The sequence below is a fragment of the Kribbella orskensis genome, assembly GCF_004342085.1.
In the GTDB taxonomy this organism is placed as follows: Bacteria; Actinomycetota; Actinomycetes; order Propionibacteriales; family Kribbellaceae; genus Kribbella; species Kribbella orskensis.
Window position 1 is genome coordinate 1 of sequence record NZ_SLWM01000032.1, and the last position, 54,813, is coordinate 54,813.

59 protein-coding genes and 1 tRNA gene (1 of these 60 only partly in view) are annotated in these 54,813 nt (G+C 69.0%); 25 read left to right on the forward strand and 35 right to left on the reverse strand.

Annotated features, from left to right (window positions below; translation table 11 throughout):
* Positions 1–810: 810 nt before the first annotated feature.
* The gene (locus EV644_RS40220) at positions 811–1,179 is read right to left on the reverse strand and encodes a nuclear transport factor 2 family protein (RefSeq protein WP_132196316.1); all 369 of its coding nucleotides are present in this window, start codon (positions 1,177–1,179) and stop codon (positions 811–813) included.
* Between the two features lie 118 nt (positions 1,180–1,297).
* Here EV644_RS40220 and EV644_RS40225 point away from each other — a divergent pair, with 118 nt between their 5' ends.
* Both EV644_RS40225 and EV644_RS40230 read left to right on the forward strand, forming a co-directional pair.
* Entirely contained in the window at positions 1,298–2,089 is a 792-nt protein-coding gene (locus EV644_RS40225; RefSeq protein WP_132196318.1) for a helix-turn-helix domain-containing protein, read from the forward strand.
* The gene (locus EV644_RS40230; protein WP_132196320.1) at positions 2,089–2,595 is read left to right on the forward strand and encodes a DinB family protein; all 507 of its coding nucleotides are present in this window, start codon (positions 2,089–2,091) and stop codon (positions 2,593–2,595) included. Before EV644_RS40225 ends, EV644_RS40230 begins: the two co-directional genes overlap by 1 nt.
* Positions 2,596–2,639: 44 nt before the next feature.
* Here the strand turns inward: EV644_RS40230 and EV644_RS40235 are convergent, their stop codons facing one another.
* The 7 genes from EV644_RS40235 to EV644_RS40265 all read right to left on the reverse strand — a co-directional run bounded on the left by EV644_RS40235 (position 2,640) and on the right by EV644_RS40265 (position 9,535).
* Positions 2,640–3,596, reverse strand: a complete 957-nt coding sequence (locus EV644_RS40235) for a hypothetical protein (RefSeq protein ID WP_132196322.1) — start codon at positions 3,594–3,596, stop codon at positions 2,640–2,642.
* Positions 3,593–4,111: a SigE family RNA polymerase sigma factor gene (locus tag EV644_RS40240; protein WP_132196324.1), complete on the reverse strand. Its 519-nt coding sequence runs from the start codon at positions 4,109–4,111 to the stop codon at positions 3,593–3,595. The genes EV644_RS40235 and EV644_RS40240 overlap by 4 nt, the downstream gene beginning before the upstream one ends.
* A 270-nt stretch (positions 4,112–4,381) precedes the next feature.
* Positions 4,382–5,296, reverse strand: a complete 915-nt coding sequence (locus EV644_RS40245) for a hypothetical protein (protein WP_132196326.1) — start codon at positions 5,294–5,296, stop codon at positions 4,382–4,384.
* 97 nt (positions 5,297–5,393) lie between these two features.
* Positions 5,394–6,245: a hypothetical protein gene (locus tag EV644_RS40250; protein ID WP_132196327.1), complete on the reverse strand. Its 852-nt coding sequence runs from the start codon at positions 6,243–6,245 to the stop codon at positions 5,394–5,396.
* A complete protein-coding gene (locus EV644_RS40255) occupies positions 6,242–6,775 on the reverse strand; it encodes a SigE family RNA polymerase sigma factor (protein ID WP_132196329.1) in 534 nt (177 codons plus the stop codon). The genes EV644_RS40250 and EV644_RS40255 overlap by 4 nt, the downstream gene beginning before the upstream one ends.
* Before the next feature lie 84 nt (positions 6,776–6,859).
* Positions 6,860–8,182: a GGDEF domain-containing protein gene (locus tag EV644_RS40260; protein ID WP_132196331.1), complete on the reverse strand. Its 1,323-nt coding sequence runs from the start codon at positions 8,180–8,182 to the stop codon at positions 6,860–6,862.
* Positions 8,183–8,497: 315 nt separating this feature from the next.
* Positions 8,498–9,535: a hypothetical protein gene (locus EV644_RS40265; RefSeq protein ID WP_132196333.1), complete on the reverse strand. Its 1,038-nt coding sequence runs from the start codon at positions 9,533–9,535 to the stop codon at positions 8,498–8,500.
* A 79-nt stretch (positions 9,536–9,614) separates the two neighbouring features.
* On the opposite strand from EV644_RS40265, the gene EV644_RS40270 reads away from it, so the two are divergent.
* On the forward strand, positions 9,615–10,217 hold the full coding sequence (locus EV644_RS40270) for a TetR/AcrR family transcriptional regulator (protein ID WP_158293082.1): 603 nt from the start codon (positions 9,615–9,617) through the stop codon (positions 10,215–10,217).
* A gap of 72 nt (positions 10,218–10,289) precedes the next feature.
* Here the strand turns inward: EV644_RS40270 and EV644_RS40275 are convergent, their stop codons facing one another.
* Both EV644_RS40275 and EV644_RS40280 read right to left on the reverse strand, forming a co-directional pair.
* Positions 10,290–11,834, reverse strand: coding sequence for a helicase HerA-like domain-containing protein (locus EV644_RS40275; RefSeq protein ID WP_132196337.1), 1,545 nt, complete (start codon positions 11,832–11,834; stop codon positions 10,290–10,292).
* 141 nt (positions 11,835–11,975) lie between these two features.
* Complete coding sequence (locus tag EV644_RS40280; RefSeq protein ID WP_132196339.1) at positions 11,976–12,680, reverse strand: peptidoglycan-binding protein; 705 nt, start codon at positions 12,678–12,680, stop codon at positions 11,976–11,978.
* Between the two features lie 130 nt (positions 12,681–12,810).
* On the opposite strand from EV644_RS40280, the gene EV644_RS40285 reads away from it, so the two are divergent.
* Complete coding sequence (locus tag EV644_RS40285; protein WP_020388608.1) at positions 12,811–13,104, forward strand: type II toxin-antitoxin system VapB family antitoxin; 294 nt, start codon at positions 12,811–12,813, stop codon at positions 13,102–13,104.
* A 22-nt stretch (positions 13,105–13,126) separates the two neighbouring features.
* The gene (locus tag EV644_RS40290; protein ID WP_132196341.1) at positions 13,127–13,690 is read left to right on the forward strand and encodes a LytR C-terminal domain-containing protein; all 564 of its coding nucleotides are present in this window, start codon (positions 13,127–13,129) and stop codon (positions 13,688–13,690) included.
* A gap of 62 nt (positions 13,691–13,752) precedes the next feature.
* Here the strand turns inward: EV644_RS40290 and EV644_RS40295 are convergent, their stop codons facing one another.
* From EV644_RS40295 to EV644_RS40315, 5 genes are all read right to left on the reverse strand, one after another.
* Positions 13,753–15,261 (reverse strand): potassium/proton antiporter, encoded by a 1,509-nt coding sequence (locus EV644_RS40295; RefSeq protein ID WP_132196343.1) that lies wholly within the window; start codon positions 15,259–15,261, stop codon positions 13,753–13,755.
* Positions 15,262–15,445: 184 nt separating this feature from the next.
* Positions 15,446–15,536 (reverse strand) — tRNA-Ser (locus EV644_RS40300).
* A 13-nt stretch (positions 15,537–15,549) separates the two neighbouring features.
* Positions 15,550–15,984 carry a tRNA adenosine(34) deaminase TadA gene (gene tadA, locus EV644_RS40305; protein WP_132196425.1) on the reverse strand — a complete coding sequence of 145 codons (435 nt, stop codon included), beginning with the start codon at positions 15,982–15,984 and terminating at the stop codon, positions 15,550–15,552.
* A gap of 28 nt (positions 15,985–16,012) precedes the next feature.
* Positions 16,013–16,516, reverse strand: coding sequence for a tRNA adenosine deaminase-associated protein (locus EV644_RS40310; RefSeq protein ID WP_369410616.1), 504 nt, complete (start codon positions 16,514–16,516; stop codon positions 16,013–16,015).
* A gap of 169 nt (positions 16,517–16,685) precedes the next feature.
* Positions 16,686–16,856, reverse strand: a complete 171-nt coding sequence (locus EV644_RS40315; protein ID WP_199240303.1) for a hypothetical protein — start codon at positions 16,854–16,856, stop codon at positions 16,686–16,688.
* A gap of 190 nt (positions 16,857–17,046) precedes the next feature.
* On the opposite strand from EV644_RS40315, the gene upp reads away from it, so the two are divergent.
* Positions 17,047–17,688 (forward strand): uracil phosphoribosyltransferase, encoded by a 642-nt coding sequence (upp, locus tag EV644_RS40320; protein WP_132196347.1) that lies wholly within the window; start codon positions 17,047–17,049, stop codon positions 17,686–17,688.
* A gap of 42 nt (positions 17,689–17,730) precedes the next feature.
* Here upp and EV644_RS45765 read toward each other — a convergent pair whose 3' ends face one another.
* The 4 genes from EV644_RS45765 to EV644_RS40335 form a co-directional block, all read right to left on the reverse strand.
* Positions 17,731–17,937: a hypothetical protein gene (locus tag EV644_RS45765; protein WP_199240304.1), complete on the reverse strand. Its 207-nt coding sequence runs from the start codon at positions 17,935–17,937 to the stop codon at positions 17,731–17,733.
* Positions 17,862–18,323 (reverse strand): phage baseplate protein, encoded by a 462-nt coding sequence (locus EV644_RS40325; RefSeq protein WP_199240305.1) that lies wholly within the window; start codon positions 18,321–18,323, stop codon positions 17,862–17,864. Before EV644_RS40325 ends, EV644_RS45765 begins: the two co-directional genes overlap by 76 nt.
* Before the next feature lie 169 nt (positions 18,324–18,492).
* Entirely contained in the window at positions 18,493–19,407 is a 915-nt protein-coding gene (locus tag EV644_RS40330; protein WP_199240306.1) for a 1,4-dihydroxy-2-naphthoyl-CoA synthase, read from the reverse strand.
* Between the two features lie 33 nt (positions 19,408–19,440).
* Positions 19,441–20,454 carry a LacI family DNA-binding transcriptional regulator gene (locus EV644_RS40335; RefSeq protein ID WP_132196349.1) on the reverse strand — a complete coding sequence of 338 codons (1,014 nt, stop codon included), beginning with the start codon at positions 20,452–20,454 and terminating at the stop codon, positions 19,441–19,443.
* A gap of 148 nt (positions 20,455–20,602) precedes the next feature.
* Here EV644_RS40335 and EV644_RS40340 point away from each other — a divergent pair, with 148 nt between their 5' ends.
* Both EV644_RS40340 and EV644_RS40345 read left to right on the forward strand, forming a co-directional pair.
* Positions 20,603–22,573, forward strand: coding sequence for a Xaa-Pro dipeptidyl-peptidase (locus EV644_RS40340; protein WP_132196351.1), 1,971 nt, complete (start codon positions 20,603–20,605; stop codon positions 22,571–22,573).
* Between the two features lie 53 nt (positions 22,574–22,626).
* Positions 22,627–24,975: a glycoside hydrolase family 95 protein gene (locus EV644_RS40345; protein ID WP_132196353.1), complete on the forward strand. Its 2,349-nt coding sequence runs from the start codon at positions 22,627–22,629 to the stop codon at positions 24,973–24,975.
* 14 nt (positions 24,976–24,989) lie between these two features.
* On the opposite strand, the gene EV644_RS40350 is transcribed toward EV644_RS40345, so the two are convergent.
* On the reverse strand, positions 24,990–25,922 hold the full coding sequence (locus EV644_RS40350) for a helix-turn-helix domain-containing protein (RefSeq protein ID WP_132196355.1): 933 nt from the start codon (positions 25,920–25,922) through the stop codon (positions 24,990–24,992).
* A gap of 185 nt (positions 25,923–26,107) precedes the next feature.
* Between EV644_RS40350 and EV644_RS40355 the strand changes: the two genes are divergently transcribed.
* Positions 26,108–26,443, forward strand: coding sequence for a PadR family transcriptional regulator (locus EV644_RS40355; RefSeq protein WP_241999372.1), 336 nt, complete (start codon positions 26,108–26,110; stop codon positions 26,441–26,443).
* The gene (locus tag EV644_RS40360) at positions 26,440–27,672 is read left to right on the forward strand and encodes a DUF1700 domain-containing protein (RefSeq protein WP_132196359.1); all 1,233 of its coding nucleotides are present in this window, start codon (positions 26,440–26,442) and stop codon (positions 27,670–27,672) included. The genes EV644_RS40355 and EV644_RS40360 overlap by 4 nt, the downstream gene beginning before the upstream one ends.
* A 16-nt stretch (positions 27,673–27,688) precedes the next feature.
* Here EV644_RS40360 and EV644_RS40365 read toward each other — a convergent pair whose 3' ends face one another.
* Together EV644_RS40365 and EV644_RS40370 are read right to left on the reverse strand one after the other, a co-directional pair.
* Positions 27,689–28,408, reverse strand: coding sequence for a GNAT family N-acetyltransferase (locus EV644_RS40365; RefSeq protein WP_241999373.1), 720 nt, complete (start codon positions 28,406–28,408; stop codon positions 27,689–27,691).
* Positions 28,409–28,417: 9 nt separating this feature from the next.
* Entirely contained in the window at positions 28,418–29,437 is a 1,020-nt protein-coding gene (locus EV644_RS40370; protein WP_132196361.1) for a bifunctional NAD(P)H-dependent oxidoreductase/GNAT family N-acetyltransferase, read from the reverse strand.
* 53 nt (positions 29,438–29,490) lie between these two features.
* On the opposite strand from EV644_RS40370, the gene EV644_RS40375 reads away from it, so the two are divergent.
* On the forward strand, positions 29,491–29,940 hold the full coding sequence (locus tag EV644_RS40375; protein ID WP_132196363.1) for a MarR family winged helix-turn-helix transcriptional regulator: 450 nt from the start codon (positions 29,491–29,493) through the stop codon (positions 29,938–29,940).
* Positions 29,941–29,943: 3 nt separating this feature from the next.
* Here EV644_RS40375 and EV644_RS40380 read toward each other — a convergent pair whose 3' ends face one another.
* The 4 genes from EV644_RS40380 to EV644_RS40395 all read right to left on the reverse strand — a co-directional run bounded on the left by EV644_RS40380 (position 29,944) and on the right by EV644_RS40395 (position 34,499).
* Entirely contained in the window at positions 29,944–30,927 is a 984-nt protein-coding gene (locus tag EV644_RS40380) for an adenylate/guanylate cyclase domain-containing protein (protein ID WP_132196365.1), read from the reverse strand.
* Entirely contained in the window at positions 30,908–31,315 is a 408-nt protein-coding gene (locus tag EV644_RS40385; RefSeq protein WP_132196367.1) for a cyclic nucleotide-binding domain-containing protein, read from the reverse strand. The genes EV644_RS40380 and EV644_RS40385 overlap by 20 nt, the downstream gene beginning before the upstream one ends.
* Positions 31,316–31,466: 151 nt before the next feature.
* Positions 31,467–32,675: a riboflavin synthase gene (locus tag EV644_RS40390; RefSeq protein ID WP_132196369.1), complete on the reverse strand. Its 1,209-nt coding sequence runs from the start codon at positions 32,673–32,675 to the stop codon at positions 31,467–31,469.
* 351 nt (positions 32,676–33,026) lie between these two features.
* Positions 33,027–34,499 (reverse strand): threonine/serine exporter family protein, encoded by a 1,473-nt coding sequence (locus tag EV644_RS40395; RefSeq protein WP_241999374.1) that lies wholly within the window; start codon positions 34,497–34,499, stop codon positions 33,027–33,029.
* A gap of 262 nt (positions 34,500–34,761) precedes the next feature.
* Between EV644_RS40395 and EV644_RS40400 the strand changes: the two genes are divergently transcribed.
* The 6 genes from EV644_RS40400 (at position 34,762) to EV644_RS40425 (ending at position 41,277) form a co-directional block, all read left to right on the forward strand.
* Entirely contained in the window at positions 34,762–35,502 is a 741-nt protein-coding gene (locus tag EV644_RS40400) for a cupin domain-containing protein (protein WP_132196371.1), read from the forward strand.
* A 139-nt stretch (positions 35,503–35,641) separates the two neighbouring features.
* Positions 35,642–36,805: a Gfo/Idh/MocA family protein gene (locus EV644_RS40405; RefSeq protein ID WP_132196373.1), complete on the forward strand. Its 1,164-nt coding sequence runs from the start codon at positions 35,642–35,644 to the stop codon at positions 36,803–36,805.
* Entirely contained in the window at positions 36,802–37,992 is a 1,191-nt protein-coding gene (locus EV644_RS40410) for a dihydrodipicolinate synthase family protein (protein ID WP_132196375.1), read from the forward strand. Before EV644_RS40405 ends, EV644_RS40410 begins: the two co-directional genes overlap by 4 nt.
* Complete coding sequence (locus tag EV644_RS40415; RefSeq protein ID WP_132196377.1) at positions 37,989–38,804, forward strand: sugar phosphate isomerase/epimerase family protein; 816 nt, start codon at positions 37,989–37,991, stop codon at positions 38,802–38,804. The genes EV644_RS40410 and EV644_RS40415 overlap by 4 nt, the downstream gene beginning before the upstream one ends.
* A gap of 75 nt (positions 38,805–38,879) precedes the next feature.
* Complete coding sequence (locus tag EV644_RS40420) at positions 38,880–39,638, forward strand: sugar phosphate isomerase/epimerase family protein (RefSeq protein ID WP_132196379.1); 759 nt, start codon at positions 38,880–38,882, stop codon at positions 39,636–39,638.
* A 196-nt stretch (positions 39,639–39,834) separates the two neighbouring features.
* Positions 39,835–41,277, forward strand: a complete 1,443-nt coding sequence (locus EV644_RS40425; protein ID WP_241999375.1) for a diguanylate cyclase domain-containing protein — start codon at positions 39,835–39,837, stop codon at positions 41,275–41,277.
* Positions 41,278–41,321: 44 nt separating this feature from the next.
* Here the strand turns inward: EV644_RS40425 and EV644_RS40430 are convergent, their stop codons facing one another.
* Complete coding sequence (locus tag EV644_RS40430) at positions 41,322–41,792, reverse strand: PH domain-containing protein (protein ID WP_132196381.1); 471 nt, start codon at positions 41,790–41,792, stop codon at positions 41,322–41,324.
* Between the two features lie 110 nt (positions 41,793–41,902).
* On the opposite strand from EV644_RS40430, the gene EV644_RS40435 reads away from it, so the two are divergent.
* Positions 41,903–42,631, forward strand: coding sequence for a phosphotransferase family protein (locus EV644_RS40435; RefSeq protein ID WP_158293083.1), 729 nt, complete (start codon positions 41,903–41,905; stop codon positions 42,629–42,631).
* On the opposite strand, the gene EV644_RS40440 is transcribed toward EV644_RS40435, so the two are convergent.
* A complete protein-coding gene (locus EV644_RS40440) occupies positions 42,596–43,078 on the reverse strand; it encodes a GNAT family N-acetyltransferase (protein WP_132196385.1) in 483 nt (160 codons plus the stop codon). The two genes, EV644_RS40435 and EV644_RS40440, sit on opposite strands and share 36 nt — an antisense overlap.
* Before the next feature lie 158 nt (positions 43,079–43,236).
* Here EV644_RS40440 and EV644_RS40445 point away from each other — a divergent pair, with 158 nt between their 5' ends.
* Together EV644_RS40445 and EV644_RS40450 are read left to right on the forward strand one after the other, a co-directional pair.
* A complete protein-coding gene (locus EV644_RS40445; protein ID WP_132196387.1) occupies positions 43,237–44,112 on the forward strand; it encodes an aldo/keto reductase in 876 nt (291 codons plus the stop codon).
* A gap of 97 nt (positions 44,113–44,209) precedes the next feature.
* Positions 44,210–44,554: a tetratricopeptide repeat protein gene (locus EV644_RS40450; protein WP_132196389.1), complete on the forward strand. Its 345-nt coding sequence runs from the start codon at positions 44,210–44,212 to the stop codon at positions 44,552–44,554.
* 10 nt (positions 44,555–44,564) lie between these two features.
* Here the strand turns inward: EV644_RS40450 and EV644_RS40455 are convergent, their stop codons facing one another.
* Positions 44,565–46,265 carry a glycosyl hydrolase family 28-related protein gene (locus EV644_RS40455; RefSeq protein ID WP_132196391.1) on the reverse strand — a complete coding sequence of 567 codons (1,701 nt, stop codon included), beginning with the start codon at positions 46,263–46,265 and terminating at the stop codon, positions 44,565–44,567.
* A 191-nt stretch (positions 46,266–46,456) separates the two neighbouring features.
* On the opposite strand from EV644_RS40455, the gene EV644_RS40460 reads away from it, so the two are divergent.
* Both EV644_RS40460 and EV644_RS40465 read left to right on the forward strand, forming a co-directional pair.
* Entirely contained in the window at positions 46,457–47,587 is a 1,131-nt protein-coding gene (locus tag EV644_RS40460; RefSeq protein ID WP_132196393.1) for an LLM class flavin-dependent oxidoreductase, read from the forward strand.
* Positions 47,584–48,186, forward strand: coding sequence for an FMN reductase (locus tag EV644_RS40465; protein ID WP_132196395.1), 603 nt, complete (start codon positions 47,584–47,586; stop codon positions 48,184–48,186). Before EV644_RS40460 ends, EV644_RS40465 begins: the two co-directional genes overlap by 4 nt.
* A gap of 105 nt (positions 48,187–48,291) precedes the next feature.
* On the opposite strand, the gene EV644_RS40470 is transcribed toward EV644_RS40465, so the two are convergent.
* Positions 48,292–49,059: an SDR family NAD(P)-dependent oxidoreductase gene (locus EV644_RS40470; RefSeq protein WP_132196397.1), complete on the reverse strand. Its 768-nt coding sequence runs from the start codon at positions 49,057–49,059 to the stop codon at positions 48,292–48,294.
* Positions 49,060–49,145: 86 nt separating this feature from the next.
* Here EV644_RS40470 and EV644_RS40475 point away from each other — a divergent pair, with 86 nt between their 5' ends.
* The gene (locus EV644_RS40475) at positions 49,146–49,685 is read left to right on the forward strand and encodes a GNAT family N-acetyltransferase (protein ID WP_132196399.1); all 540 of its coding nucleotides are present in this window, start codon (positions 49,146–49,148) and stop codon (positions 49,683–49,685) included.
* Between the two features lie 6 nt (positions 49,686–49,691).
* Here the strand turns inward: EV644_RS40475 and EV644_RS40480 are convergent, their stop codons facing one another.
* Genes EV644_RS40480 through fgd form a run of 3 tightly spaced genes read right to left on the reverse strand, consistent with a single transcriptional unit; the run spans position 49,692 to position 51,728 of the window.
* Entirely contained in the window at positions 49,692–50,093 is a 402-nt protein-coding gene (locus EV644_RS40480; RefSeq protein ID WP_132196401.1) for a VOC family protein, read from the reverse strand.
* 9 nt (positions 50,094–50,102) lie between these two features.
* The gene (locus EV644_RS40485) at positions 50,103–50,696 is read right to left on the reverse strand and encodes a GNAT family N-acetyltransferase (protein WP_132196403.1); all 594 of its coding nucleotides are present in this window, start codon (positions 50,694–50,696) and stop codon (positions 50,103–50,105) included.
* A 27-nt stretch (positions 50,697–50,723) separates the two neighbouring features.
* Entirely contained in the window at positions 50,724–51,728 is a 1,005-nt protein-coding gene (gene fgd / locus EV644_RS40490) for a glucose-6-phosphate dehydrogenase (coenzyme-F420) (RefSeq protein WP_132196405.1), read from the reverse strand.
* Positions 51,729–52,252: 524 nt separating this feature from the next.
* Here fgd and EV644_RS40495 point away from each other — a divergent pair.
* Positions 52,253–53,143 carry a carbon-nitrogen hydrolase family protein gene (locus EV644_RS40495; RefSeq protein WP_241999376.1) on the forward strand — a complete coding sequence of 297 codons (891 nt, stop codon included), beginning with the start codon at positions 52,253–52,255 and terminating at the stop codon, positions 53,141–53,143.
* A 37-nt stretch (positions 53,144–53,180) separates the two neighbouring features.
* Here the strand turns inward: EV644_RS40495 and EV644_RS40500 are convergent, their stop codons facing one another.
* Entirely contained in the window at positions 53,181–54,071 is an 891-nt protein-coding gene (locus EV644_RS40500) for a DUF72 domain-containing protein (RefSeq protein ID WP_132196409.1), read from the reverse strand.
* Positions 54,072–54,102: 31 nt separating this feature from the next.
* Positions 54,103–54,588 carry a hypothetical protein gene (locus tag EV644_RS40505; protein ID WP_199240307.1) on the reverse strand — a complete coding sequence of 162 codons (486 nt, stop codon included), beginning with the start codon at positions 54,586–54,588 and terminating at the stop codon, positions 54,103–54,105.
* 92 nt (positions 54,589–54,680) lie between these two features.
* Here EV644_RS40505 and EV644_RS40510 point away from each other — a divergent pair, with 92 nt between their 5' ends.
* Positions 54,681–54,813, forward strand: partial view of a hypothetical protein gene (locus EV644_RS40510; RefSeq protein ID WP_241999377.1) — the 5' portion only. It continues 242 nt past the right edge of the window; 133 of the gene's 375 nt are visible here — the first part of the coding sequence; it begins with the start codon at positions 54,681–54,683; its stop codon lies off the right edge, out of view.

Genomic DNA, 54,813 nt, shown 5'->3' on the forward strand with positions numbered 1-54,813 from the left:
CGGACCGCCTTGGCCCTGGTCTGCTCGTCGTACTTGCTCGGCATAGATGCCACCTTCCCAACGAAGAAGGTGCGCATCAAACCCGGGGTGGTTCAGGTTGTGGGGCCGGTGGCGGTGGGGTTGTGGGGCCGGTGGCGGTGGGGTTGTGGGGCCGGTCATGTCGTGTCCGAGGTCCCGACTTGGTGTCCGAGGTCCCGACTTGGTGTCCGAGGCCCCACCTGGTGCACCGGTTGAGCGTCCGGATCGCCGGGATCTGCTCAGGTGGTGCACAAAGTGCCGGTTTCGGGAGTCCCGCCGGCCCGGGCAGTGGAAAGACGCCGACCTACCGGGCAAGGCAACTCTCCGACCTACCGGGCAAGGCAACTCCCTGAACGTTTGGACTGAGGAGTTCCCCGGGCCTTGTCGCCGCACCTCTCAGCGGCTCCGGGATAGCTGCGTCCTTCCCTGGTCGGGGCGGTGTGGGTCAAGAGTCGGAACTTGTTCCGATCCCGAAGGGACGCGAAGCGCTCTTGACGCACACCGCCCCGACTAGCACGATCACGCAGCCGGGGACGCAACCACCCGCGCTGATGCCGGCGAAAGCACCTCCACCCGTCCCGGTGGAAGCAACCTCCGCCCGTGCCGGTGGAAGCAACCTCCGCCCGTGCCGGTGGAAGCAACCTCCGCCCGTGCCGGTGGAAGCAACCTCCGCCTATGCGGGCGGAACCGCCCGAGCCGGTGCCGGTGGCAACCACCTCGGCCTGGACCGGTGGCAACCACCTCCGCCTGCATCCACATCAGTACGAATTCCGACTCATCGTTTGGGCGTACTCAGTGGGCCGGGGCGAAGTCCAGGAAGCCGACCACTTCGCGGATCCTGCCGTCGGCGTCGAGGGTGACGACATCGGTGCCACCGGCAACGGGCTGTTGGCCGGCCGCGGCCAGGTGCCAGCTCCAGCGGAGGCGGTCGTGGTGCTGCTCGATCTCGCCGGTCAGCGAGAAGCTGTGGCCGGGGAACATCTGGTGCGCGGTCTCGACCATCTTGGTCAGGCCCTCGTGGCCGCTGACCTCGAAGCTCGGGTCGACGAAGACGCCCTCGGTGGACCAGGCCGCCGCGATGATCTCGGCGCGCCGATCGGCGTCGGCCTCGTTCCACATCGCGAAGTACTGGTCGGCGAGAGCGGCGGGGGTGATGGTCATCGTGTTCTCCTCGGTAGTGGAAGTTCTCGTTGCCCAGAACCTTGCCGCCGGACTCCACCGATGGTCGATAACGTCACAGGTAATGGCAGTGAACACCTCAGCGGTTACGGTCTAAGCCATGACCGCGACAGTCGAGGAGACGTTCCAGCGCCCGGTGGGTGAGCTGCTGCGCGGCTGGCGGGAGCGCCGCCGGCTCAGCCAGCTGGACCTGGCCAACCAGGTGGAGGTGTCCACCCGGCACGTGAGCTTTGTCGAGACCGGCCGGTCGAAGCCGAGCCGGGAGATGGTGCTGCGCCTCGCGGAGCATCTCGACGTACCGCTGCGGGATCGCAACCAGTTGCTGCTCGCGGGCGGCTACGCGCCGATCTACAGCGAGGCGTCGCTGCACTCGCCTGCCATGCTGGCGATCCGTGCGGCGCTGCGGCGGTTGCTCAGGGCTCACGAGCCGTACCCGGCGCTGGTGGTGGACCGCTGGTGGAACATCGTCGAGGGGAACGCCGGCATCCGCCTCTTCACCGACGGCGTCGCCCCCGAACTGCTCACCGCCCCGATCAACGCGCTCCGCCTCACCCTGCACCCGGACGGCCTGGGCAGCCGGATCACCAACCTCCCTGAGATCCGCGCGAGCGTCCTGACCAGCCTGCACCGCCAGGTCGCCAGTACTGCGGACCCGGACCTGCAGGACCTGTACGACGAGTTGCGCGGGTATGCCGGTGGCGAGCGGGTGGAACCGCCCGGGCCGGCCGAGGTCGTCGTACCGATGCGCCTGCGGCACGGGGATCGCGAGCTGTCGCTGCTGACCACGATCGCCACCTTCGGGACACCGCTGGACGTGACGGTGTCGGAGCTGATGATCGAGTCGTTCTTCCCGGCGGACGACGAGACCGCCGAGTATCTGCGGGAACTGTGATGCTGCCCGACGACCAACTCGGTGACACGCGCGAACTGCACGTGGCCTGGCTCGAGTACTACCGGCAGACGGTCGAGCGGAAGCTCGAGGGCCTCAGCGACGCGGAGCTCCGGAGCAGCAGGCTGCCGTCGGGGTGGTCACCGCTGGAGTTGCTGAAACACCTGGTGTTCATGGAGCGACGCTGGTTGCGCTGGGGATACACCGCGGAGCCGGTCGACCGGCCGTGGGGTGATTCCGGCGGGGTCGACGACGCGCCGTGGCAGCTCGATGCCGAGGACACGCTCGCCGGTCTGCTCGATCAGCTGCGGTCAGGCGGTCAGCGGACGCAGGAGATCGTCGCCGGGGCCGAACTGACCTCAAGAGGCGCGGTTGGCGGACGGTTCGGCGCGGACGACGAGCCGCCGACGCTGAACTGGATCCTCTTCCACGTCCTGCAGGAGTACGCACGCCACATCGGCCAGCTCGATATCGCCCGCGAGCTGGCCGATGGGGTCACCGGCGAGTAGAAGTCGATCGGTGGAGGGCTCTACTCGCCGGTGACTGGGACTGCCTACCGGTGGGAGGAGGGGATACCGGTCGGCAACGTCGGGGGAGGCGTGGCGGGCCAGCTCGGATTGGTCGTCGGCAGGCTCGGCTTCGTGGTCGGCCAGGTGGGCTTCGCCGTCGGCACCGGCGGCAGGGAAGGCTTGCCCGGCAGCGACGGCTTGGCAGTCGGGACCGGCGGCAGGCTCACGCTCGGCTTACCCGGCAGCGACGGCTTGGTCGTCGGAACCGGAGGCAAGGAAGGCTGGCCAGGCAGGGACGGCTTTGTGCTGCGGACCAGAACCTGCGCGCACGGCGGCAGAGTCGGCTTCGCCGGTACTGCGGGCTTCGGCAGGCTCGGCTTGGTCGTCGGGACCGGGGGCAGGCTGGGCTTGCTCGGGAGCGACGGCTTGGCGGTCGGGACCGGCGGCAGGCTCAAGCTCGGCTTACCCGGCAGCGACGGCTTGGTCGTCGGAACCGGAGGCAAGGAAGGCTGGCCAGGCAGGGACGGCTTTGCGGTCGGGAGCGACGGCTTGCCCGGCAGGCTCGGCAGTGTGGTCGGCACATTGGGCTTCCCCGGAAGCGTCGGCAGGCTCGGCAGGGTCGGCTTGGCCGGGAGCGACGGCTTGGGGACCGGCGGCAACTTCGGCTTGCCTGCCGGTACCGCGGGCACCTCCACCTTGTGCGGCACCTTCGCGGGCACGGTCGGCAGGCAGGTTGGATCCACCGACGGCAAAGTGGTGGGCACCGCGGCCGGTACGGACGGCTTGCCGCCACCGGCCAGCAGGTTCCGCACGTCACCAGGTCCACCGACCGCGGCGGACACCGTCGCGACAGTGCCGGCGAGGGCAGTCACGCCCGCCGCGGCCAGTCCTCGGCGGAGCCAGGCGAGCCGTCGGCCGCGACGCATCAGGTCGGCCGGGTCGGGCTGCCAGGGCTCCAGGTCGTACTCGAGCGCGCTGCGCACCCGCTGCTCGTCGGTCATGCATGTCCTCCAACGGTGGAATCGATCAGGTCGGGTGCCAGACGCAGCTTGGCAAGAGCCCGGGACGCGGTGCTCTTTACGGTCCCGGCGGCCATCCCGAGCAGTTCGGCTGTCTCGGCCTCAGAGAGATCCTGCGAGTACCGCAGCGCCACCACCGCGCGCTCCCGGACGGTCAGCCCGGCGAGCGCGCCGAGCACGGCCTCCCGGGTCTGCACCTCACCGGCGAAGTCCGCGACTGACCGCTGGTCCCAGTCGTTGTCCACCGGGTCGCTGGGCACCTCGTTGGACCAGCGACGGCGGGCCGACGTCAGGAAGCGGTTCACCAGCACCCGGCGGACATAGCGCAGGGGATCACCGTCCAGCCGGTGCCATTTCGGATAGGACCGCATCAACGCCTGTTGCACGAGATCCTCGGCCGTGTGCCGATCACCGCACAACATCTCCGCGAAGCGGAGCAACGGGGTCGAATTTGCCTGCACGAAGCGCTCGAAGTCGGCGTCCGCGGCCCGGGTCATCGAATCTCCTCTGCCTCTGTCACACCGGTCCTAACCCGCTGGGTGCCGCACCAGGTTCTGTCCGGTCACCGATTCGTCGGAAGAAATATATTCACGAGCTATACAGGGGCACGGTTTGTTCGTCACATTTGGTGAGCCGGATAGCGCACCCGGGTGACCTTCACCGCCCCGGAGGTATCGCCATACGTATCACCCTCACGGCGAAAGTGGCAGCCTGGTGCGTCCGGGGAACCGTGGGCGACGTCGGTTCCCCGGACGTGGCGAGCGGGGTCAGCAGCCGTGGGAGATCTGGGCGCAGGTCTGCTCGCCCCAGACGAGGTTGTGGGTCTTGACCACCGTGCCGTTCGCGCGGGACAGGGTGACCTTGATCTTCGGCTGCTCGGCGTCAGCACCCTCGACCCAGGGCTTGGCCTGCCGGTACTGCATCACCCAGTAGTTGCCCTTGACAACAGCCTGGGTGGTGACGCCGTCGGGGAAGGTGTAGGCGATCTTGGTGACGCCGCTCGGCAGCGCTCCGGCCGCCCAGTAGTACTCGTACTTCTTGCCGGCGGTCGGGATGATGTTGTTCGCCACCGCGAAGGCGTCGGCATCCGAAGCGGACGGCTTGGCGATCCTGGCCGGCTCCCGGAGCGAACCCTGGCCGTCGTGTCGCGCGTACGCCGTGTCGCAGCCGGCCCAGTACTTGCTATCGGCCAGGATCAGCACGGTGCCCGGGGCCCCGTCGAGCCGCGCAACGACCTTGGCGTTCCGTCCAGGGTGCTCGGCCGACTCAGCGATCAGCTTCTTGCACGCAGCCACCGGATCTCCCGGCAACGGCTGCTCCTTGGGTTCCGGCATCGACTTCGGATCCACCCGCCCCTCGCTCTTCGTCACCTGCCCGGGGGTCGCTTGGCCGGGGGTCGCGTTGCCGGGCGTCGATTGACCGGGCGTCGCCTGACCGGTGGTCGCCTGGCCGGGAGTTGCGCCGCCGGGGGTTGCGGCTGGACCGGAGCCGGCTACCGCAGTACCGGTTGAGTTGTCGGCGTTGCCGGTTCGGGCTGCGGCGGAGCCGGCGATCGCGATGCCTGCGACGGCCGCCACGGCCAGCCCGGTCACCGCCAGATGCCGCATCCGGCGGGATCTGACCGGCTGGTCCGCCGGATCCTCGCCGTCCGCGATCTCCTCGGTCAGGTCGTCGTTCTCCATCGTTGCCCTCCGCAAGTGTTTGCTCGCTGTCTCGGGCTGAAAGACGCGACCGCGTGCGGAAAGGTTCTGTGCCGAGGATTCTGTGCCGGCGGGGATCTCAGCAGCCGTGGGTGATCTGCGCGCAGATCTGCTCGGGCTCCCTCAGTCGGAAGTCGTTCACCACCGTGCCGTCCGCGGCCACCAGCCTGACCCGGATCTTCTCCGGCGCCCCGGGTGTCGCGCCCTCCTCCGAGCCACCCGGCGTCTGCTGCAACGACCAGTAGTGCATCAACCAGTACTTGCCCTGCACGGTGGCATCCACGGTCTTGCCGTCGGGAAACGTGTACCTGACCGTCTTCACACCCGTCGGCAGGCGACCCGCGGCCCAGTAGTACTCGAGGTCGTCGTAGTTCCCGCTCGGCCGGGTGAGGCGATTCTGCGCGACGGCGAAGGCGTCCTTGTCCTGCGGACTAGGCACAGCCAGACCAGCCGGGCGCCGCGCGGACACCTGGGCCTCGCCCTCGGAGATGTACCCGTTGTCGCAGGCCGCCCAATACTTGCTGTCGGCAATCACCATCACCGACCCCTGAGGTGATTCAAGCAACGCTTGCTGTGTCGCGTTCACGCCGGGTTTCGGGTTCGCCTCGGCCAGGGCGACCTTGCAGTTGGCAAGCAATTGCGCGGCCGACATCGCCGGAGTACTCGTCGCGCGCGGCGTCGAAGTACGGGCCGAAGGGGTGCTGCTCGGCGTACCGACAACGGGTGGATCTACCGACACCCCGCTGTTCGCGCCGTCGGTTGCGATGATCCCGCCCGCCACAACAGCCAGTACTGCGACCGCGGCGAGGCTGCCTGTCGTCAGCTCACGCGTACGGCGACGTCGCCGGGCGCCGGTGATCACCTTCGCCGGGTCGAGCGGCTCGATGCCGTCGTCCGGACGGAGGGCGTCCCTGATCTCGTCGTCGTTCATGACTGGTCTCCCACGTGACTGCCGCTCAGTTCCGGGGCAGCGCGGAGTTTCTGCAGGGCGCGAGAGTTCGCACTCTTCACGGTCCCGACCGCCACACCGAGGGTCGCCGCGGTCTGGGCCTCGGTCAGGTCTTCGACGTACCGCAGCACCACCACCGCCCGCTCCCTCCTGGTCAGCACCCGCAGGGCGCCTGCGATCGCAATCTTGCGATCCACCGCCACAACCGGGTCGACGACGTACGAGCCGAGGCTCTGATCCAGCTCGGCCGCGTGACCGCTGGGCCGCTCCCGCCACGGCCGGCGCCGGACCCACGACAGGTGCTGGTTGACCACGGCCTGCCGGACGTAGCCGAACGGGTCGCCCAGCTCGATCCGGTCCCAGCGCAGGTAGGCCTTCTCGAGCGCGGTCTGGACGAGGTCCTCGGCGAGCGCGGCGTCGCCGCACAGCATCCGCGCGATGTGCACCAACCGCGCGGACCGCGCGAGCACGAAAGCCGTGAAATCCTCGTCGCGGCTCTCAGACCGCTGCATACCCTCTCCCGTCGTCACCTTCCGCTGCTGAAGACGCCCCCACCCCCGAAAAGGTTCTGCCGGGTTCTCGGGTGGCGGCTGGTGTCAGCGGGGTTGCAGGTTGTCGGCGGGGGTCTGGCGCAAGGTGGGGCGCAGGAGGTCGGCGGTGAGCAGGTCGGCGGCCAGGCGCACGCGGTCGCGGCCCGCGGCCTTGGCGGCATACATGGCTCGGTCCGCGCGGAGCAACAGGTTGTCGACGGTGGTGCCGTCGGCGGGGTAGACGGCGACGCCGATCGAGACGGTCAGCCCGAACGTGTCCGGATCCAGGTCGGGCTCGTCCAGTGCTCCGGCGCACATGGCGGCGAGTGGGCTCGCGGCGACGGCGGAGCGAAGGCGGTCGGCCGTGACGGTCGCGTCGTCCAGATCGCTGTCGGGGAGTGCGATGACGAACTCCTCGCCGCCGAACCGTCCGATCACGTCCTTGGTCCGGATCGCACTGCGCAGGATCGTCGCCACCGCGCGCAGGGCCTCGTCGCCCACGAGGTGGCCGTGCCGGTCGTTGACCTGCTTGAAGTGGTCGATGTCGATCAGCAGGACCGCCATCGGCTCGCGCTGCGTCCGCGACCGGCGGAGCATCTCCTCGGCCCGGCGGCGCCACCAGTCGACCCGGCCGAGACTCGTCTTCGGGTCGGTCTGCGCCTCGGACTCCAACTGGCCGAGCAGCAACGCACGCTGGGCGGTCAGGGTGATCGGGATGGCAACGAACGCGAACCACGGGCTGATCAGCGTCGCGGCGGCGAGCAGGCAGCCGAGCGTGGCGGCGGTGGCGTCGACGCAGAGATCGTCCTTGCCGCCAATGGTGTCCCGGCGGCTGCTGCCCGGCACGATCAGGGAGATCGCCAGGCCGCAGAGGAGGGTGTCGGTGGTGACGTAGGCAGCCGCGGCGGCTCCCATCGAGACGACCAGGCCCAGTCCGCTCGAGCCGGCGAGGTCTTGGGCGGAGACGAAGACGGCGTGGGCGGTTCCGACGGCGAGCACGTGGACTGCGGTGGAGAAGGCCCAGCGGTACGGGATGCACTTGCCGGCTCTGATCCGCCACCAGATCCGCAGCAGGAGTGCGACGAGGATCGCCAGGGCCGGGTGGAGCACGACGGCGGCGGCGATCATCCAGGCCGGGGCCAGGTCTTTGTGGAGTGGGCCGCCGCGCCGGCGACGGCTCTCGACCCGGCGGGCGCCCTCGACGGCGATCAGGGCCGAGACGGTCAGGGCGAACACGACGTCGATGCCGCGCCAGGAGGGGAGCTCGGCGAACGCTTTTGTCCCGTAGGCGATGGCGGCGAGGTCCACGAGCACCACCAACCCGAACGCCGGGACCGTCAGGGTCCAGAGCGCCCAATGCCGTACCGCTCGCCTACTCTGCGCAACCATTACCCCTCACCGTACGACGAGTGAGGGATCAGTCCCAATCCGCGACGGCGCGCTGTGGATAACCAGTTGGAAACGAAGTCAACCTGTTGATAGGTCAGTCGTTTGATCAACAATCAACAATCCAACCACCTAGCGTGACCATCTTCGATCCTGCTCAAAAACAACACCCCTCAATGCTGTGCACAATTTGGATCCATGCGCCCGGCGGGCGTCGGCGGTGGCCGAGTCCCAGGCCGCCCCCAGCCAGCGTGGAGGCGCGGAAGTTGAGCAGCCCAGCACGTCGAGGCTCGCGTGCTTCGGCGGGCGGCGCCGCCCCTACTTGAGGTGAAAGACGTGGACCAAATGTGGCGTATCGGCCAGGGTGTGAGGTGCAAACGCGTGGTAGGCCCAGACATGAACCCACGCGTTGCCGGTTCGCACCGTGAGGACGGTCTTGAACATTCCCGGTGCGAAGTAGGTCAGGATCAGGAAGGCCACCGACAGCGCGGCGTTGCCTGGCGAATCGAAGATCGTCCACGCGTCCCAGACATGCAGCGCCGTGTAGGTGAGCCCACCGAGGATGACCGTGGCGGTGGTCGAGCCGGTGAGTAAGAGGAAGCGCGGCACCAAGATCGCGTAGATGAAGACCATGGCGGGCAGTACGGCGCCGGCGAGGTACAACGTGAAGGTCAGCGGAGCACCGAGCAGGATCTGACGGGCGGGGAGGTCGAAGATCTCCGGATCGAGCGTGGCGATCTGTACGAGTGATTCGACGGTGAGGATCACTCCGATGAGTAGGGCGTCGGCGCGGCGGTTGCCCGAGCGAAGGTTGAGCGCCTCGGCCGAGTAGTGCCGGCGGAAGTACAGGAGGGGGACCACCGCGTAGATGACCAGGTTGAAGCTCGCCCAGGCGATGGCCTCGGCGGGGCTGACATGCTCGTGTGTTCCATAGATCGAGCCCGCGAGGTGAAGACCGAAGGGATGCCATCCGGCGAGTCGGGCGAGGGCGAAGCCGAGGCCCAACGCGCCTGCCGCGTAGAGAAGCAGGAACAGCGTTTCGCGGGCGGCCACGGATCGCCGCGGTGCGCGGCTGGCGAGGTCAGGCATTGCCCGTTTGCGGGAGACCCAGTAGGTCAGTGCGGTGAGCAGCAGCACCTCGATGAGGACGAGGTTGGCGTCCACCACCCGACCGAGCGGTGTCCGGGCGGCGGCGCTCGGCCAGTCGAACGGCAACGTGTCTCCCGCCACCGCAAGAGCCAGTCCGTTGCAGGCCACCCAGCCCAAGACGGCCAGGCGGACGCTGCGCTGGCGGCGCAGCGCGGTGAGGCCGCGGCGGCGCCCTGGTTGGGCTTCTGGCTCGTTGACGAGGGTCATGGTGGGGTCTCCGACACACGTTTTAGTAGCACGACTGTGCTACCACCGAAACGTAGCACGACTGTGCTATAAAGAGCCAGTGCCCAAGGTTGTGGATCCGGTGGAGCGCCGCACCGAGCTTGTCGAGGCGGTACTGCGGGTGGTACGCCGCGATGGCCTGGAGCAGGCCTCGGTGCGCAACGTCGCGCGTGAGGCGGGGCTGTCGATGGGATCGCTGCGCCACTACTTCGTGAGTCAGACCGAGCTGATGGTCTTCGCGTTCCGGACGGTCATCGATCGGATCGAGTCCCGCCTCGCGCGGCTGGAGCCCGAGCCCGACCCGAGGCGACGAGCAGAGCGCGTGCTGGCTGAACTGCTCCCGCTCGATGACGACCGGCGCGCCGAGAACGAGGTCTGGTTGGCCTTCACGTCCCGGGCCCTGGTCGACCCGGCGCTTCGGGCCCTGCGTGACGAGGGATACGACGCGCTCCGGGCCGGCTGTCGAGCGATGCTCACTGACCTCTCGGCAGCCGGTCTCGCCCCGGCCGACGTACCGGCTGAGGCTGAGCGGCTGCACGCCTGGCTCGACGGCCTCGCGGTGCACGCGGCCATGCGAGCGGACAGTTACACGGCCGAGAAGTTGACAGCCGCCATCACGTATCACCTCGACGCGCTCGCGACCGAAGGAGCCGTCGTGCGGTAACCGCCAGGTGCGCTCGCGTGCCTCGGCCAGCCCTTCGGTGGCGCTGGAGGCCTGCACGCCGGCCGGCGGGGGTCAGCGTTTGCGGCGGGCGGCGCCGAACAGGCCGCGGACTATTTCTCGGCCGGCGGAGCGGGCGAATTGTTTGAAGGCGGAGGAGCCCATTACCTGCTCGACGATGGACTTTTCTTGTTTTTGGGAGCGGGGAGCCGGGGACCTGGGTTGCGGCTCGGCCTTGGCCTCAGCCTCGGCTTCGGCTTGGGCGGCGCCGGCCTGGACCTTGGCGGCTAGCTTCTCGTAGGCGGACTCGCGGTCGATGACCTCGGTGTACTTCGCGTACCCGGGCGACGCCTGGACGGTGGCGGTGAGCTGCTCGGCGGAGGCGGGCGCCATCAGGGACTGGGGTGCGCGCAGGCGGGTCCACGCGACCGGGGTCGGAGCGCCCTTCTCGTTCATCACCGTCACGATCGCCTCGCCGATGCCGAGCTGGGTGAGCACCTCGGCCAGGTCGTACGACGAGTTGGGGAAGGTGGACACCGTGGCTTTCAGCGCCTTCGCGTCGTTCGGCGTGTGCGCCCGGAGCTGGTGCTGGACGCGGGAGCCGAGCTGCGCCAGTACGTCGTCCGGCACGTCCTTCGGGGTCTGGGTGACGAAGAAGACGCCGACGCCCTTGGAGCGGATCAACCGCACGGTCTGCGCGATCGAGTCCAGGAACGCCTTAGACGCGTCGTTGAACAGCAGGTGCGCCTCGTCGAAGAAGAACACCAGCTTCGGCTTGTCGACGTCGCCGACCTCGGGCAGGTCGTGGAACAGGTCGGCCAGCAGCCACATCAGGAAGGTGGAGAAGAGCGCTGGGCGGTCCTGCAGGTTCGGCAGCTCCAGCAGCGACACGACCCCCTTGCCGTCACGCTCCTGCATCAGGTCCGCGGTGTCGAACTCGGGCTCACCGAAGAATGCCTCGGCTCCCTGGTCGGCGAACCCGATCAGCGCCCGCAGGATCACCCCGGCGGTCGCGGCGGACAGCCCGCCGAGCTCCTTCAGGTCGCCCTTGCCCTCGTCGCTGGTCAGATGGGTGATGACCGCGCGCAGGTCCTTCAGGTCCAGCAGGGTCAGCCCCTGCTTGTCGGCGTAGTGGAAGATCAGCCCGAGCGAGGACTCCTGGACGTCGTTCAGACCGAGCACCTTGGACAGCAGCACCGGCCCGAACGAGGTGATGGTGGCGCGGATCGGGATGCCGCTGCCCTGGCCGCCGAGCGCGTAGAACTCGGTCGGGAAGCCGGTGGCGGCCCACTCCTGGCCGATCGTCTTGGTCCGCGCCAGCAGCTTCTCGCTCTCCTCGCCGGGCTGCGAGACGCCGGACAGGTCGCCCTTGACGTCCGCCGCGAACACCGCGACCCCGGCTGCCGAGAGCTGCTCGGCCATCAACTGCAGGGTCTTCGTCTTGCCGGTACCGGTGGCGCCGGCGACCAGGCCGTGCCGGTTCACCATCGACAGCGGGATCCGGACCGCGGCGGCCGGGTTCGGCGTACCGTCGACCAGCAGCGCGCCGAGCTCGATCGCCGGCCCCTCGAACGCGTACCCCTGCTTGACGGTCTCCACGACATCGGGTGTCTCGGCCATGTCAGCGATGCCTCTCGAACGAACGAAGGGAACACACTCCCCGTGCGTTCGAGATGCTAATGCCCCGGACCGGCAAGACTGTGCCCTGAGCGCGGAGTCGCTGGTACTCCGGGCTCAGGGCACGTGGCCGGTCGGACCGGGTCAGCGGATGACGACGACCCGGGTGCCGGTGGTGGTGAAGGACCAGATGTAGCCCGACATCGCCTTGGAGACGCGGATGCAGCCGTGCGAGGCCCTGGCGTTGGTGCCGAGCAGCCAGTCGGCGTGGATCTGGGCGCCGCTCCGCTTGTACGTCGGGATCTGGTGGAAGCCGATCCCGCACGGGGCGAAGCGGACGAAGTTGTTCAGGTACAGGCTCGCGCCGTCGGTGTTCCTCCTGATCTTGGCGGCCCGGCCGCACTTGGCGCCGCTCCTGTAGGTCCCCGGCTTCAGGTAGAGCGGGTTGTCGATGATGCCGCCTTGCCGGACGACCTTGCCCCAGGCATCGATCAGCCAGACCCAGTTCTGCCCCTGGCTGATCACGATCCGGCGACCGCCCCCGGTCCCCGCCGGTATCGGTCGTACGTCGCACCGCTTGGCCGTGGCGGCCATCAGCCGGGTGTACGTCGTACCGGCGAGCTTGCCGCTCTGGGACAGCTTGTTCGCGGACTGGAAGCGCACGGTGGCCGCCTGGGTCATCGCTCCCACTCTGCCGTCCACCGGTCCCGCTGTGCAGCCCAGCCGGTTCAACCGGGTCTGCGCCGCCTTGTTCTGGGTGATGGTGAGCGCGTCCGCCGGGATCGTCATCCCCACGACCGCGACCACCAGAGTCGCGGCCCCCACCCCTAGCCTGGTCAGAAGTCTCATCTTTGCCCCCTACTAGTGCTGATCCCTGTGTGACGCCTCCCAGGCTCAGAAGGTTGAGTCCTGGTCACGACTTTCCCGGTGACGTTCCTGACCATCTCGTCGGACCTGTTCCCCCGCTAGACTCCGGTGGGTGATCTTCAAGCGCGTCGGGGAAGAACGGCCGTACCCGGATCACGGGTACAAGCCGAAGGACTGGTCTGTGCTGCCACCGAGGCAGGTCAGGCTGGACCAGCTCGTCACGACCAAAGGCACTCTCGACCTGAACGCGCTGCTGGACGAGGACTCGACCTTCTACGGCGACCTGTTCGCCCACGTGGTCGAGTTCAAGGGGGAGATGTACCTCGAGGACGGGTTGCACCGGGCCCTCCGCGCGGCCCTGCAACAGCGTTTAGTTCTGCACGCCCGGGTACTGGTCGTGGACTAAGTCGAATGAGTCGGGGGACACGATGAGCGCTCTCCAGCCGCAGCCGAGACCACACTCGCGGATCCGCTGGCGGACGCCCATCACCATGGTGGTGCTGCTCGGCCTGCTGGTCGGTGGCGCCTGGTGGGGATGGAACTCCCTCACCAAGAGCAGCGCCGAGGCGAACTGCGTCGACCAGACGCTGCCGAACAACCGGATGGTGCCCAAGCAGGTCGTGGTGAACGTCTACAACGGCGGCGCCAAGGCCGGTACCGCGGCCGCGGTGGCGGAGGAGCTGAAGAAGCGCGGCTTCAACATCGGCAAGATCGCCAACGAGCCGAAGGGTGACAAGGTCGACGTCGTCGCGGTCCGCGGCACCACCGACAAGTCGCCCGAGCTGCAACTGGTCGCGGGTCAGCTGACTCAGAAGGCCGCGCCCGTCGGCGACAACCGGCCGGACCACACCGTCGACCTGATCGTCGGCCGCGGGTACAAGACGCTGAAGGTCAAGGGCACCCCGTCGATCGGCGTCCCCGCCGGCAGCACCCACTGCCTCCCGATCGTCCGAGGCACCCAGCCCGTCCCCTCCGGCCAGAACCCCAACTGACCTCCGCGGCCGGTTCAGCCACACCCTGTACTCCGACCTGCCGGAGCCTGGTGTGCGGGTGGTCAGAGATTTTCTCGGCCTCGTTCGCCGAACCAGCCGGCCAAGCGGCCTGCCCGGCTGACTGCTCGGAGGCGGCGGACTGTTTGTTCGCGGAGGCCGCTCGGGGCGACGACCAGGAGGGCGTCCCCGGCTCTCAGGACCGTACGGCGGTCCGGGACGAAGGCGCGGGTGCCACGAATCACCAGGGAGATCGAGACGCCCTGGGGCAGGCGGAGTTCGCCGATCTCGACGCCGGCCAGCTTCGACTCGCTCGGGACGCGGACCTGCAGCATGTCGGCGCCTAGGGACTCCAGCGGCGCCACGTCGATGTCGACCTCCTGGGCCGCGTTGTCGTCGAGCACCCCCAACCGCTTCGCGACCCACGGCAGGGACGGCCCCTGCAGCAGCGTGAACAGCAGCACCAGCACGAACACCACGTTGAAGACGCGATCCGCCTGCGGGACCTGTTCGGCCAGCGGGATCGTCGCCAGCACGATCGGTACGGCGCCGCGCAGCCCGGCCCAGGCGATGAAGGTCTGCTCGTTCCAGGGGATCCTGAACGGCGTCGCCGAGATCGCCACCGCCGCGAACCGCCCGACCACTGTGACCGCGATCCCGATCACCAGCGCCAGCAGCACATCGTTCAGCCGGAACTTGCTGGGCGACGCGAGCAGGCCGAGCATCACGAACAGCCCGATCTGGGCCAGCCAGGCGATCCCGTCGACGAACGACCTGGTCGCCATCCGGTGCGGCAACTCCGCCCGCCCGAGCACCAGGCTGGTCACGTACACCGCGGCGAACCCGGAGACGTGCAGGAGCACCGTGCCCCCGGCGTACGAGAGGAAGGCCATCGAGACGATCGCGAGCGGGTAGAGGCCGGCCGAGCCGAGCGCCACCCGGCGGAGCAGGCCGACCGCCGCCCAGCCGATCAGCAGGCCGAACAGCGCCCCGAACACGAGTTCGTAGACGACCAGGCCGGCGAAGTACGGGAGGCCGTGGTCGCCGAGGCCGCCGGTGCTGACCAGGGTGACCAGCAGTACCGTCGGGGCGTCGTTCAGACCGGACTCGGCCTCCAGTGCCCCGCGCAACCTCGGCCGGATCGGGACCTTGCGGAGTACGGAGAAGACGGCGGCGGCGTCGGTGGGCGACGTGACGGCGCCGAGCAGGACGGAGATCTGCCAGTCGAGGCCGAGGATGAAGTGGGCCACGCAGGCGACCACGCCGACGCTGATCGCGACGCCGACGGTCGCCAGTACGACGCCCAGCGGCATCACCGGACGGACCTCGTTCCACCGGGTGGTCAGACCGCCCTCGGTCAGGATGATCACCAGCGCGGCGAACCCCAGCGCGTGCGCGAGCTCCGCGTTCTCGAACTGGATCCCCAGCCCGGACTCACCCAGCAGCAACCCCATGCCGAGGTAGATCAGCAGCGACGGGAGACCGAGGCGGCCGGAGAGCCGGACAGCGACGATCGCCACCAGCAGCACCGCGGCACCGGCGAGCAGGATCCTGTCGAGATCATGGACGTCCACAGCGGCCCTCAAGGTCGGGGGACTGCAGCTTAGTGGAGCCGTGCCTCCGGCAACGAACCATCGGCGCCGAACTGATTCATGTCACAAAAGAACCGGCCACCACGCCACCGGCCGGAAAAGAACGGAGACCCTGACGCATCACACAGCATCAGGGTCTCCGGCGTAACTCCCACCCGAAGATGGTTGGCGGTGGCGGAGGGATTTGAACCCTCGGAAGGGGGATACCCTTCACGCGCTTTCGAGGCGCGCTCCTTCGGCCGCTCGGACACGCCACCGCCGCAGAGGCTATCAAGACCTATGGCCTGTGAAGAAATCGCGTAGCCGCGCACCCGTCTCGTCGGCCATCACACCGCCCACCACCTCGGGCCGGTGGTTCAGTCTGCGGTCCCTCACGACGTCCCAGAGCGACCCGACCGCGCCCGCCTTCTCGTCGTACGCGCCGAAGACCAGCCGGTCCAGCCGGGACAGCACGATCGCCCCCGCGCACATCGTGCAGGGCTCCAGCGTGACCACCAGCGTGCAGCCGGTCAGGCGCCACTCGCCGACGTGTTCGGCCGCCGCGCGGATCGCCAGCACCTCGGCGTGCGCGGTCGGGTCCCCTGTCGCCTCGCGCTCGTTGTGCCCGCGCCCGATCACCTGTCCGTCGGGGTCCACCACGACCGCCCCGATCGGTACGTCGGCGCTCCCCCGCGCCAGTTCCGCCTCGTCCAGCGCCAGCCGCATCAACCGGGCCCAGGCCTGGTGTGCTGGGCTAGCCAATGGTTTCTAGCGCCTCGTGGAACTGGTTGCCGAAGCCGAGTGCCTCGGCGATCTCCTCGAGCATCTCCTCGGGGTACAGGTCGACGTCGTCGATCAGCGCGCCGAGGTCCATCGCGCTCATGCCCAGGTCGGCGATGATGGCGAGGTCCCCGGCCGGCACCTGCTCGTCGTCGTCATCGGCCAGCGGGATGTCCAGTTCGTCGACCACCTGCTTGGCCAGCGGCCACTCGGTCGCGGCGGTGACGTCCGAGATCAGCAGCCGGGCCCGGCCGCCGATCACCCGGAGCAGGATGAAGAAGTCCTCGTCGACGGAGATCATCCCGAGCACCCCCTGGTCGCCTGGGTAGCGCCGCAGCGCGGAGACCAGCGCGGACAGGTCGGGTTCCCCGCGCAGCACCAGCGGCGTGACGAGCCAGTCCCCATCCTCGGTGTAAGCAGCGACTGCGAAGTCGAGCTCTGTGGTGGTGGTCATCGGCCCAGCCGTGGGATCAGACACGCGCTCATCGTCGCAGACTCCCGCGCCAGGCGGGAGATGTTCACACATTCACCAGCAAATCGGTGCCACTCCGAGACACCCCTCACCCGGCGTAGGCGGGGTCAGCCGGCCCGGCTGCAGGCGTCTCCAGGAACCGGCGAGCGCGGTACGGAGGCGCGGCGTACGCCGGTCAGTGGTGGTAGGTGGCGCGGCGCATGGCGGCGCGGATCTGGCGGACCCGGGCTCTTCGGGGGGCGATCCGGTCGCGGAGAGCACGGGCTTCTTCCAGTTCGCGCAGGAAGGCGGCGCGGCGGCGCAGCCGGTCGAGCTGTTCGGGTGACTTGCCGCTGTCCTCGCTCACGGGCGCCACGTCCTCGTCGGTTCGGGAGAGGCCGCCCTGGGGCGGGGGCCGGCTGACCTAAATCGACTGCGTTCCAACGCTAACAGCGGCTCGTACTCCGGGTCGGCCGTCCGGCGTGTGCTGGAGCCGAACGGCAGACACCGAGGACTAGGCTTCCCGGCAGCGAATCGCCGACGGTAGCGTTCCGGCCATGCAGATCCTCGTCGTGGACCACCCGCTCGTCGCCCACAAGCTCACCGCGCTGCGGGACGAGCGGACGGATTCGCCCACCTTCCGGCGGCTGACCGAGGAGCTCGTCACGCTGCTCGCGTACGAGGCGACCCGGGACGTCCGGACCGGGCCGATCACCGTCACCACCCCGGTCGCCGAGGCCCAGGGGATCAAGCTGACCTCGCCGAAGCCGCTGGTGGTGCCGATCCTGCGGGCCGGCCTCGGCATGCTCGAGGGCATGTCCCGGCTGCTCCCGACGGCCGAGGTCGGATTCCTCGGCATGATCCGGAACGAGGAGACCCTGAGAGCCTCGACGTACGCCGAGCGGCTGCCGGAGGACCTGTCCGGGCGCCAGTGCTACGTGCTCGACCCGATGCTCGCGACGGGTGGCACGCTGGCCGCGGCGATCCAGTTCCTGGTGGACCGCGGCGCCGACCACATCACCGCGATCTGCCTGCTGGCGGCTCCCGAGGGCGTCGAGCGGATCGAGCGCGAGCTCGCCGACCTGCACATCCCCTGCAACCTGGTGATCGCCGGGATGGACTCGCACCTGAACGAGAAGGGCTACATCGTCCCCGGCCTGGGCGACGCCGGTGACCGCCTGTACGGCGTCGCCCAGTAACCCCAAGACGCGAGTAATCCCTGGGCGCCGGTAGTCCAGCCCCTAGACCAGGGTGTTGCGGTAGAAGAAGTTGGCCCGGCGGTCGCCGGTGACGCCGGACGCGAACCCGAAGTACAGCCGGGCGGTCGCGTCGGTGGAACCGTAGACCGCCATCCCCTCGGCCTCGCGGTAGGTCAGGCTCTTGCCGGCCAGGGTGAGGAACGAGTCGACGATCTTGCCCTGGTTGATGTCGTAGCACCACAGGTCCACAGGTACGACGTACCGCCGACGGCCTCGACGCCGATCGAAACGGCATGGCCGAACCCGGTCAGGTACATGTGCCCGACGACGGTGCCCGAGAAGTTGAGCCGGCTCAGCGTCAGGTCACCGCTGTTGGCCGGGGTCCCCGATCGCAACTGGCCGGTGAAGATCCGGTTGTTCGGGGTGTCGAACGCCATTGACTGCATGACGGTCGGGCCCCACAACGGCTTGTGGCGGAAGAACTCGTTGGTGGTCGCGCTCATCTTGAACCGCTTGGTGGCGGGCAGCGCGGCGGCACGGACAGGGCGGGCGGAGGCGGTGGGGGCTCCCAGGGTTCCGGCGGCGGCGAGCGCACCGGCCCCGGCGAGCAGCCCACGACGAGAAAGGTTGTCCATACCGGGTGACGGTAAGAGATTTACCGCGCACTGTCAGTACTTCGCACTAAGATTTCTGAGAACTACTCAGGAAATAGCGTTAAACCGTGGTGGGACTGCGCACGGAGCTCGAATCAGCTGTGGTCCTTCAACTCCGACGACACGGTGCGATCGCTCGGGTCCTGACGGTTCAGAAGGCGTACGGGAACGGCGTCCAGTCGGCGGGCCGCTTCTCCAGGAAGGAGTCGCGGCCCTCGGCGGCCTCGTCGGTGGCGTAGGCGAGCCGGGTCGCCTCACCCGCGAAGATCTGCTGGCCGACCAGGCCGTCGTCGATCAGGTTGAACGCGTACTTCAGCATCCGCTGGGCCGTCGGCGACTTCGCGCAGATCTTCTTGCCCCACTCCAGCGCGACTGCCTCCAGCTCGGCGTGCGGCACGACCTTGTTGACCATGCCCATCCGGTACGCGTCCTCGGCCGAGTACTCGTCGCCCAGGAAGAAGATCTCGCGCGCGAACTTCTGTCCGACCTGCCGGGCCAGGTACGCCGAACCGAAGCCGCCGTCGAAGGAGGCCACGTCCGCGTCGGTCTGCTTGAACCGCGCGTGCTCGGCCGAGGCCAGGGTCAGGTCGGCCACGACGTGCAGGCTGTGCCCGCCACCGGCCGCCCAGCCGGGAACGACACAGATGACCACCTTCGACATGAAGCGGATCAACCGCTGCACCTCGAGGATGTGCAGCCGCCCCGCCTTGGCCGGGTCGATCGTGTCGGCGGTCGTGCCCTCGGCGTACTTGTAGCCGTCCTTGCCGCGGATCCGCTGGTCGCCACCGGAGCAGAACGCCCAGCCACCGTCGCGCGGGGACGGGCCGTTGCCGGTGAGCAGCACGCAGCCGACGTCGGTCGACATCCGTGCGTGGTCGAGCACCCGGTACAGCTCGTCCACCGTCCGCGGCCGGAACGCGTTGCGCACCTCGGGCCGGTTGAACGCGATCCGCACCACCCCGGCGTCGACCGCACGGTGGTAGGTGATGTCGGACAGGTCGAACCCGTCGACCTCTTTCCAGGCCGACGGGTCGAAGATCTCGGAGACGTGCACGGGCTTGGTCACCCGCCGAGCATATTTCAGCACTGCTGGTGGACTTCAGCGCCGTGCGGTGCTCTCCCGGAGGACGACCTCGGCCTTGAACGTCTCGGTCATCGGCTCGCCGCCACCGACGGCGAGCTCCAGAGCCCGGCGGCCCATCTGCTCCAGCGGCAGCCGCACGGTGGTCAGTCCCGGCCAGACGTCCCGCAGGGTGGCGATGTCGTCGAAACCGGCCACCCCGAGATCACCCGGTACGTCGATACCGCGGCCGCGCAGGGCGGACATCGCACCGACGGCCATCACGTCGTTCACCGCGAACAGGCAGTCGAGATCCGCCTTGCTGTCAAGGAGTTCCAGGGCCGCCGCGTGTCCGCCGTCGCGAGTGAACTCGCCGAACTGCACGGCCACTGCTTCCAAGCCGGCCTCAGCCAGACCTTCGACGAATCCGTCCCGCCGGTCCCGCGCGGTGGCCAGTCCTTCCGGCCCGCCGAGGATGCCGAACTTCCGCAGGCCGAGTCCCACCAGCGAACGGGCCAGCTCGGCCGCGCCCGCCCGGTTGTCCGGCTCGATCGTGTGCGCCGGCATGCCCGACTGGCTCACCAGGGCCAGGCCGGCGCCGGAGTTGAGGAACGTCTCGATCTCGGTCGCGGTCCGGGCGAGTCCTTCGGCGTCGGTACGGCGGGAACCGATCATCACCGCCGCCCGGGCGCGCTGTGCACGCAACGAGGACAGGTAAGCAATCTCGCGGTCGGGATCACGGAACGTGCTGGCCATCATCACCAGCAGCCCGCGCTCGTCCGCGGCGCGCATCACCCCGTTCGCGATCGCCGCGAAGTACGGGTCCTCGATGTCGTGCACGAGGATGCCGACCACGTTGGTGGACGACTTCGCCAACGCCTGCGCCTGTGCGTTCGGCGTGTACCCGAGAGCCGCGGCGGCTTCCCGGACGCGCTCCTGCAACTCCGGGCGCGGGACCCGGTCGCCGCCGTTCAGCACGCGTGAAGCGGTCGCCACGGACACACCCGCGCGTTGTGCCACATCGAGCAGTGTCACCGGTGCTCGCATGTTCATCTGGGATACCCACCTTCCGTACGGCTCCCCCTGGGTGGCGGTCACACTATCGGAAGTGGTGTCATCATCACGCTGCGTCGCCGAGAAGTGGCGGGGAATGTTCCCAGAGCCTGGCTTTGCGGCCCGGGAATGACTAGCCTTCCCAGCCATGACGACCGTCCGCGCCAGGGTGACGATCCTGGTCTCGTCCACCGTGCTCTGCCTCGGAACCGCAACTGGTACCGCAACAGCAGCCCGGATCCCGGATGGGCCTGACGCACCAAGCGCTGCCGCCCCCACCGTCGCCGACGACGCCGCTGCCACGAGCGCGGCCGCCGGCGTCCCGCCGCACGTCGATCCGCGCACGCGCAGCACCCAGCCGGTCTACGACTACGCGGGCGCGATCCGCGAGTCCGTCTACGTCGACACCACCATGGACACCGATTCCGACGGCGCCGACGACGTAATCGCGGTGGACATCGTCCGGCCGCGCGAGACCGCCGCCGCCGGGCTGCAGATCCCCGTCATCATGGACGCCTCGCCGTACTACTCCTGCTGCGGACGTGGCAACGAGAGCGAGAAGAAGACCTACGACGAGTCCGGCGCGATCCAGAAGATGCCGCTGTACTACGACAACTACTTCGTCCCGCGCGGGTACGCGGTGGTCGGCGTGGACATCGTCGGCACCAGCCGTTCCACCGGCTGCGGCGACGTCGGCGGCAAGGACGAGATCGACTCGGTGGTCGCGGTGATCGACTGGCTGAACGGCCGGAACACCGCCCGCACCGGCGACGGCCAGCCGGTCAAGGCCACCTGGACGAACGGCTCGGTCGGCATGATCGGCAAGTCGTACGACGGCACCCTGGCCAACGGGGTCGCCGCGACCGGCGTGCGCGGGCTGAAGACGATCGTGCCGATCTCGGCGATCTCCTCCTGGTACGACTACTCCCGCTCCGGCGGTGTGCCGTACTCGGTCGACTACATGCCCTGGCTCGGCGGCTACGTCGGTCACGACACGCCCGCGTGCGACGCGGTACGGGCCGATCTGGGCGAGCAGGACGACGACGAGACGGGTGACTACACCGCTTTCTGGGCCGAGCGGGACTATCTGAAGGACGCCCGCAACGTGAAGGCGTCGGTCTTCCTGACGCACGGCCTGAGCGACTACAACGTCCAGACCAACCACTTCGCCCAGTGGTGGGATGCCCTGGGCAAGAACAAGGTCCCGCGCAAGATCTGGCTCGGCCTCGAGGACCACGTCGACCCGTTCGAGTTCCGCCGCGACGAGTGGGTGGACGAACTGCACAAGTGGTTCGACTACTGGCTGCAGGGCCTGCAGAACAACGTGATGCGCGAGCCGGTCGCGACTGTCGAGACTGCGCCGGACGTTTGGAAGAACTACAACACCTGGCCCGCTTCGCCGAAGACCGTGCCGGTGCCGCTGGCCGCCGGCAAACTAGGTGCCTCCGGCAAGGGAACCGTCACGGTGACGGACGACCCCACGCTGACCGAGGACACCATCGTCGCCACACCGTCCGACGTCATCGCCGGGCGGCAGATGTTCCTGTCCGCACCGCTGCCGGCCGCGATCCGGGTCAGCGGCACGCCGACGGTGACGCTGCGGATCAAGGCCGACTCGCCCACCACGCCGATCACCGCGCGCCTGGTCGAGTACGGACAGGCCGAGCGGTACTCCGGTGTCCGCCGGACCGGTGTCGAGACGTGCGTCGCGCCGCAGTCGCAGTACGACGACGCGTGCTACTTCACCGTGCAGAAACTGACGGAGGACAGTGACCACGGCATTGTCAGCCGCGGCTGGATCGACGCGGCCCACAGTGCCTCGCTGAGCAAGCCGCAGCCGCTGACGCCGGGCACGTGGACCACGGTCACGGTTCCGCTGCGGGCGCAGGACCAGGTGATCCCGAAGGGCCGCGTGCTCGGCCTCGCGGTGACCTTGAGCGACACCGAGTGGACCACCCCGAACGACACCGGCGCGTCCATCGACATCGACCTGGCGAACAGCAGGCTGAACCTTCCGATGACCGTCGGCAAGGTCGCCGCCCCGACCAAGGCCGAGCCGATCGAGGTCCGGATCACCACCCCGAGCGAGCGCCCCGACCTGCACGACCCGCTGCGCTGACGTCATACTTACCTCGGTGAAGTAAATCCCTCCACGACGGGAACCGAGGTCGCATGCGCCAGCACGAGGTCGTCCACGCCGTAGCCGGATCCAGCGCGCCGGGGCAGCAGTCGAGCACTCCGGGACGGCTGTGGTTCTCCCGCCCCGCGACCAGGTGGTTCGAGGCGCTGCCGATCGGGAACGGCCGGCTGGGCGGGATGGTCTACTCGGGCGACCGGGGCGAGCGCATCCAGTTGTCGGAGTCCACCGCGTGGTCCGGCGCGCCCGCGGACACCGACGTGAGCCCGACGGCGCTCGAGCACCTGCCGACGATCCGCGGACTCCTCCTCGCCGGCCGGTACGCCGAGGCGCAGGCCCTGGCCGGCGAACACCTGCTCGGTACACCGACTTCCTTCGGCACCAACGTCCCGCTCCCTGAACTCCAGGTGACCTTCGACGCCGAAGGTGAGCCGACGCGGTACGAGCGGTCTCTCGATCTGCAGGACGCGATCGTTCGGACGACGTTCCAGCGGGACGGGATCACCATCGAGCGTGAGGTGTTCGCGTCGCACGCGGATGGGGTGATCGTCGTGCGCCTGGCTGCAGACACCACCGGCGCTCTGAGCTTCGAGCTCTCCTTCACCGAGGACGTGATCCCCGGTCAGGTGACGACCGAGGGCGACACGATTCGCCTGCAGGGCAACGCGTTCGAGGAACTCCACAGCAACGGCAAGGTCGGTTCGACGCTCGACCTCCGCGCCCAGGTGTTGCCCGACGACGGCACGGTTGTGGCCGAAGGCAACCACTTGATCGTGCGGAATGCCACCGGTGCAACGATTCTGGTCGCCGTCGGCTCCGACTGGCTCGGCGAGGATCCGGCCGAGCGTCCGACCCGCCTGTTGGAGCACGCCTCCTCGGTCGGCTACGAGGCACTGAAGCAGGCACACCTCGACGACTACACCCCGCTGATGAGCCAGGTCGGTCTCGACCTCGGCCGTAGCGACAGCGCAGTACGAGAGTTGCCTACCGATGAGCGGCGAGCGTTGCTTGCCAAGGGTGGCGAGGACCCGGAGTTGCTCGCGCTGTACTTCCAGTACGGGCGCTATCTGACGATCGCGGGCTCGCGCGCCGACTCGCCGCTTCCCCTTGCCCTGCAGGGAGCCTGGAATGACGGCCGGGCGGCCGGTGGTCCGTGGACGAACGACTTCCACCTCGACATCAACACCCAGCAGAACTACTGGGCCGCCGAGATCACCGGCCTCGGCGAGTGCCAGCTTCCTTTGTTCACCCTGATCGACGGACTCCGCGCGAGCGGGCAGAAGACCGCCACGCAGCTGTACGGCGCACCCGGCTGGGTCTCGCACACCGTCTCCAACGCCTGGGGGTACTCCGCGCCGGGATGGGGACTCGGCTGGGGTCTGCATGTGACCAGTGGGATCTGGATCTCCCTTCAACTGTGGGAGCACTTCGAGTACAACCGCGACCTCGGCTTCCTCGCGGACCGCGCCTACCCGGTACTCCGCGACGCGGCCGAGTTCTTCCTCGCCTACCTGACGGAAGACCCTGCGACCGGCCAACTACTGAGCGGACCGTCGGACTCACCGGAGAACTGGTACCTCTCGCCCGACGGCGACCAGTGCTCGCTCTCGATGGGCGCGACCTGCGACACCGTGCTGATCGAGGCACTCTTCAGGATCTGCACGGAGGCGTCCGACCTGCTGGGCGTCGACGAAGAACTGCGGAGCCGGCTGGAGGCCGCACGCGAGAAGCTGCCGCCCTTCCAGATCGGCAAGCACGGCCAACTGCAGGAGTGGCTGGTCGACTTCGACGAGGCTGTGCCGAGCCATCGGCACACCAGTCACCTGATCGCGCTGTACCCAGAACGCCAGATCTCTCCGCGGCTGACCCCCGAGCTCGCGCGCGCCGCCGAGGTCACCATCGAGCGGCGGCAGAACGCCGAGGGCTGGGAGCAGACGGAGTGGGTCGAGGCGAACCTGATGACCTACTACGCCCGCTTGCTGGACGGCGACCTCGCGCTGCGGCACCTGCTCGGCCTGATCGGTGACGCCAGCGAACACAACCTGATGTCGTACTCCGCCGGCGGGATCGCCGGTGCGGAGCACAACATCTACTCGTTCGACGGCAACGCGGGCGGCACCGCCGGGATCGCCGAGCTGCTCGTCCAGTCGACGAGCGAGGAGATCGAACTGCTCCCCGCGCTTCCCAGCAGCTGGCGGGACGGTTCGGTGCACGGCCTGCGGGCTCGCGGCGGATTCGTCGTCGACGTCACCTGGCAGAACGGCCGCCTGGTGACGGCCCGGATCACCAACCCCCACGAGGCGAGTGTCCGGGTCCGTCAGGGTGACGAGCTGCTCGACGTCACCATCGCCGCGGGCGCGACCGTGGAGATCACACCGGTCTAGCCGGGAGGTTGCGCCTAGCTGGGAGTTCCGTCGGCGACGAAGTGCATCGGGTCGCCGAAACCCAGGTCGGTGATTCCGGCGGTGTAGAAGGCGCCGATCAGCAGCGAGCGACGGTGGGCCGCGAAGGTCAGCACGTGCGCGACCATGCCGCCGTAGGTGAACACCCGCGGCGGTTCGCAGGTGGTGTCGACGAAGCTCTCGTCGAAGCGGCCCTCCTCGTTGAGTGCCGTGACCAGGGCAACGAACCGCGACCCCGCGTCGGCATGCCGGGTGCGCAGCTCGGAGATCGGCGTGGTCACCGGCTGCTCGCAGTCCGGCACCTGGAACGGGCGGTCGGCGACGGACGCAAGCCACATCTCCTCCTGCCACACCAGCCGGTCCAGCAGGTACCGGATCGACACGTCGTCGTCGATGCCCTCCACCGACAGCTCGATCGGCCGGTCCAGCGTCGCCGCGTCCAGCCGGCTCCCGCGCTCGATCAGCTCGCCGGTGAGCCAGACGTGGTGCTCCACCATCCTGACCAGTACGTCCATTCCCCTCGCCTCTTTCCGTGCGGGCAGGCGCAGGCCTGCCGGTGGATGGAAGTGAACCCCGCTCGGCGCCGCCAGGAAGAACCGCCGCGACGGCTCCCGGCGCCACTCGCGCGGTGACATCCCGTACGCCCGGCTGAACGCGCGGGTGAACGCCTCGTGCGACCCGTAGCCGGCGTCGATCGCGAGATCGAGCACCCCGACGTCCTCCGCGAGCAGCCGGTACGCCGCCCGTTCGAGCAGCACCCGGCGCCGGAAGGCCGACGGTGACTCGCCCATGGCGGCGGTGACCACCCGGGTCAGGTGGCAGCGCGACAGGTAGGCCCGGCGCGCGAGGTCGGCGCCTTTCGTCGCCGGCTCGTCCAGGCTCTCGGCGACAACCTCGACGAAGGCCGCGAACACGTCCGTTGAGTTCATGTCCTCACTCTGCCCGCTCCGGCGGCTCCCGGACTTGATCGATTGTGCTCAGCTCCCCGCGGCCCAGCAGCGCGGCGAGTAAAACAGGATGGCGGAGTACTCCGCGATGTGTAGTAGTCTGCTCGGCAGAGCACCGCGAGGATCGGTCTGAGGGGTCCGGTCCTTGCGGTGCACGGACAGCGGAGGTGGACGCGTTGGACACGAGCCAACTGCTCAAAGGCGTGCTGGATCTCGCCGTTCTGGCGGTGCTGCGCGACGGGGACGGCTACGGGTACGACGTACTCCGCCGGCTGCGCTCGGCCGGGCTCGAGGACGTCGCGGACGCCTCGGTGTACGGCACGCTGCGCCGGCTGTTCGCGGCCGGCGCCCTGACGTCGTACGTGCAGCCCAGCGAGGAAGGGCCGCACCGCAAGTACTACGGGCTCAACAAGATCGGCCGCGACCTGCTCGCGGAGTCCACCAAGACGTGGAACCACTTCGCCGACACCATGTCGGTGCTGCTGATCGAGGAGGTGGCGTGAACAGCACACTCGCCGGAGCGGTCGCGATGTACCTGGCCCAGATCCGCGCCGAGCTGAGCGACCTGCCTCCGGGTGAGCTCGAGGACGTGCTGGACGACGTCAGCGGCCACCTCACCGAGGTCGCCACCGAGTTCGAGGCCGAGCCGACCGTCGAGGCCCTGGAAGAACGCCTCGGCACCCCCAGGCAGTACGCGGACGAGCTCCGCACCGCGGCCGGGTATCCGCCGCGGGCCGGGCAGTCGTCCGACCAGGCCGGCTGGCCCGCCCTGCGCTGGGGACTGATCGCCGCGACCGTCGGGCCGTTCCTGGTGGTGATCGGTGGGATCTCTCCCGTGTTCATCCTGCTCGGTCTGATCACGCTCTTCGGCGCCGCCTTCCTCGGGGTTCGGGCGCTACGCGGCAACGACCCGCGGATCGTGCTGGAGACCGCCCAGGGCCAGCGGCTGGCCGCCTCGATCCGCAACCTGGTCGACCAGATCCCACCGAACCTCAGGCACGAGCTGGTCAGCATCGGTCAGCCGGTCTGGTGGGTGGCGCGCGGCGTCGTCGGTGGTGGCGGATTCTTCGCCCTCTTCGGTGCCGGTGCGGTCGCAGTGGTCGGTGCCCTGGCCGGCGCCGCGGTGTCGGTCTGGATCGGCCGCCGGACCCAGCAGGACCGCCGCTGGCTCTGGTACGTCGTCCCGCTGAACGTGGTCGCCACAGTCATCGTGCCGGCCTGGCTGGCCTTCAGCTTCGTCGGCGGCTCCGCCTACGGCCTGTCCGGCAGCTACAACGACTACCGCGGCAGCTCGGGTACCAACTACGCCCACGCGTCCGGGCTGACCATGAACGGCAACAGGATCGAGAACATCTACCCGTTCGACGAGCAAGGCCGGCAGGTCAAGGTCCGGCTCTACGACCAGGACGGCAAACCGCTCAACGTCGAGATCCGGGACTGCGTCGGGTACTGGGGCACGGACCCGTCGGGCACCCGCCCGTCCGAGAGCAACCAGTTCCCGCAGGCGATGATCCTCCCGGACTCCGAGGGCAACACCAGCGCGGACAACTGCAAAGACAGCGACAAAGCGCTGTTCATCCCGCCGGCCGCGCCGGTCTCCGGCCCTCCCACAGCGACGACAACGCCGACCCCGTCGGCCGGCACCAGCGCCAAGCCCACGACCACTCCCAGCGCGGGTGCGCCGAACTCACCGCGCCCGAGTGTGACGTTGACGATCTCGCCGACCCGCTGAAGGCACCAGAGCTGGGTTACACGTGCGCCGCTGCGACATCGCGGTACGTGTAGCCCAGTTTGCGGTAGACGGAGATCGCGGCCGCGTTGTCCCGGTCGACCATCAGCCCGGTCCGGCCGTGCCGCTTCACCAACTCGGCCGTCACGAACCCGCACACCTGGCGCGACAGCCCTTGCCCCCGCACGGATGGCCGCGTCGCCACTCCGGCCAGGAAACCCACCTCGGGTGCACTCCACGCATCAGCCGCAATGCTCAGCAACTCGCCGGCCTCACCCGTGGCAGCAGCCCAGCGCAGTACGCCGGGACGTCCGGGCCAGGCGTAGGACCCGGGAGCCGCCTCGGCGAGGAGTTCCTCGACCCCGGTGTCGCCATCGAGCCAGGCGGCCGTGGTCGTCTGGGCCGGCGCGTCCGTGGTATCCATCCAACCGAACGCAGCCGCGAACGTCATCCCCGGCACCCGCTCGGCCAGTTCACGGATGACCTGCTCGTCGCCGAACGGCCGGAAGCTCGTCCCGACCTCGGCGAGCACCTGCTCTACCAGCGGAGCCAGTTGATCGATCGGCCCACGCACTGACAGGCGATCCCGCTTCGACAGTTCGGGCGATGCCACCGCCACCGCGTCCCCGTCGTACCAGGCCCTCACGGAGCGCCCGAGGTCTCCTTGTCCGGACCAGATGATCATGGGGTCGTCGTCGGATACCCGGACCAGGTCAGCTGTTGTCGAAACCTCTCGCACGGGGCCAGGTTAGAGGGGCTTCCTCAAGCCCACCGCACCCGCTGGGGCATCCTCGGTGAACAGCGAATAGCCGGCCTTTTGGTAGAGCGCCTGGTTGCGTTCGCTCCGCGCGCCGGTGAACAGCGTCGCCTCGGTGACTCCGGCCGGCGCCTGGCTCTCGGCGAAGCTGAGCAGCCGGCGACCCAGTCCGCTGTGACGCTGATCGGGAGCCACCATCAGTCGCCCGATGTTCCAGGTATCCCCGTCCCGCTTGGCGCGGACAGAGCCGACCAGCCGCCCGCCGGACCGCACGCACCAGGTCGTCCAGGTCCGCAACGCCGCACGCACCTCGTCCTCGGACTCCACCAGCGCCGGGAGGTCGAGCGTCTCGTTGGCGATCGCCTCGTCCACCCAGCAGCACCGCTGCAACACCAGCAACTCGGGCGCGTCACCCGAAACCGCGGGGACGATCTCCAGGTCGGCCCGGTAGAGCGGGCGCAGTACGTCGGCGACGCGGGTCAGCTCGGTCAGCGCGTCCTTCGCGCGGGCGGCCAGTCGCTCGGTCTCGGTCACTTCTCCGTCGCTCAGGTCGTCCGCGATCCGCAGGAAGATGTCGCCACCGATCGAGAGCATCCGCAGCGAGGTGGCGACACCACGAGCCATCTGTACGCCGCGCGTCCCGGCCGAGGTGTTCCCGTAGCCGATGAACAGGCAGGGCTTCCACGCCCACTCCGCGCTGAGGTAGTCGAAGGCGTTCTTCAGCGTGGCGGGCATCGCGAAGTTGTACTCGCTCGTCACGAACACGAGGGCATCCGCGGCCGCCACCCGCCGGCTCCAGGCCCTCGTGTGCTCGTGCTGGTAGATGCCGGTCGCAGGGTGCTCCGGCTCGTCGAGGAACGGCAGCCCCACTTCGGCGAGGTCGGCCACGTCCACCTCTACGCCCAGGTCGATCGCCGTACCGGTCGTGGCCCGGACGAACCACGACGCCACCGCCGGACCGAGCCGGCCGGGCCGGGTGCTGGCAACCACGACGAGTACTTTCTTTGACATGTCAAAGAGCTTAGCCATGTTCTTTGATATGTCAAAGAAGTAGGATCGGGGCCGTGACCGGGACCCGATGGCTCGACACCGACGAAGAACGCGCCTGGCGGGCCGTCCGGCGGTTGCTGACCGTCGTTCCGTCCCGTCTCGCGCGGGATCTCAACCAGCTCGGGCTGTCCACCGCCGACTACGAGGTGCTCAGCACGTTGTCGGAGAAGCCCGGTCGCCGTTGGGGCCTGAAGGACTTCGCGGACAAGATGCAGTGGTCACGCAGCCGGCTGTCGCACCACGCGGCCCGGATGGAGGCCCGCGGCCTGATCGAGCGCGAGCCGGATCCCGCCGACGCCCGCGGCTCGATCTACCACCTCACCGACCACGGCTTCGAAGTACTGGCGGCCGCGGCGCCAGGGCATCTCGACTCGGTCCGGAACCGCTTCATCGACCACCTCAGCGCGGAGGAACTGGCTCTCCTGGAGCGCATCTCCACCCGCATCGCGGACCTGCCCGACTGAGCGTCAGAACTCGTGAGCGCGCTGCAGGGCGTACGGCGCGAGGTGGTGGTAGCCGCGGACGGAAACCCGGCGGAGCCTGCGCAGCCGGTACGACGGGTGGCCGTCCAAGGCGGCGGCGAGTTCGCGGTCGATCAGGACCCGGCCGGGCTTGCACTCCGAGGTCAGGCGGGACGCGAGGTTGACGACCTCGCCGTACACGTCACCGAGGCGGATCAGGATGCTGCCGTAGGAGAGGCCGATCCGCAGCTCGGGCAGGTCGCCGGCCTCGCGCATCTTGTCCTGCAGGGCCAATGCGACCGCCGCACCCTGCGCAGGGGTGTCCGTGACGAAGAGGACCTCGTCGCCGATGGACTTGATCACCCGGCCGCCGTTCACCGCGACCACTTCCGCGGCCAGGCCCTCGAAGCGCTCGATCAGCCGGCCCAGCTCCAGCTCGGACAGCCGCCGGGTCAACCGGGTGAAGCTCACGATGTCCGCGAAGCCGACCACCCGGACGCCGCGGGCGAGCTCGTCCGAGCCGGCCACCGCGCGGCCCGCCGCCGCGGCCAGGTGCCGCCGCCAGACGTAGGTCTGCAGCCGTTCCATTGCCGGAAGCAACAAAGCCGCAACCTCGATCGCGTCATCCGCCGTCAGCTTCGAGGCGCCCAGCAGCTCGAGGAACATCGCGGACTGCCAGGACGCCAGTCGGGACTGGGTCTGGCCAAGCTTGCGGGCCAGCGACGACTCGACCGCCGGGTCGATGAAGCCGTCGTCCTCCAGCGCGGCGACCAGCCGGAGCGCCTCGACATCGCCGTCGGTGAAGGCGACCTCGTCGTCCGGCACGGTCGCGAACCCGAGCGCGCGCCACATCCGCTCGGCGCGCTCGCTCGAGACCCCGGCCCGCTCGGACACCTCGATCCGGGTGAACTTGCGCTCGCCGCCGAGCAGTGCCTGCTCGAAGTCCTGCTGCAGCGCCCCGAGATCAGGCTCAGGAGCTGGACTTGTCACCGCGCCGCTCGGCGATGGTCGCGTCGATGGCGTCCCGGAAGTTCGGCAGCCGGTTCGTCAGGTCGTCGAACTTCTCCCTGGTGAAGTGGAGCAACTGGAGCCGGCTCTTCGCCGTCACGGTTGCCGTCCGCAACCGGTTCTGCCGGACCGCGACCTCGCCGGCGATGTCGCCCGCGCCCAGCTCGGCGATCTCCTCGCCCTTGACCCGGACCGCCGCCGTACCGCTGAGGATCAGGTAGGCGGCATCCGGTGGGGTCTGCTCCAGGATGAGCGACCAGCCGGCCGGCACCGAGACCTCCTCACCGGCGCGGAAGATGTCCTTGATCTCCCGTCCGGACAGGTCCGCGAACAGCGGCAGGTCCCGCGGGGACGTCCTACCCAGTGCCACGTCGATCCTCCGAGCCCGCCGGGGGGTGACCCAGCGATAGCAGGCCGATGTTTCCAGTCGGTAACTCTAACGGTCGATTCAGTCAAAGGTCACTGCCCGGCCGCTTACCCCGCGAGGAACACCGGATCGTCGTACAGGTCGGAGCCCTTCATCACAACCACCGGGCCAGGTCGTGCACGTCGATCATCGGCAGGTCCCAGCGCAGCGCGAACTGCTCCAGGTCAGCCGCGTCCGCCATCACCCCGTCCGGCCGCATCACCTCGCAGCACACGCCGACCGGCGCCAGCCCGGCCGCGACGCACAGCGCGACGGTCGCCTCCGTGTGGCCGCGCCGCTCGGCCAGCAACCCGGGCCGAGCCGCCAGCGGGAACACATGGCCAGGCTTCAGAAAGTCCTCGGCCTTGGCGTGCGGATCAGCCAGCCGACGGATCGTCGCCGCGCGATCAGCGGCACTCACCCCGGTGCCCGGCAGCGACGCCAGGTCGACCGGGACATGCATCGCGGTGCCCTGCCGATCCCCTTCCCCGGGCATCCTGGGGATCTCCAGCCGTTCCAATACCTCGACAGCGCAGGGAATCGTCGTATGCCCACAGACCTGCGTGAGCAGGAAGGTCATCGCCTCCGGCCGGAACCGCTCGCCGGCGAAGACCACGTCCCCTTCGCCTTCCAGCGTTGGGTCCCAGACCACCACGCCACCACCGGCCGCCAGTTGCGCGACCACCTTCTGTACTCCTACCGGCCCGCTCAGGTGGCCCGCCCAAGGCAGGCGAGCAACCGCTTCGAGCAGCTCGGGTCCGTGTCCTTCGCGGGCCATCCGGGTGAGCAGGTCGCTCTCCAGGTTGACCCGATCACCGGCTCCGAGATTGCCGAGATTCGTCTTGGCCATGGTGTTCGGCACCAGGACGACGGAGAACCGGTCCTTCAGCACCTCGGCGACGGTGAGGCTCACTCCGTTCAGCGCGACCGAGGACTTCGCCACCAGCCGGGCCAGCAACCGGTCTCCCGGCTTGATCCAGAGCCGCCGGCCCGCGGGTTCGTCGTCGACTCGGAGCACCTTGCCGACGCCGTCGACGTGCCCCTGGACGAGATGACCGTCGATCCGGTCACCGGCGGCCAGGGGCAGCTCGAAGTGGACCGGAGTACCGACGGTGATCCGGTCCAGGGTGGTCCGACGGCGGGTCTCGTCGGTGACAGTGACCACCAGTTCGCTGGGGGCTGCCGACTCCATCGTGAGCCGGACGCCGTCCAGGCAGACGGCGCCGCCGGCGACCAGTGGGACCTCCGGATCGACGCTGATCCGGAGGGAGTTCGCGCGCACCTCGGCGACGGTGGCGGTGGTCTCGATAAGTCCTGTGAACATGCGTTCGTTACCTCTGGGTGAGAGAGATCATCAACCAGGGACCCGGGCGGATCCGAGCAGGAGCGGGGTATCACCGCATGGCCCCGGTCGTTGCCGGATCACTCCGTCGACCGGACGGAGCAGGCGGGCCCGGGATCACTCCCTGCCGCCACACCTTGGAATCGCACCAGCAGCAGTAAAGCACAGCCCCTGCTCAGGCAACCCGACTGAGGCGTTGACCCTGGGGGCGGTCCTGGTTACGGTGTGGGAGAAATCGATTTCCCACGCGCTGGACCGCTCCGATGATCCGCCGAACGGCCATCGGCAGCCAGTGCCTGCAGCCGCAGACGGGGCGGCTTGGGCAACGGTGAGTCAGGCTGGGGCTCGGCGTCTGCGGCGGGTGCTTGAGCGGGAGCGGGGAGTACGTCGTCGTACTGGGCGGCGTGGGCCGACCAGGCGCGGGCCCGCCAGGCGGTCTTCCAGGCGTCGGGCCTCGCGGCGGATCGGCTGGGCCACGTACTCGCCGAGGATGACCCCGGAAGCCAGGGCGACGCCGATCGCCACGGCGGTCGCGAGAGTGACGATGCCGATCAGGTTGCCCTGGGTCGTCAACTCGTACATGCCCTTGTAGATGGTCAGTCCGGGCAGCAACGGCACCGTTCCGGAGACCACCACAACCAGCGGCGGGACCCCCGAACGACGGCCGAGCGAGTAGCCGCCGAGACCGACCACGAAGGCGCCGGCCGCGGTCGACCAGGCGGGGCCGAACTCGGCGCGCGTCATCAGCGTGAACACCAGCGAGCCGAGTGCACCGACGATCGCGATCGGCAGCAGCGACCGCAGCGGCGCGTACGACGCGTAGGCGAACGCCACCGCCATCAGCGCACCCGAGCCGACCATGATCGGCAGGTTGGCCAGCTGGATCGTCTGCGCCTCGATCGCCACCGGCAGCCCGAGCTTGATCCCGAGGCTGATCCCGAGCGAGACCCCGGCGATGATCCCACCGGTCAGCAACATCGCTTCCAGGCTTCGCGCGGCCGCGGTCACGTAGTACCCGGTGATGGCGTCCTGGACGGCACCGGTGAGGGCGATCCCGGCCAGCAGCATGATGATGCCCGCGGCAACGACCAGCGACGGTTTCACCGGCGCGTGCAGCGCATAGAGGATCAGCGCCACCGCGGTGGCGACGAACGCCCCGGCCACCTGCTGGTAGAACGCGGGCAGCCGCTGGCGGCTGAACCAGCGGTTGCTCAACTCGATCCCCATCGCGGTGACGAAGGCGACGAGCGTGACCAGCCAGCCACCGCCGAGCAGCAGGGTCGCGCCGCCCGCCATCACACCCCAGGCGATGACCGAGCTCCAGCGTGGGAACGGCGGGCCGGCGGACACCAGCCGTGCCAGTTCGCGGCTCGCCTCCTCACGGGTCATGTCACCACGGGTGAACCGGCGTACCAGCAGGTCGACGGCGGTCAGGCGGGAGAAATCCTGACCGCGGTAGCGGACGACGCGCACGTGGGTCTCGGGGGCTACGTCCGGCCCGGCCTGGTAAGAGATCGCGATCGAGGTGAACGTGATGTCGACCTCACAGCCGCGCAACCCGCCGGCCGCGGTGACGGCGAGGATGGTCGCGGTGGCGTCCGCCGTACCGGCGCCGCTGGACAGCACGACCTCGCCGACCCGGAGGGCCAGATCGAGGGTGCGATACACCTCGACCTGCTCATCCCGCGCCCCGCCTCGCCCCGCATCCCGCGCCCAGTCTCGCGGCTCGGCCCGTGCGCCGTCCCGCCACTCGTCCCGCGTCTCGTCCTGCACCCGCTCGCTCACCGGCTCACCGCCCTGGGCCACCGTGCTCCTTCCGTCTCCTGCGACGACGCTAACGCCCGTCGGTACGCCGTACCCCATCCGCCGGTCCGGACACAGCCCTGACCAACCCCGGACGCGGTGCCGGCCAACTCCGGACGCAGTATTGGCCAACTCCGGACAGTTGGGGGTGCAACCGCTTTCCAGACTTCTTTCCCAACAGGTTGACTCACCGTGAAGGCCCACCTAAGGTTGCGGTCACGAGCCTGGGAAAGCCCTTTCCAAGGCAACGGACGAGGAGACTGGCATGTGCGAGTACGGCCCCGGCCCGGCGACGGCACTGCCCGGCGGCATCGGCGTCTCGCTCCTGAAGGTGTACGACATCGAGGCGCCCGACGGACTCGTCGGCGGCACCCCGCACGTGCACCTGGTTTGCTCCGAGGGGTACTACGTGATCGCCGGCTCCGGCGCGGTCCAGACGCTCAACCCGAAGGGGTTCACCGAGACCCCGCTGCAGGCGGGCACCGTGGTCTGGTTCGACCCAGGCACGATCCACCGCCTGGTGAACGGCGGCGGCCTGCAGATCCTGACGCTGATGTCGAACTCCGGGCTCCCCGAGGCAGGCGACGCCGTACTGACGTTGCCGCCTGAGCACCTGACCGACCGCGAGACCTATCTGAAGGCGACCACACTCACCGGCGAGGGTGAAGCCCGCACGCCGTCCGCCATGGCCCGGCGCGACCTCGCGCTGCAGGGCTTCGCCGCTCTGCGTGCCGCGTACGACGCTGACGGTCCCGCCGTGCTCGAGCCGTTCTACGAGGCGGCGATCCGGATCGTCCGGCCACAGCTGGCGGACTGGCGGCGCCGGTGGGAGCAAGGCGCCCGCCGACTGGCTGATGAGACGGGTGCAGCCCTGGATGCGCTGGAGGCGGGCAAGGCACCGCACCTCCAGACGGCGGAGCTCCACCAGATCCCCGCGCCCACCGAGCTCGGCCGCCACGGCATGTGCGGCCGCCTCGACGTCTACGACCTAGGCGACCGCCCATGAACCCGCCCACGCTCCGTCCCGCCTCCGAGACCCTCGCTCCCACGCGGCACCCGCGCTCGGCGGACCGGCGTACCGATTTCTTGACTCGACCGCCCCGCAACAGACCAGCGCAGACGATGCGCCGAAGAGAGGCAGCACAGTGAACGCTCGACACGTCGGCATCGTGATGAACGGCGTCACCGGCCGGATGGGCCTCCGCCAGCACCTGGAGCGCTCCATCGTCGCGATCCGCGAGCAGGGCGGCCTGCCGGCCGCGGACGGGTCGATGATCATCCCCGAACCGATCCTGGTCGGCCGCAACGAGCTCAAGCTCCGCCGGATCGCGGACCAGTACGGGCTGACCCGCTGGACCACCGACCTGTCCGAGGCGCTGGCTGAGCCGGACGTCGAGATCTACTTCGACTCCCAGCTCACCCAGCTGCGGGAGAAGGGGGTGCGCGCGGCGGTCGAGGCAGGCAAGGCGATCTACTGCGAGAAGCCGATCGCCGAGGGCCTGGAGGCGGCCGTCGACCTGGCCCGGCTGGTCCGCGACTCCGGGCTGAAGAACGGCGTCGTCCAGGACAAGCTGTCGCTGCCGGGCCTGCGCAAGCTGAAGCGGCTCGTCGACGGTGGCTTCTTCGGCAAGATCCTCTCGATCCGCGGCGAGTTCGGCTACTGGGTCTTCGAGGGCGACTGGCAGGAGGCGCAGCGTCCGGCCTGGAACTACAAGAGCGAGGAGGGCGGCGGCATCGTCGTCGACATGTTCTGCCACTGGCGGTACGTGCTCGACCAGATCTTCGGCCCGGTCAAGTCCGTCTACTGCCAGGGCGCCACCCACATCCCGACTCGGTACGACGAGCAGGGGCAGGCGTACACCGCATCCGCCGAGGACGCGGCGTACGGGATCTTCGAGCTCGAGGGCGGCATCGTCGCGCAGCTGAACTCCTCCTGGGCCACCCGGGTGTTCCGCGACGAGCTGGTCGAGTTCCAGGTGGACGGCACCGAGGGCAGCGCGGTCGCGGGGCTGCGCAACTGCCGCGCCCAGCACCGCTCCGCCACCCCGAAGCCGATCTGGAACCCGGACCTGCCGGCCGCGTACTCGTTCCGCGACCAGTGGGCCGAGGTGCCGGACAACGAGGTGTTCGACAACGGCTTCAAGGTGCAGTGGGAGATGTTCCTGCGGCACGTGGTCGAGGACGCGCCCTTCACCTGGGACTTCGTCGAGGGCGCCAAGGGCGTCCAGCTCGCGGACCTCGGTCTGCAGTCGTGGCGCGAGGGTCGCAAGCTGGAGGTTCCCCCGCTCGACCTCGAGGGCAAGGCATGACGCTGTCCCTGCGCCTGCCCGACGGTGCCGGTGGTCTGCAGACCTACCAGCTCGTCGGTCAACCCATTGCCCACGGCAACTATGCACCCGCGACCAGCCGGCTGGCCTTCGCGGCCGCCCATGTCGTCCCGGATCCGCTGGCGGACAACTCGCCGGGGGCGCCCGCCGTGATCGACTGGGAGCACACGCTGGAGTTCCGGCGGCACCTGTGGTCGCTGGGCCTGTCCGTGGCCGAGGCGATGGACACCGCCCAACGCGGGATGGGGCTGGACTGGCCGGCCACCAAGGAACTGATCCGCCGCTCGGCCGCCGAGGCGCCGACCCGCGCGCACGACGGGGCGGACGACGGGGCGACGAAGCGGATCGCGGTGGGTGTCGGCACCGATCAGCTCATTGCCGGTGTGCATCCGCTGGATGCGGTGATCGCGGCGTACGAGGAGCAGCTCGCGGTGGCCGAGGAGGCCGGCGCGCAGCCGATCCTGATGGCCAGCCGGGCGTTGTGCGCGGCCGCCGGATCGCCGGACGACTACCGGAAGGTCTACGACCGGCTGCTGAGCCAGTCGTCGCGACCGGTGATCCTGCACTGGCTGGGGTCGATGTTCGACCCCGCGCTGGCGGGCTACTGGGGCAGCGACTCGCTCGACACAGCGGCCGAGGTGGTCGTCGAGCTGATCAACGAGAACGCGGCCCACGTGGACGGCATCAAGATCTCGTTGCTCGACGCCTCGAAGGAAGTTGCCCTGCGCAACCGGCTGCCCCAGGGCGTCCGCCTCTACACCGGTGACGACTTCAATTACCCGTCGCTGATCCGCGGGGACGGCGAGCGGTACAGCGACGCCCTGCTCGGGATCTTCGCCGCGATCGCCCCGGCCGCGGCAGCCGCGTTGAAGGCGCTGGACGAGGGCGACCTCACGCAGTACGACGAGGTCTTCGCGCCGACCGTGCCACTGGCACGGCAGATCTTCTCGGCGCCGACGTACTACTACAAGACCGGGATCGCCTTCCTGGCCTGGCTGAACGGGCACCAGCCCGGGTTCGGCATGGTCGGCGGGCTGCAGACCGGGCGGTCGCTGCCGCACCTCGCGGACACCTTCCGCCTGGCCGACGCGGCCGGAGTACTGACGAACCCGGAGCTCGCGGTGGACCGCTTCCGCAAGCTGCTGGTCGTCGGTGGAGTCGACGCATGAACCGCTACAGCCTGAACCAGGCGACCACCAAGTACTGGTCGCTCGAGGAGGTCGTCGCCGCGAGCGCCGAAGCCGGGCTGACCTGGATCGGCCTGTGGCGCGAACCGATCCAGGAGTACGGCGTCGAGCGGTCCGCGAAGCTGGTCGCCGAGGCGGGCCTGCGGGTCTCCTCGTTGTGCCGGAGCGGGTTCTTCACCTCGACCGATGCGGCCGAGCGGCAGGCGAAGATCGAGGACAACCGCCGCGCGATCGACGAGGCCGCCACGCTCGGCACCGACGTACTGGTGCTGGTCAGCGGCGGGTTGCCGGCCGGATCACGCGATCTCGGCGGCGCTCGGGGGATGGTCCGGGACGGCCTGGCCGAACTGGCGCCGTACGCGGAGGAGCGGGGCGTGCGGCTCGGGGTCGAGGCGTTGCACCCGATGTTCTGCTCCGACCGGTGCGTGGTGTCGTCCCTCGGCGGGGCGCTCGACCTGGCCGAGCAGTTCCCGTCCTCGCAGGTCGGCGTGATCGTCGACGCCTACCACCTGTGGTGGGACGCGGACGTGTACCGGCAGATCGAGCGGGCCGGCGACCGGATCTGCTCCTACCAGGTGAGCGACTGGGTGGTCCCGCTGCCGGCGGACACCCTGCTCGGCCGCGGCATGATGGGCGACGGCGCGATCGAGCTCCGCCGGCTGCGCGAGGCCTGCGACGCCGCAGGGTACGGCGGCCCGGTCGAGGTGGAGATCTTCAACCAGGACCTCTGGGACGCGCCGGGGCAAGAGGTGTTCGACCTGGCCCTCGCCCGCTACCGGGAACACGTTGCCTGACGCAACAACCACCACGCCGCCGAGGCATCCCCGCAGCGACTCAACAATCCCCTCATTCGAAGGAGCGCACTCCGTATGAGCGACCGGACCATTCCCGCCGACGGCATCGGCATGCACCTCTACACCATGCGCGGCCCCCTCGCCGAGGACTACCCCGGCACCCTGAAGCGGCTGGCGGAGATCGGCTACCGGACAGTCGGGGTGAGTGGCCGGTTCGGTCACTCCGCGGCCGAGATCCGGTCCTTCGCCGATGACGCCGGACTGAAGATCGTGCTCGAGCACGTCGGGTACAACCGCCTGACGGAGGACTGGGACGGCGCGCTGGCCGACGTACGGACGCTGGGCGGCCAGTGGATCGTCGTCCCCTCGCTGCCGACGGAACTGCGCACGGTCGAGGGCTTCCGGGAGGCCGCGGCCGCCTTCACCCTGGCCGGGAAGGCCGCGCGAGAGGCGGGCCTGCAGCTGCTCTTCCACAACCACGGCCACGACTTCGCCGAGGTCGACGGCCAGGTGCTGTTCGAGATCCTGCTGGACGAGGTCGAGCCCGACCTGCTCGGCTTCGAACTGGACCTGTACTGGGTGGTCAACGGCGGTAAGGATCCGGCCGACTACTTCCGCGACCACCCGGGCCGGTTCCCCGCGCTGCACGTCAAGGACATGGCGGCGGACGGGTCGTGGGAGGACGTCGGGGCCGGCCGGCTGGACTTCCGGGCAATGTTCGCGCCGGCCGAACAGGGCGGCGTCGAGCAGTGGCTGGTCGAGCACGACGCACCGACGGATCCGTGGGTCTCCGCCCGGACGAGCTACCGGTCGCTGGCGGACCTCAGGTACTGAAAAAATCACTGTCCGTGCCGGCAGGCGTATTCTCGTCACTGACAGCAGGTGCGCGACTCCCGTCCGGCGTATTGGGTTGACCTCGGCGTGTCGGGGAACGTTGTCCGGCTGGCTCGATCTGTCACTCTGTAAAGGGACCCTCACCACGGCGGGGCCCCGTGAGGCCGCCGATCGCCGTGACGCCGGAGAGACACACGTGCAGAACGAGCCCACCGTTCGGATGACGGCAGTACGCCGTCTCTACGAGGTGAGCGCCCGGATGGGCGCCGGGCGGAGCCTGGGCGAAACCCTGCAGGCGGTGGTGGACGGGGTCGTCACCGGCCTCGGCTTCGGTATCGCGGTGCTGAACCTGCGCCACCCCGACGGGAAGTTCGAGGTGATCGCCGTCGCGGGGTCGCCCGAGGCCCGGGAGGCCTTGCTCGGCACCGTCAGCGCCGCCGACATCTTCGACGCCGAGTTCGAGATCGCGGACAAGTGGGGCGGACTCCGGTTCGTCCCGCACGAGCGGTTGCCCGAGGGCGAGGTGGTCGGCTGGGTGCCGGAGATCCCGGTCTCGGAGGATCCCGCCGCCTGGCATCCGCTGGACGCGTTGTTCGCGCCGCTGTACTCCCCGAGCGGCGAGCTCGTCGGCATGCTCGCGGTGGACCTGCCGGAGGACCAGCGCCGCCCGGGGCCGATCCACCGCGAACTGCTGGAGATCTTCGCGACCCAGGCGGGACTGGCGATCGACAAGGCCCGGCTGACGGACCAGTTGCTCGCCGAGAAGGCCCGGCTGGAGGCCAGCGAGACCACCTTCCGGCTCGTCTTCGAGGGCGCCGGCAACGGGATGGCGACGATCGCCTTCGACGGCCCGGAGGCCGGTCGGGTCCTGCGGGTCAACGACGCCTTCTGCCGGATCACCGGGTACACCCCCGGCCAGTTGGTCGGCACCACCTTCATTGACTACCTGCGCGACGAGGACTCGAACCAGACCGAGCGCGAGATCGAGCACCTCAGCACCGGCAAGGGCCCGTACCGGTTCGAGCGGACCTTCCGGCGGACCGACGGGAACGACATCTGGCTGGGCGGCACCGCCGCGATCGTTGACCAGGGCAAGGATCAGCCGCGGATCATCCTGATCCAGATCGACGACGTGACCGCGCGCAAGGACGAGGAGCGGGAGTTGCGGCACCACGCCGCGCACGACCCGCTCACCGGCCTGCCCAACCGGCGGCTGCTGCAGCACCACTTCACCTCGGCGCTGCAGAGATCACGGCAGACCGGGCGGCGCGGGGCACTGCTGTTCTGCGACCTGAACCACTTCAAGCAGGTCAACGACAAGTACGGGCACGAGGCCGGCGACAAGGCGCTCCGCGAGATCGCCGACCGGTTGCTCACCGAGGTGCGGCACGGCGACACCGTGGCGCGACTGGGCGGAGACGAGTTCGCGATCCTGGCCGAGGACATCGACGGCGACGACCTCGACGTACTGATGCGCCGCATCAACGAGGCCATCAGCCGTCCGCTCGAGGGCATCGACGTCCAGGTCACCGCGAGCATCGGTACCGCCATCGTCAGCCCCTATGCCTCCGACCTCAACGAACTCCTCCGCACCGCCGACAACGCGATGTACGAAGCCAAACGCCACCACCGCCGCTGACCCCGCCGCAACGTGGAAGACGTGGCCGCGGCAGTCGGCCAGGGCTACTTGTCGCGACGGGGTTTGCGGGCGCGGCGAGGGTTGTTGGGGTTGGGGCGGGGCTTGCTGTGGCGGTCCTCGTCCCAGGTCTTGAGGCGGAGGATGCAGAACTGGTTGTAGCGCTCGATCGAGGCGAGCTGGCCGACTCCGTAGAAGGCGAAGATCGGGGTCCAGCGGGCCTTGCCGGTGGCCGACTGCCAGCGGACCGCCGGGAAGTCGGTGATCCGGGTGATCTGGTCCCTGGGGATCCGCCGGCTCCGCACCAAGCCGCGGACCTCGATCCCCTCCGCTCCGTACCGCACGCCCATCCGGAAGCTCCTGAGCGCCAGGAAAGCGCTCAGCGCCACCACCAGCGCGGCGATCCCGAGGATCAGCGGCTCCGGCCCCTGGGTGTCGATCAGGTAGCCGACGACGACTCCACCCAGCGCCAGCCAGAAAAGCACCTGCGCGATCCGGCTGATCAGTTGCTGGCTCATCTCGTTCCCAGGTCTTTCCACGGGTCCGACTAGATCACGGCCGGCCCGGTTCGTCGTACCGGGGGAGAAAGGAAGTGCGGTCAACGTCACGGCTGGGAGAGGGTAGGGCCGTGGACGAGCAACCGCTGCCGGGTGGATTCGTGACCGTGGTGATCCGCAAGGGCGACACCGTACGGCGCGCGCCGGCCGCGCGGGCCGCCTTCGTGCACGACCTGCTCCGGGCCCTCGACGAGTGGCCCGGCTCCCCGCGCTTCCTCGGGATCGACGACGAGGGCCGGGAGATCCTCAGCTTCATCGACGGGTACGTCGCCTGGCAGGAACCGCGCAAGCCGGCGATCTCCACCGACCCGGTACTGCGCTCCGTCGGCCGCCTGGTCCGCGAGTTCCACGACCTCACCGCCGGTACTGCGCTGGCGGGCGACCAGGAGGTCGTCTGCCACAACGACCTCTCGCCGAAGAACACCGTGTACTCCGCGGACGGCGCCGAGGCGATCGCCTTCATCGACTGGGACATCGCCGCCCCGGGCCGCCGCATCCACGACATCGCCTTCGTCTGCTGGCAGTACTCCACTCCCGGCACTCCGGCCCACGTCGCGACCCAATGGCGCGCCCTGCTCGACGGCTACGGCCCGGCCGACACGTCAGACCTGATCGACACGATCCTCTGGTGGCAACATCGCACCTGGACCGGGATCAAGTCCGAGGCGGCCGAGGGCAACCCGGCAATGGCCCGCCTGGTCGCCCTGGATATCCCCGCGCAGCTCCGCCAGACCGAGGAGTGGACCCGCACCAACTCCGCAGCACTAGCTGCCGAGCTGCGTCAGGGCGGTGTCGGTTAGGCGGAAGGTGATCCACTCGTCCTGCGGCAGCACGCCGAGGGACTTGTAGAAGTCGATGGCTGGGGTGTTCCAGTCGAGGACGGACCACTCAAGGCGTTCGTATCCGTTGCTGACGCATTCCTGGGCGAGGGCGACGAGGAGGGCTTTGCCGAGGCCGGAACCGCGTTGCTCCGGGCGGACGAAGAGGTCTTCCAGGTAGATGCCGTGCACGCCGCGCCAGGTGGAGAAGTTCAGGAACCACAGCGCGCAGCCGACCACCTCGGCACCGGTCTCCGCGACATGGCAGAAGACGGCCGGCTTGTCTCCGAACAAGGCCGTCTGCAACTGCTCCGCGGTCAACCGGCACTCCTGCGGCGCCCGCTCGTACTCCGCCAGCCCGTAGACCAGGTCGACGATCGCCGGTACGTCGTCCGGCCGGGCCCGGCGGATCCGCTCATCGTTCTGCATGCGCCCATCCTGCCGTGTCACCTGTTGACACCTCGCCTGAGCCTGCTCGGGGAGGCGGTCGGTCGACCGCCTCCCCGGAAGCATTCATCGTCAACAGCACTGACTCTTAGTGGGTTTTCCTGTTGGAATACTGATTCGGGTCGCGCAAGGCTGGAGGCATGGCATCTGAAACGAACAAGACCCGCCGGATCGGCGACGCCGAGGTCAGCGCGATCGGCCTCGGCGGCATGCCGATGTCGATCGAGGGCCGGCCCGACGAGGACCGGTCGATCGCGACCATCCACGCCGCGCTGGACGCCGGGATCACGCTGATCGACACGGCCGACGCGTACCACCTGACCGCGACCGACGACGGCCACAACGAGACGCTGATCGCCAAGGCACTCGCCACGTACGGCGGCGACACCTCCGGCGTGCTGGTGGCGACCAAGGGCGGCCACCTTCGTCCGGGCGACGGCTCCTGGACGCTGAACGGCTCGCCCGACTACCTCAAGCAGGCTGCCGAGGCGTCCCTCAAGCGACTCGGCGTCGACGCGATCGGCCTCTACCAGTTCCACCGGCCGGACCCGAAGACGCCGTACGAGGAGTCGATCGGTGCGATCCGGGACCTGCTCGACGCGGGCAAGATCCGGATGGCCGGCATCTCGAACGCGAACCCGGACCAGATCCGCCAGGCCAACGAGATCCTCGGCGGCCGGCTCGTCTCGGTCCAGAACCAGTTCTCGCCGGCCTTCCGGTCCAGCGAGCCCGAGCTGGAGCTGTGCGACGAGCTCGGTATCGCGTTCCTCCCGTGGTCCCCGCTCGGCGGCATCAGCAAGGCCGGCGACCTGGGCGACAAGCACCCCGCCTTCCACCGCATCGCCACCGAGCTCGGCATCAGCCCGCAGAAGCTGACGCTGGCCTGGATGCTGGCCAAGTCGCCGCACGTCATCCCGATCCCGGGTGCGAGCCGCCCGGAGACCATCCGCGACTCCTACACCGCGATCGACGTGACGCTGACCCCGGACCAGGTCGCCGCCCTCGACGCCGCCTGATCACCTCTGCCCCGCGCCCCGCAGTACCGGCGGAATAGGCCGGTACTGCGGGGCGTTACTGCTGCCGTTGTTCTTCAGCCGAGACGGAGGTTTCACCATGGAAGACATGCGCGCGTTGAGCTACGGCCTCGGCCAGCAGTACTTCGAGGAGCGGGACTACCGCGGCGCGATCCGGGCCCTGCTCCCGATCGTCGAGGAGACCCCGGACGACGTAGGCACGCGGCTGCTCCTGGCCCGCGCCTACTTCCACTCCGCCCTCCTCAAGCCGGCCGAGAAGCACCTGGTCGAGATCCTCGACCGTGCGCCGACCGAGTCCTACGCCCACCTGCTGATGGCCCGCACCCTCGAACGCCTCTCCCGCGCCGACGAGGCCACCAAGCACCGCCGGATCGCCGCCGCCCTGACCGGCGACGAATCCCTCCTGGCCTCCCAGAGCCTCTGATCCCAGTCCGTCAGTCCCGGCGGCCGGCGCGTTGGGCGGCGTACAGGTCGGCGACCGACGGGCGGGACGCCAGTTGGTAGGTGCCGTTCTCGAGATCGCCTGCGAAGTCGCGGGGCAGTCCGCTGGCGTCGGATGTGAGGCCTTGTAGGCCGACGGTGATGCTGCGCGGGGCGACGTCAGCCAGTTGGATCGCATAGGGCGAGCCACTGGTGATACGGACGTTCCAGTGGGCGATCCGCGCGCCGAACAGCGGGCCGGAGGCAGCCGAACCGCCGACGCGGCCGTTGTTCACCAGGGTGATGTCGGTCCGGGCGTTCTCGAACGGCATCGCCCGATGGGTGTCGAAGGTGCCTTCTGCCATCCGGCCGCGGCGCCAGACGTTGCCGGCCGACAGGCCCTCCAGGTTCAGCCCGTGATGGAGGGCCCCGGTCGGCAGCGGGACGGTGAACTGCTCGATCTCGAAGCCGTCCACCAGATTGTCGTGTGATTGCATCCGGCAAGCAAAGCTGTGGTGCGCGGACCGGCCGCCGACCACCACATCGGTCAGCGTGACCGCCTTGGTGGTGGTGAAACCGAAGCCGAGGTCGCAGTTCTCCACCCGGACGTCGTCGGCCCAGCAGTCGTGAACCGCCTGGAAACAAAGGCCGTTCGACCCTGGGTGGCGGTTGTGGATCGTCATCGGCCGTAACTCGTTGCGGATCGTCAGCGACTCCACCCCGACGTCGTGCACCGTCGGCCCGATCTCCCGGAGCCGCGAGGGCCAGGCCGGACGCAGGTCGTACCGCAGAGGCTGCGCCAACCTCACCAGACGATCACCGAGCACTGCCTCGATCCGCACGGGCCATTGCAGCGTCGCGTACTGGATGTACTGACCACCCGACCCGGTCGTGAGCTGCGGCGCCTTCGTCGGCCAGTCGTACTCCCGCGTCCCGGCGACATCCCCAGCCAGGTGCCGCAGTACCCCGGCGTCGCCCGGGTTGTCCGTCTCCAGTACTACGAGGTCGCCCGCGGCCAGGCGGCTCGTGTCCGACACCATCAGCGTCCGTTGTCCCCGGGAGGCGGCACCGACCTCCGCGAGCGTGTCGCCCAGCAACCACCCTTCGGAGGCGGCGAAGTCCTCGGCCTCGGATTTCGCCTTCCGTTCGGGCGCGATCACCCAGATCTGGCCGCCGGTCCAGGACCAGCGGCTCTGCAGACTCGGCTGGAGGTTGGTCCGGTACGACTCCTCGAGCGGCTTCGTGAAGTGCAGGATCGTGCGGTCCCGGCCGGAGCCCTTGAGGACGACGTTCGACCAGTGGATCCACACCGGCGAGTCCAGGCGGTAGGTGCCGCTGGGTACGACGATCGTGCCGCCGCCATGCGTACCGGCGTGCTGGACAGCCGCGTTGAAGGCGGGCGCGGCGTCCGCAGTACTGCCTGGGCGGGCTCCGAAGTCGGTGACCCGGGCGACGACGCGAGGATGGCGTGGGCGGTCGCCGCCGCGGTAGCCGGCGTGCGAGATGTCCGGGATCAGCGGGTGCGCTCCGCCGGCCTCGGCCCACTGGTCGAGCAGTTCCGCCGAGAGGTCCTTCGCCCGGCCGGCTCCGGCTGATACTGGGCCGGCACCTGATGTGGGGCGAGCGGCGGCCGGGAGGGCAAGTCCGGCGGCGGGCGCGGCGACGGCTCCGCAGAGCAGGAGGCGGCGGGTGAGCTTGGGGTGGTTCTGTGGCATGGGGTGACGCTCCTCGGGGCGGTGAGGTTTCGCGTGGCGGGACCTAGTTTCACTGGGCGGATCGGGATCTGACAAGAGTTCGGGGCTGTTCGGCCGGTACGCGAGGATGGAATACCGCGCCCTGGGTTGCCGTTGAGGAGGGCAAGATAGTTTAATCTTTAATAGTCACTGGAAGAGACCAAGGAGCTCAGATGCAGTTCGGTGTGTTCACCGTCGGCGACGTGACCCAGGATCCGACCACCGGCCGGACCGTGAGCGAGGCCGAGCGGATCAAGGCGATGGTCGCCATCGCGGTCAAGGCCGAAGAGGTCGGCCTCGACGTCTTCGCCCAGGGCGAGCACCACAACCCGCCGTTCGTGCCGTCCTCACCGACGACGATGCTGGGCTTCATCGCGGCGCAGACGTCGAAGATCATCCTGTCGACGTCGACGACGCTGATCACCACGAACGACCCGGTGAAGATCGCCGAGGACTACGCGATGCTGCAGCACCTGGCCGACGGCCGGGTGGACCTGATGATGGGGCGCGGCAACACCGGCCCGGTCTATCCGTGGTTCGGGCAGGACATCCGCAACGGCATCGCCCTGGCAGTGGAGAACTACGCGCTGCTGCGCCGGTTGTGGCGTGAGGACGTGGTCGACTGGGAAGGCAAGTTCCGCACCCCGCTGCAGGGGTTCACCTCGACGCCGCGGCCGCTGGACGACGTACCGCCGTTCGTGTGGCACGGCTCGATCCGCAGCCCCGAGATCGCCGAGCAGGCCGCGTATTACGGTGACGGCTTCTTCCACAACAACATCTTCTGGCCGATCTCGCACACCAAGCAGATGATCGACCTGTACCGCCGCCGGTTCGAGCACTACGGGCACGGCGCCGCCGACCAGGCGATCGTCGGACTCGGTGGACAGGTGTTCATGCGGAAGAACTCGCAGGACGCCGTCAAGGAGTTCCGCCCGTACTTCGACAACGCGCCGGTCTACGGCCACGGGCCCTCGCTGGAGGACTTCACCCGGGAGACCCCGTTGACCGTGGGCAGCCCGCAGCAGGTGATCGAGCGGACCCTGTCGTTCCGCGAGCACTTCGGCGACTACCAGCGGCAGTTGTTCCTGATGGACCACGCCGGCCTGCCGCTGAAGACGGTGCTGGAGCAACTGGACATCCTCGGCTCCGAGGTCGTTCCGGTCCTGCGTAAGGAGTTCGAGGCGAAGCGCCCGGCCCACGTGCCGGAGGCGCCGACCCATGCTTCACTGAAGGCGGCCGCCGAGCGCGCCCGCGAGCTGGAGACCGTGAGCCCGGAGGTCGTGGGGCTGGAGGGGACCCGATGAAGGAACGCACCATCGCCGTGGTGACGGCCGGACTGACCGTCCCGTCGTCCACCCGGCTGCTTGCCGACCAGCTGAGCGCCGCCGTCCGGGATGCCCTGGACGGCCGCGGGACGCCGTACAAGGTCGAGGTCATCGAGCTGCGCGACCACGCGCACGACCTGACGAACAACCTGTTGACCGGCTTCCCGACCGAGAGCCTGCGCAAGGTGCTGGACACCGTCATCGCGGCCGACGCGTTGATCGCGGTGACGCCGACCTTCAGCGCGTCGTACAACGGGCTGTTCAAGATGTTCTTCGACGTGATCGACGACAAGGCGCTGGCCGGCAAGCCGGTGTTGCTCGCGGCAACGGGCGGGACCGAGCGGCACTCGCTGGTGCTGGACTACGCACTGCGTCCGCTTTTCGCTTACCTGCAAGCGAATCCGATCCCGACCGGCGTCTACGCAGCCTCGACCGACTGGGGCGCGGGAGCAACCAAGCTCCACGCCCGCATCGAACGAGCCGCCAACGAACTGGTCAGCACCATGAGCAACGACCAGACCGCCACGGTCGACCCCTACACCACCCCAACCCCATTCGAGGATCTCCTCAACGGCTGACAACCCACCGGCGGGCACCGCTGGCGGGCTGTTCGCTGGCTGGCGGCTTGTAGAGCGCTAGCGGCCGAACAACCCGCCAACGGACGCCCCGGTGGTGGGCCTGTACTACGGCATCAGCTGGCCGCCGTTGACCTCGACGATCTGGCCGGTGACGTAGCTGCTCATGGAGTCGGAGGCCAGGTAGAGGATGGTGCCGACGCATTCGTGCGGGGTGCCGGCGCGGCCCATCGGGATGGTGGCGAGCATGCCCTGCATCTGTTCCTCGCCGGTGTGGCGGTCGTGGAACGGGGTCTTGATGACGCCCGGCGAGATCGCGTTGACGCGGATGTTGTCGGGCGCCAGCTCCTTCGCGAGGCCCCGGGTGAACGTGCTCACCGCGCCCTTGCTGGCGGCGTAGACGACCGAGCCGCCGCCTCCGCCGTGCCGGCCCGCGATCGAGGTGACGTTGACGATCGCGCCGCCGCCCTGGGCCCGCAGTACCGGCACGATCCGGCGGCTCATCGCGAAGACCGAGGTCAGGTTCACGTCCATGATCCGGCGGAACTCCTCGTCCGGTACGTCGACCACCGGCGTGCGCTTGACCAGATCGCCGGCGTTGTTCACCAGGACGTCGATCTTCCCGTGCCGTGCGAGCACCTCGTCGACGAGGGCGCCGGCCGAGTCCGGGTTCGCCAGATCGGCCTGGTGGATCGTCGCCTGCCCACCCGCGCTGGCGACCGCGTTCAGCGTGTGCCGGACACCCTCCTCGTTGTGGTGGTAGTGCAACGCGACCGTGGCTCCGGTCTCCGCGAACCCCACCGCGGCCGCGGCCCCGATCCCACTGCTCGCTCCGGTGACAAGAACAACCTGATTCGTGAAGTCGAGGAAAGTCATGGCCCAACCCTAGGGGGCCACTCTGCGTCATCGTGTACGCGCCGTCCGGAGGTTTCCCGGGGCGAGCGCGGCGGTAGCCTCGTTGAATGGGGTATGACCTGGCGAGGCTTGATCTGCGCCGCTGGCGCGTGGCGGACGCGTTGCGGCTGACCGCCGCTCATCAGGATCCCGACATGATCAACCAGGGCGGCATCCGCGACACCGCGTCCGCGGTCGACTGGATCGGGCGGGTCGCGGATCTCGACAACGGACACGTGTACGCCGTCGCCGATGCCGACGATCACCCGATCGGTTGTGTGGCGGTGACCAACATCGACCGGCACCAGGTCGGCTGGACGTGGTACTGGACCATCGCGGACATCCGCGGCCAGGGAGTCGCCCGGGATGCGCTGCGGGCCCTCGCCGACTGGGCCCACCACGACGCCGGGCTCTACCGGTTGGAGCTCGGCCATCGCACGAACAACCCGGCCTCCTGCGGAGTCGCAGCTAGCGCCGGTTTCCTGTACGAGGGTCTCGAGCGTCAGCGCCTCGCGTACGACGGCACGCGGTTCGACGTGGAACGCCATGCCCGCCTGGCCTCCGACCCACTCCAGACCCCGCAGCGCCCGGTCACCATCACCACCTGAGACCGTTCAGGCCTGCTGGGCCGGCGGCTGAAGCACGCAGAACTCGTTGCCGTCGGGATCGGCGAGCACATGCCAGGTCCAACCGGACTCCACGATCGGCTCCTCGGTCAGGAGGGACGCACCGAGAGCACAGACACGGTCGACCTCCGCGTCGAGATCGCGCGTCCGCAGATCGAGATGCAGCCGGTTCTTGCCATGCTTCGCGTCGTCGACCTTCTGCAGCAGTACCTCGATGCCGTTGCCGTCCGCCGGGAGCAGACTCAGATACCGCCCACTCGTGTCGCCCTCCTGGACGAACCCGAGCACCTGCGTCCAGAAGTCGGCCGCCCGCTTCAGATCGGCTACATCGACCACGATGACGAGTTCACCCCGCGCGTAGGACTGCGGAGTACGGGAGTTGACCGGCATCGTCGAACACTATTGGTTCGCGGCTGGTGGCGCGTAGCTGTACCAGCGTTCTTCGATGGTGTAGCCGAGGGCTTCGTTGGCGCCGAGGCTGGCGGCGTTCAGACCGGCTCCGCCGGTGCCGAAGAGAGTGCAGCCGTTCGCCAGGAGGGCGAGGATCGAGGCGGCCTTGACTGCTTGGCCGATGCCCTTGCCGCGGTACTCCGGCAAGACAGAGGTGAATGCCGTCTCGGCGCGATCCTCGACGGTCCGGATGACCGTTGCGCCCACCAACCGCTCGCCGTCGAGGGCCCCGAAGACTCGGCCGCCTTCGAGCCAAAGGTCCCGGGTGCCGGTGAGGTCCCGTGCGGTGTGGGCTGTCGCGGGCGTGTACGGGTAGTCCGCCGCGTTCGTCGTCTCCAGGTCGCAGAGGGCTTGCGCGTACTCCGGGCCTACCTCGCGGACGGACAACCCTGCCGCGGCAGCCCGGAGTACGGCTGCTTCCAGCAGCGCACGATCGGGGTCGCGCAAACGCGCGCCCCACGACTCACCGACCACGGTGTAGCCGGCTTGCTCCAGTACTGCGCGGCGCGGATCGTCGTCGCGAACGAACTCGACGTCAGGCATCCAGCCGATTGTCCTGCAGGCCCGGGTTCACGCGAGCTTGCGCAGCAGCGGCAGTACGTCCGCCGAGAACTGGGTGAGGAACCGCTCCTGGTCGTTGCCCGGGCCGTGCATCACGAGGTGGTTGAAGCCGGCGTCGAGGTACGGCTGGAGCTGCGCGACGACCTCCTCCGGGTCGGACGCGACGATCCACCGCTGCGCCACCTGCTCGATCGGGAGCTCGTCGGCCAGCCGCTCCATCTCGGTCGCGCTGTGCACGCTGTGCTTCTGCTCGGACGTCAGCGACAGCGGCGCCCAGAACCGGGTGTTCTCCAGCGCCTGCTCCGGGTCCCGGTCGTACGACAGCTTCACCTCGAGCATCCGGTCCACCTGGTCGAAAGTGCGCCCGGCCTTCTCGGCGCCTTCCTTGACCGCGGGGATCAGCTTCTCCGTGTACAGGTCCATGCCCTTGCCGGAGGTCGCGATGAACCCGTCCCCCACCCGGCCCGCGTACTTCGCGACGAGCGGTCCACCGGCGGCCACGTAGATCTTCAGCGGTGTCTCGGGCCGGTCGTAGATGAACGCGTCGACCGTCTTGTAGAACGGCCCGTCCGAGCTGACGCCCTCCTCGGTCCACAGGTTGCGGATCAGGTCGACCGCCTCCCGCAGCCGCGCGAACCGCTCCTTGAACTCGGGCCACTCGCGCCCCGAGACGGCGATCTCGTTCAGCGCCTCACCGGTGCCGACACCGAGCATGATCCGGTCCGGGTAGAGCACGCCCATGGTCGCGAACGCCTGCGCGATCACGGCCGGGTTGTACCGGAAGGTCGGCGTCAGCACGGACGTGCCGATCAGCACCCGGCTGGTCCGCTCCCCGACGGCCGCCATCCAGGCGAGCGCGAACGGAGCGTGCCCACCCTCGTGCCGCCAGGGCAGGAAGTGGTCCGACACCGTCACACTGTCGAGCCCGAGCTCCTCGGCCCGGACCGCGTACTCCACCAGCTCCCGCGGCCCGAACTGCTCCGCGGACGCCTTGTACCCGACGCGAATGCTCACCTGAACTCCCAACTCGTCACGAACCGTCAACTCCACTCTCTCAGCCCAACCCGATCACGCCGGCGGATGTTCCACCCGACCACCCCCGATTGAGACTCGCACCCGTCCCGAAAAGAATCCCCGCCTGTACTCCGGAGGCGGCGCACGCCGTACTGCGGACGCGGGCGCACGCAGTACTGCGGGCTGCGGGCGGCGCGGGGTTCGGAGTACGGGGTTGGTGGGCGTGTTGGTTTGACGGCGGGGTGGGGGCGTGGGCAGCATGGTCGCGCGCGTGTCCTCCGCGTCACCTCCGGCGATCGTCCCCAGCGCGGTCCATCGGGAGGCAAAGGGACTGCCGTCTCAGGTCATTGTCATGGTCCGATCGTCTCGGGCGTGGTTGCTGGGGAACCGCCGTTCGGGACGTGGAAGGCCAGATGACAGCCAACGGGAATTTCAAGCGACGGGTTCGAGCCCGTGCCGCCAAGACCGGCGAGTCCTACACGACTGCTCTGAGGCACTTCCGCCCGACTCCACCAGGAGACGTGATGCCGGAATCCACCCTGCGCCTGGCCGTCGCTCAGACGAGCAGCTACGACGACCCGAGCGACCTCGACCAACTCCGCGCCAGCGGCAACGAACTGCGGCGACTCATGCGGCAGGCTCGCGCTGCCGGTGCCCGGGTCGTGCACTTCACCGAGGGAGCGACCTGCTTCCCCAGCAAGTACGTGATGTCCGTCGACGGACCCGACCAGGTCGGTGACGCCGACTGGAGCCGCTTCGAATGGGACGTGCTCCGCGAAGAGCTCGCCTCGATCGCGGCGCTGGCCGGTGAGCTCAAGCTGTGGACCGTGCTCGGCTCGGTGCATCGCCTGACCGAACCGACCAGGCCGCACAACAGCCAGTACGTGATCTCCGACCAGGGCACGGTCGCGACGCGGTACGACGAGCGCACCCTGTCGAACACGAAGATCACCTACATGTACACGCCGGGCTCGGCTCCCGTGACCTTCGAGGTCGACGGGTTCCGGTTCGGCTGTGCGCTGGGGATGGACGTGCATTTCCCGGAGCTGTTCCACGCGTACGAGCGCCTCGACGTCGACTGTGTCCTGGTGTCGCACAACACCGCCGGGACCGAGCCCAACACAGGGACCCCCACCGAGGCCCGAGGGCACGCCTCGACCAACACCTACTGGATCAGCTACGCCGTGATCGCCGATCACAGCCCGGCGATCCCGTCCGGCGTGATCAACCCCTACGGCGAATGGGCCGCGCAGTGCGTAACGGACGGCAGTTCGTCCATTGCGGTGCTCGATATGGTGCGCACGGCTGACCACCCGTTCTCCCCACTCGCCCGGAACTGGCGTAACAAGACCCGTGCAGGTCTGAGCGACGTACCGCTGGCCGACGACCGCAGTACGGTCCGCACCGGCTTCTGATCCTTGGGCGGGGAATCCGGCAGTCCGGGTTCCCCGCTCAGGTCAGTGGGTTGACGCCGAGCCTGGCGGCGAGCGCCTCGGCGTCGTACGGCGAGTGGACCTTCACGTCGTTGTCGAAGTACACGTAGACGTCGCGGCGCTTGCGCCGGGCAGGCGGAGCCATCGTGCGGCCGTCGGTCGGCGTACCGCCTTTCTGCCAGGTCTGGATCTTCGCGGCCCAGCGGTCGAGCTCGTCGTCGGTGTAACCGCTGACGTACAACTCGTCGGCGCCGTGCAACCTGGCGTAGACGAAGTCCGACGTGACGTCGTCCAGCATCGGCCACTTGCCGGCGGTGTCCGCGCAAACGAGTCCGATGTCGTGTTCCCGCAACAGCTCGACGAACTCCGTCTTCTCATAGGAAGGATGCCGTACTTCGATCGCGTGGCGCATGGGGATGTCCACAGGGCAGTGGAGCAAGGCGCGATCGTTCATCCGGTCGTCGTGCTTGGCGGCCAGCACGCCGGCCTCGGCCGTTGTCCTGGGCAACAACTCGAAGAACGCGGCCAGCCGGTCCGGGTCGTAGCCCAGCGTAGGCGGCAACTGCCAGAGGATCGGCCCGAGCTTCTCGCCGAGCGCGAGCACCCCGGAGGCGAAGAAGTTGGCCAGCGGGGCGTCCACGTCGGTTAGCTTCTTCATGTGCGAGACGAACCGCGGCCCCTTGGCGGTGAAGACGAACCCGGGCGGCGTCTCGTCGTACCACTTCTGGTACGACGACGGCCGCTGGAGCGAGTAGAACGACCCGTTGATCTCGATCGAGTTCAACCGGTGCGAGGCGTACTCGAGCTCCGCGCGCTGCGGCAAGCCGTCCGGGTAGAACACCTTGCGCCAAGGCGGGTACCTCCACCCGGAGATCCCGACCCGGAACGGCGAGGCGGCCCAACGATCCATGCGCACACTCTGCCAGTGCCCCGCCTAGATATCAGCCGACGGTGGACGGATTTGTCGGTAGAGGCTCGGTCGATCCTGCGTCCAGCGCTTCACCCACCCGATCAACGGCACCCCGGATCAGGTCGCCGTACGCATCCGACCCCAGTACTGCGAGCGGCTCCCGCGCGAGGCGGAGATGGTGGCGCGCCTCGTCCGTCCGCGAGAGCCGCCGGTAATCGTCGGCCAGGTTGAGCTGCAACGACGGCAGGAACGCCTCGACCTGCAGACCCGCGTGCTCGCCCGTCAACTCCTCGGACGCCCGAAGCGCGAGCAGGTCCCACTCCAACTCGTCCTCGGTGTTCTCCTGCAGATCGGCCAGGTAGTGCGCGACCGTACAGCGCCCGAACGCATCCTCGCCCACGTCAGCCCAGAGCGCCTCGAGGTGGTCACGCGCCGCTCTGCGATCTCCCCCAAACCCCAGCTCGACCGCGGCCGCCAGTTGTTCCATCAACGCCTGAGTCGCCTGTGGGTCCGTCACGCCTCGATGCTCAGCCTTCGACCAACTCGAAGGTCAACCCGCCCGGCGCGCTCGAGTGGGCCGGGGGACCCGCGAGCACTTACCGTGACGGCATGGCTATTTCGAAGGGCAGCCGCGGCGAGACGTTCCTGGCCTGGGTGATCGGCGGCGGCGCGGCGCTCGTGCTGCTCACGCTGACGCGGCGGAGCTGGGACGCGTGCCAGGTCGACGTCGGCAAGGTCGCCA

Coding starts and splice junctions, on each gene's coding strand:
- EV644_RS40220 (WP_132196316.1), bottom strand. CDS start 1,179: ATGACCATCACCCCCGCCGCTCTCGCCGACCAGTACTTCGCGATGTGG.
- EV644_RS40225 (WP_132196318.1), top strand. CDS start 1,298: ATGACCGCGACAGTCGAGGAGACGTTCCAGCGCCCGGTGGGTGAGCTG.
- EV644_RS40230 (WP_132196320.1), top strand. CDS start 2,089: ATGCTGCCCGACGACCAACTCGGTGACACGCGCGAACTGCACGTGGCC.
- EV644_RS40235 (WP_132196322.1), bottom strand. CDS start 3,596: ATGACCGACGAGCAGCGGGTGCGCAGCGCGCTCGAGTACGACCTGGAG.
- EV644_RS40240 (WP_132196324.1), bottom strand. CDS start 4,111: ATGACCCGGGCCGCGGACGCCGACTTCGAGCGCTTCGTGCAGGCAAAT.
- EV644_RS40245 (WP_132196326.1), bottom strand. CDS start 5,296: ATGGAGAACGACGACCTGACCGAGGAGATCGCGGACGGCGAGGATCCG.
- EV644_RS40250 (WP_132196327.1), bottom strand. CDS start 6,245: ATGAACGACGACGAGATCAGGGACGCCCTCCGTCCGGACGACGGCATC.
- EV644_RS40255 (WP_132196329.1), bottom strand. CDS start 6,775: ATGCAGCGGTCTGAGAGCCGCGACGAGGATTTCACGGCTTTCGTGCTC.
- EV644_RS40260 (WP_132196331.1), bottom strand. CDS start 8,182: ATGGTTGCGCAGAGTAGGCGAGCGGTACGGCATTGGGCGCTCTGGACC.
- EV644_RS40265 (WP_132196333.1), bottom strand. CDS start 9,535: ATGACCCTCGTCAACGAGCCAGAAGCCCAACCAGGGCGCCGCCGCGGC.
- EV644_RS40275 (WP_132196337.1), bottom strand. CDS start 11,834: ATGGCCGAGACACCCGATGTCGTGGAGACCGTCAAGCAGGGGTACGCG.
- EV644_RS40280 (WP_132196339.1), bottom strand. CDS start 12,680: ATGAGACTTCTGACCAGGCTAGGGGTGGGGGCCGCGACTCTGGTGGTC.
- EV644_RS40290 (WP_132196341.1), top strand. CDS start 13,127: ATGAGCGCTCTCCAGCCGCAGCCGAGACCACACTCGCGGATCCGCTGG.
- tadA (WP_132196425.1), bottom strand. CDS start 15,984: ATGCGGCTGGCGCTGGACGAGGCGGAACTGGCGCGGGGGAGCGCCGAC.
- upp (WP_132196347.1), top strand. CDS start 17,047: ATGCAGATCCTCGTCGTGGACCACCCGCTCGTCGCCCACAAGCTCACC.
- EV644_RS40325 (WP_199240305.1), bottom strand. CDS start 18,323: ATGGACAACCTTTCTCGTCGTGGGCTGCTCGCCGGGGCCGGTGCGCTC.
- EV644_RS40335 (WP_132196349.1), bottom strand. CDS start 20,454: ATGAACATGCGAGCACCGGTGACACTGCTCGATGTGGCACAACGCGCG.
- EV644_RS40340 (WP_132196351.1), top strand. CDS start 20,603: ATGACGACCGTCCGCGCCAGGGTGACGATCCTGGTCTCGTCCACCGTG.
- EV644_RS40345 (WP_132196353.1), top strand. CDS start 22,627: ATGCGCCAGCACGAGGTCGTCCACGCCGTAGCCGGATCCAGCGCGCCG.
- EV644_RS40350 (WP_132196355.1), bottom strand. CDS start 25,922: ATGAACTCAACGGACGTGTTCGCGGCCTTCGTCGAGGTTGTCGCCGAG.
- EV644_RS40370 (WP_132196361.1), bottom strand. CDS start 29,437: ATGTCAAAGAAAGTACTCGTCGTGGTTGCCAGCACCCGGCCCGGCCGG.
- EV644_RS40390 (WP_132196369.1), bottom strand. CDS start 32,675: ATGTTCACAGGACTTATCGAGACCACCGCCACCGTCGCCGAGGTGCGC.
- EV644_RS40400 (WP_132196371.1), top strand. CDS start 34,762: ATGTGCGAGTACGGCCCCGGCCCGGCGACGGCACTGCCCGGCGGCATC.
- EV644_RS40410 (WP_132196375.1), top strand. CDS start 36,802: ATGACGCTGTCCCTGCGCCTGCCCGACGGTGCCGGTGGTCTGCAGACC.
- EV644_RS40415 (WP_132196377.1), top strand. CDS start 37,989: ATGAACCGCTACAGCCTGAACCAGGCGACCACCAAGTACTGGTCGCTC.
- EV644_RS40420 (WP_132196379.1), top strand. CDS start 38,880: ATGAGCGACCGGACCATTCCCGCCGACGGCATCGGCATGCACCTCTAC.
- EV644_RS40430 (WP_132196381.1), bottom strand. CDS start 41,792: ATGAGCCAGCAACTGATCAGCCGGATCGCGCAGGTGCTTTTCTGGCTG.
- EV644_RS40440 (WP_132196385.1), bottom strand. CDS start 43,078: ATGCAGAACGATGAGCGGATCCGCCGGGCCCGGCCGGACGACGTACCG.
- EV644_RS40445 (WP_132196387.1), top strand. CDS start 43,237: ATGGCATCTGAAACGAACAAGACCCGCCGGATCGGCGACGCCGAGGTC.
- EV644_RS40450 (WP_132196389.1), top strand. CDS start 44,210: ATGGAAGACATGCGCGCGTTGAGCTACGGCCTCGGCCAGCAGTACTTC.
- EV644_RS40455 (WP_132196391.1), bottom strand. CDS start 46,265: ATGCCACAGAACCACCCCAAGCTCACCCGCCGCCTCCTGCTCTGCGGA.
- EV644_RS40460 (WP_132196393.1), top strand. CDS start 46,457: ATGCAGTTCGGTGTGTTCACCGTCGGCGACGTGACCCAGGATCCGACC.
- EV644_RS40465 (WP_132196395.1), top strand. CDS start 47,584: ATGAAGGAACGCACCATCGCCGTGGTGACGGCCGGACTGACCGTCCCG.
- EV644_RS40470 (WP_132196397.1), bottom strand. CDS start 49,059: ATGACTTTCCTCGACTTCACGAATCAGGTTGTTCTTGTCACCGGAGCG.
- EV644_RS40475 (WP_132196399.1), top strand. CDS start 49,146: ATGGGGTATGACCTGGCGAGGCTTGATCTGCGCCGCTGGCGCGTGGCG.
- EV644_RS40480 (WP_132196401.1), bottom strand. CDS start 50,093: ATGCCGGTCAACTCCCGTACTCCGCAGTCCTACGCGCGGGGTGAACTC.
- EV644_RS40485 (WP_132196403.1), bottom strand. CDS start 50,696: ATGCCTGACGTCGAGTTCGTTCGCGACGACGATCCGCGCCGCGCAGTA.
- EV644_RS40495 (WP_241999376.1), top strand. CDS start 52,253: ATGCCGGAATCCACCCTGCGCCTGGCCGTCGCTCAGACGAGCAGCTAC.
- EV644_RS40500 (WP_132196409.1), bottom strand. CDS start 54,071: ATGGATCGTTGGGCCGCCTCGCCGTTCCGGGTCGGGATCTCCGGGTGG.